We start from the raw sequence: 57,306 nt of genomic DNA, 5'->3' as shown, positions 1-57,306 counted from the left end.
GGTGGCGGCACTCGTGGTCGTGCTGGCCGCCGTCCGGACAGGCGCCCGGCCCAGCACCTCGCTTGGCTGGCGTTCACCCGGCCTTCCGCCACCGATCTCCGCCGACCTGCAGAACCGCGTACGGGCCCTCATCGCCGAAGGGCGGAAGACTCAGGCGATCAAGGTCGTCAGGGAGGAAACCGGGATCGGTCCCAGAGAAGGCAAGAACGTCGTGGATGCCATCGCGGCGGGACAGCCGATTCCAGGAGTCACCCCCACCCCCTCCGACCTCGCCTCCCGGGTCCGCGAACTGAAGGCGGCCGGCCGCACCCAACAGGCCGTGCTACTCGTCCGCGACGAGACCGGAATGGGGCAAGTGGAGGCAGAAGCATTCATCAACGCCCTCTAACTCCCATACCGGACAGAAGGTGAATTCTGTCCGGTATGAGAGAAGTGGTTTCCTCATCTGTTCTGATGAGCCCGTGAGCACCTTCACCGACCCGGAGCCGTCAGAAACCGAATAAGGCCGAGACCGGCCCACAGCACTCGGCCACGTGCATGATCGCCCTTGGCGTACGGCCAGCTCAGCAGGGGTCTGCCGGAAGGTGTGCATGATCACGGATGACCAAAGGCCAGGTCACCACGGGCGCGACCGAACCTGCGCATGATCACGAACGGTGGCGGCGCAGCTCACGCGGCGCATTGCCGAAAGTGTGCATGATCACGGGTCATGGAGATATGGGGTCATGGGGTCACGGAATGTCGGTGAGCACGGGTACGGTTTCGATCATGCTGCCCGCACAGGTGAACCGCCTGACCGTGGAGGACGCCGCCGATCGTTACGTGGATCTGGTGCGGGCCAAGACCGTGACCGGGGCGCTCTCCCCCGCCACCGCCGAGGTCTACGCCCGCGACGTCACCACATTCGTACGGCTGGCAGGCCCGGGCCGGGTGCTCGACGACTTGACGGGTGAGGACGTCGACGAGGTGCTCCTGGCGTTCGCGAGGAAACCCGACGAGCGGCGCAGGGCGGACGCCCCTCGCAAGGATGAGGGCGTGCAGAGCGCGGCGTCGCAGGCCCGCTTCCGGCGATCGGTCTCCGCGTTGTTCAAGCACGCCGCGTCGGTGGGCTGGGTGCAGCTGAACCCGATGGCGACGGCCTCGGTGACGGCGCGGGAGCGTGGCGGGCTGCGGGCCGAGCGCCGAGCCTTGACCAAGGAGCAGGCGGAGGGCCTGATCGGAGCGGCCCGCTCCCCCGCCGCCGAGCCCGCCCGGCGAACGGACCAGCGAAGGGACCAGCGGACCGACATCCGTGACGCGCTGATCGTCCTGCTGCTCGCGACGCTGGGGCCGAGAGTGTCCGAGCTGGTCAGAGCCAACGTGGAGGACTTCTACACCAATGACGGGGTGCGTTACTGGCGGATCTTCGGCAAGGGCGGGAAGACGAGGGATGTGCCGGTCCCCCGTGACGTCGCTGAGGTGTTCGACGCGTATCTGGTGGTCCGGGCGTCCGAGCGGGACAAGGCTCTGCTGTTGTCGTGGCGGGGCCGGCGGCTCGCACGGGGCGACGTGCAGGCGGTGATCGACCGTGTGCAGCAGCGGGTCGAGCCGGGGCGCCGGCGCAGCGTCACCCCGCACGGCTTACGCCACACGACGGCGACGCATCTCTTGGCGGACGGCACGGACATGGACGCGGTGCGCCGGGTTCTCGGGCACAGCGATCTGTCCACACTCGGCCGGTACCGGGACGAGCTTCCCGGAGAGCTGGAGGTCGCGATGCGCTCCCACCCGCTCCTCCGCGACCAGAACACCACATCGCCGCCGAACGAATGAACCTGTCCCGAACGAATCACATCGAGTTGGCGTCCAACCTGTGAACAGGGAGGGCGCATGCGGTATGTGCTGGTGGCGGGAGCGGCGGTTCTCAGGCTGACCGGTGTGGTGGTCGTCGCTCCGCCTGCCGGCGACGTGGGGCGCGGGGTTCATGGTGCCGCAGGGCGACCCCGACGACCCGTCCGCGAACGGAGCCTTCTGGCGGGCCCGCTGATCCACCGGCGGAGACGACGAGTTGACCCTCTCGTAACGTCAGGGCACACGCTGGACCCTGGAAGGGGGTGAACCCATGGGCTATTCGGTCGGCCAGGTCGCCGCGCTCGCCGGAGTGACGGTCCGGACGCTGCATCATTACGACGAGATCGGCCTGCTGTCCCCCGGTGAGCGGACCCGCGCGGGGTACCGGCGGTACACCGAGCCGGATCTCGACCGGTTGCAGCGGATCCTGTTCTACCGCGAACTCGGGTTCTCCCTGGAGGAGATCGCCACCATCCTGGACGAGCCGGGCGCCGGCCCGATGACACACCTGCGCCGTCAGCACGAGTTGCTGCGGCGGCGGATCGGCAGGCTCCAGGAGATGGTGGCGGCGGTGGAGAAGGCTATGGAGGCGCAGACGATGGGGATCTCGCTGACCCCGCAGGAGCGGTTCGAGGTGTTCGGCGACTTCGATCCGGACGAGCACGCCCAGGAGGCCGAGGAGCGGTGGGGCGGCACGGACGCGTTCGAGCAGAGCCGCCGCCGGACGGCCGCGTACACGAAGGAAGACTGGCTGAGGATCAAGGAGGAGGCCGGAGAGGTGGTGCGGGACTTCGCCGCGGCGTTCGAGGCGGGAGTCCCGGCTGACGATGTGCAGGCGATGGACGTGGCCGAGCGGCATCGTGAGCACCTCGGCCGGTGGTTCTACGACTGCTCGCCGGAGATGCACAAGGGGCTGGGCGACATGTTCGTCGCCGATCCCCGGTTCGCCGCGAACTACGAGCAGGTGGCGGAGGGGCTGGCGGTGTACGTCCGGGACGCTCTCCGCGCGAACGCCGAGCGCCGTTCCTGACCGTTCCAACCGTCCCCGGCCCGAGTTGACCTGAGTTGACCGGGTGGGTCACGGGCCTTCATCCGCAGGAAATCCGGGTGAAACACCGGCTGGTCACGATGGCCTGGTGATCAGGGCCATTCTGTTCGACCTTGACGAGACCCTTTTCGACCACCGCCGGGCGGTCGCGTACGCCGCGACGAACTGGACGGAGTCGGTCTCCCCCGGGCATCCGCTGCTGATGGAGACGCCCGCGTTGTGGCTGGATCTGGAGAACAGGCATCTCCCCGCGTGGCACGCCGGCGAGTGCTCGTTCGCCGAGCAGCGGCGCAGGAGGGTGCGAGAGTTCTGCGGCCGGATGGGGCTCGCCGCGCCGCCGGACCCGGATGCGGCCTACGCGGACTTCCTCGTGCACTACGAGGCCGCGTGGTCCGCGTTCCCCGACGCGGCCGAGGTGATCGACGCTCTCGCGGGTGACGGGCTGACCCTCGGGGTGCTCACCAACGGGGTGCCCGTGCAGCAGGAGGCCAAGCTGCGTCGTATCGGGCTGATGGACCGCCTCGACCCGGTCCTGACGCCCGACTCGCTCGGCGGGAACTTCAAGCCGTCGGCGGAGTGCTACCTGCGGGCCGCGGCCAAGCTGGGCCTGCGGCCGCAGGAGGTCGTCCTCGTCGGTGACAACCTCCTGCTCGACGCGGTCGGCCCGACCCGGGTGGGCATGCACGGGGTCTGGCTCGACCGTTACGGCAGCACGCCCGCGGCCGCGCCCACCGCGGAGATCGCGACCATCACGTCACTGACCCGGCTGCCGGGCGTCGTCCGCGCACTCGGGAGGGTCTCCGCCGCTCCCCCATGGCGTACGGCGGGGGCAGGTCAGGCGAGGTGGCCCTCGACGGCGGCGGCTGCGACGAAGCGGCGGGCGAAACCCAGGCGCTCGTAGACGCCGATCGCGGCGGGGTTCCCGTCGTCCACCATCAGGGCCGCCCGGTCGTGTTCGGCCAGCAGTTCGTCGGTGACGAACCGGCAGGTCCGCTCCCCCAGCCCGCGCCCTCTCGCCTGTACGGCTGTCGCGACGCCGGCGAGCAGGCCGACCGTGGGCGCCGACCAGGCGTCGGCGGCGACGGCGAGCAGTTCGCCGGTCGTGTCGCGGATGCCGGCCCATCGGCGGACCCCGGGGATGCCCGGCACGGCGTAGGAGTCGGGGTTGGCGGTCTTGAGGAGATCGGCGACGTCGGGCTCCTCATCCGGATCCAGCCAGGCGACGTCCCGAACAGGGGCGGCGGGCGTGGTGGAGGTGGTCGCCATCCATGAGAAGCCGGCCAGGAACACCAGCTCGTCGATGGTCTCCGACAGTTCGCGGACGAGCTGGACGTCGCCGAACGGCCGGTACGCCGGGCCCATCTCGGCCAGGGCGTGCCGTACCAGCCGGGTGGCGTGGGCGGTGCTTCCGAGGACGGCCAGCCGGTCGCGGCGGGAGGCCTGCGGGCTGGCCACGGCCACCGCGTCGCCGGCGGCCCAGGCCCGCACGCCGGGCTTCATGTCCTGGGCCGCCCACACGATGAGGTCGTCGTCGGCGGAGGCGTCCACGACCTCGGCCGTTCGGGTGAGCTCCCTCAAAGGATCGCGCCGGGCGTGTAGGCGGCGGCCGCGGGGTGGGCGGCGGTGATCCTCCCGACGCGTTCGACGATCTGGGTGACCTGGTCGGGCGCGGCACCGGTGAAGGAGATCCGGTCGGCGAGGAGCGCGTCGAGTTCGGCCCTGCCGAGCGGGAACCGGGTGTCGGCGGCCAGCCGGTCCAGCAGTTCGTTGGCTTTGCCCTCGGAGCGCATGGCGAGCGCGGACGCCACCGCGTGCTCCTTGATCAACTCGTGGGCGGTCTCGCGGCCCATCCCGGCGCGGACCGCGGCCATGAGCATCTTGGTCGTGGCGAGGAAGGGGAGGTAGCGGTCCAGCTCGGCCTCGATGACGGCGGGGAACGCGCCGAACTCGTCGAGGACGGTGAGCATGGTCTCCACGAGTCCGTCGAAGGCGAAGAACGCGTCGGGCAGGGCGACCCTGCGCACGACCGAGCACGACACGTCGCCCTCGTTCCACTGGTCGCCCGCCAGCTCCCCCGCCATGGACGCGTACCCGCGCAGGATGACGGTGAGGCCGTTGACGCGTTCACACGAGCGGGTGTTCATCTTGTGGGGCATCGCCGAGGACCCGACCTGGCCCTCCTTGAATCCCTCGGTGACGAGCTCGTGCCCGGCCATCAGGCGGATGGTCTTGGCCAGCGACGACGGCGCGGCGGCGAGTTGCACCAGCGTGGTGAGCACGTCGTAGTCGAGGGAGCGCGGGTAGACCTGACCCACGCTCGTGAAGCGGCGGGCGAACCCGAGGTGCGTGGCGACCCGGTCCTCCAGTTCGGTGAGGCGGTCGCCGGATCCGAGGAGGTCGAGCATGTCCTGCGCGGTGCCGACCGGGCCTTTGATGCCGCGCAGCGGGTATCGGTCCAGCAGGTTCTCGAGGCGTTCGAACGCGGCGAGCAACTCGTCGGCCGTGGTCGCGAAGCGTTTCCCGAGTGTGGTGGCCTGCGCGGCGACGTTGTGGGAGCGGCCGGCCAGCACCGTCGGGGAGTGCTCGGCGGCCAGTCGTCCGAGGCGGGCGAGCAGCGCCACGACACGCCCCCGGACGAGCAGCAGGCTGTCGCGGATCTGGAGTTGCTCGACGTTCTCGGTCAGGTCGCGCGAGGTCATGCCCTTGTGGACGTGTTCGTGCCCGGCGAGGGCGTTGAACTCCTCGATGCGGGCCTTCACGTCGTGGCGGGTGACCCGCTCACGCTCGGCGATGGATCCGAGGTCGACCTGGTCGACGACCTTCTCGTAGTCGGCGACCACGCCCGGCGGCACGTCGATCCCGAGGTCGGTCTGCGCCTTCAGCACGGCGAGCCAGAGCCTGCGCTCCAGCACGACCTTGTGCTCGGGGGACCACAGGCGGGCCAGCTCCGCGGACGCGTAGCGGGCGGCCAGGACATTCGGGATTCGCGGCTTGGCACTCACGTTGGGTCAGTCTATTGAGGCCGCCCACCCTCCCGCGCTGCCGCCCCGCCGCAGCGGCCGTCCCCGGCCGGTCACCCGGCAGGCGGGCCGCTGGGGCCCGCCTGCCGGGGGTGGCCTCACGTGGCCGGGGTGAGCGCCTCCTTCTCGTACACCTTGAGGTCGCCGTCGCCCGACGGCTCCTTGGGCGTACGGCGCATGCGCTCCTTGGTCCGCTCGACCATCGTGTAGAGGGTGGGCACGAGCACCAGCGTGAGCAGCGTCGAGGAGATCAGCCCGCCGATCACGACGATCGCGAGCGGCTGGGAGATGAACCCGCCCGACCCGGTCACGCCCAGCGCCATCGGGGTCAGCGCGCAGATCGTCGCGATGGCCGTCATGAGGATGGGGCGCAGCCGGCGCCTGCCGCCCTCGATGACCGCCTCCACGATGCCCAGCCCCTTGGCGCGGTACTGGTTGATCAGGTCGATGAGCACGATGGCGTTGGTGACCACGATGCCGATCAGCATGAGCATGCCGATCAGCGCGGGGACGCCCAGCGCCGTGTCGGTGGCCAGCAGCAGCCCGATCGCGCCGGTCGCCGCGAACGGGATCGACACGAGCAGGATGAGCGGCTGCACGAGGCTGCGGAACGTCGCGACCATGATCATGAAAACGATCGCGATCGCGAGCAACATCGCGATGCCGAGGCTGGAGAACGCCTCCTGCTGGTCGGAGCTCGCTCCGCCCATCTCGTACGTCACCCCGGCGGGCAGCGTGAGCGTCTTCAGCTTGTCGGTCACCTTCGAGGTGATCGCCCCGAGGTCGGAGGCGTCGGCCGCGCCGGAGACCGTCGCCGTCCGATCGCCGTCCTGACGGGTGATCTGCGTCGGGCCGTCGGTCTTGACCACGTCCGCGACCTGGCTCAGCTTGACCAGCCCGGTGGGCGTGGGCAGCTGAATGCCCTTGATCGCGTTCAGGTCGTCGGGTGCGTCACCCACCCGCAGCACGATGTCACTCGATCGCTCGTCGATGTCGAGCGATCCGATCGGCGCCCCGCGGAACGACTGCGCGACGATCTGGCCGATCCCGGCCTCGGTCAGCCCCTTGGCCGCGGCCTTCTCCCTGTCCACGTGGACCTCGACGCGCGGCGCGCTGTCTTCGAGGTTGGAGGCCACGTCACGCAGCCCGCCGATCCCGGCCATCGCGTCACGCACGGTGGTGGCGGCCGTCTTCAGCTCCGCGGGGTCGGAACCCTGCAGGACGACCTGGACCTGGTTCGAGTTGAACCCGCCGCCGCCTCCCCCGCCGACAGTGATGTCGCCGATGCCGGACACCTGCTTCAGCCGGTCGCGCAGTGTCTGCTCCAGCGTCGGGGTGTCGACCCCGTCGGACAGCGTGAGGGAGTAGGACGCGCGGTCGGCGCCGCCGCCCACCCCAGCGAGGAACTGGTTACCGCCGCCGACCGTCACCTGGTACGACGCGATTCCCTTGACCGACGACAGGACGCCCTCGACCTTCTTCGCCGCGGCGTCGGTGGTCTCGAGGTCGGTGCCGACCGGCATCCGCTGGCTGACCTGGGTGGTGTCGTTGCCCGAGGAGTCGAGGAAGTTGGTCTTCAGGTTGGGGACGAGCCCCATGGTGCCGATGAAGATGACCAGCCCGATCAGGAGCGTGACGAGCCGCCGCTTGGTGGCGAACCGCAACACCGGCAGGTACATGCGCTGCAGCGGGCTGCGCAGTTCCCTGCGCTCCGCGTCCTCCCGTGCCGCCTCGGCCTCCGCCGCCGTGAACTTCGGCGTCTTCAGGAACCAGTACGCCAGGACCGGGATCACGGTGAGCGCGACCAGCAGCGACGCGAGCAGCGCCACCGTCACGGTGATCGCGAAGGGGCTGAACAACTGGCCGACGAGGCCGCCGACGAACGCGATCGGCAGGAACACCGCCACCGTCGTCAGCGTGGACGCCGTCACCGCGCCCGACACCTCACGTACGGCCCCGAGGATGGCCTGGCGTTTCGGTTCGCCGTACGCCAGATGTCGTTTGATGTTCTCGAGCACGACGATGGAGTCGTCGACCACGCGGCCGATGGCGATGGTCAGCGCGCCCAGCGTGAGCAGGTTGAGCGAGTAGTCCCCGATCCACAACGCGATCAGGGCGATGACCACCGACATCGGGATCGACACGGCCGTCACCAGCGTCGACCGGACCGACAGCAGGAACACCAGAATGATCAGCACGGCGAAGACCAGCCCGAGCAGGCCCTCGGTCGTCAGGTCCTCGATCGAACGCTCGACGTAGGGCGCCTGGTCGAACACGACCGTCAACTGGGAGACGTCGCCGAGCGAGCGGGTCAGCGCGGGCAGCGCGTCACGCACGTCATGGGAGATCTGCACGGCGTTGCCGTCAGGCGTCATCGTGACCGACACGCCGAGGCTCGACTTGCCGTTCGTCCGGGTCAGCGTCGTCGCCGCGGCGTCCTTGATCTCAACGGTCGCGACGTCGCCCAGCTTGACCGGCCGGAGCCGCAGCGAGGCGACACCGCGCGGCAGACCGGGCTGCCCGGCCCGTGCTCCCCCACCCTGTACGGCCTGGCCTCCCTGTCCTCCGGTCCTGACGGCTCCGGCGGGCGGCGCGGCGGGGGTGAGGTAGAGGTTCTTGAGGTCGTCGACGCTCTGGATCCGGTCGCCCGTCTGCACGGTGAGGGACTTGCCGGCCTCCGTGAGACTGCCGGCGGGGATCAGTACGCCGTTCGCCCGCAGCAGGTCGGGGATCGAGGCGGCGGACAGGCCGAGGAGCGCGAGCTTGCGCTGGTCGGGGGTGACCACGACCTGCTTCTCGCCTGCGCCGCTCACGGTCACGTCACGGACGCCGGTGATCGACTGCAGCTTGGGCACCATGATCCGCTCGAGCTTCTCGAACGTGCCGTGCTTGTCGCCCGCGTCGTCGACCGCGATGGCCATGACGGGGATGTCGTCGGTGCTGCCGGCGACCACCTGCGGGTCCACGTTCTCCGGGAGTTGCGGCTTGACCCGGGTCAGGGCCTGCTGCATCTTGCCGACGACGTCGTCGATGTCGGTGCCGAACTCGTAGGCCACCTGGATCTGGGCCACCCCCTCCTTCGAGGTGGAGGTGATGTCGGTCACGCCGGGCAGGCCCTGGAAGCCGCTCTCGATCGGCTTGGTCACCTGTTCCTCGACGATCTCAGGCGAGGCGCCGGGGTAACTCGCCACCGTGAAGGCCGCCGGGAACTCCAGCGAGGGGAAAAGCTGTTGCTTCAGCGAGGGGATCGCGAAGGCGCCAAAGAGGCCGAGGACAACCGCAATCATGATCACCAGACTGCGATTGGCAAGACTCAGCCTGGCCAGCGAGGTCATCTGGCAAGCTCCTTAACCGGGTTATCGAGGTAAGACATTAAAGTGTTTTGGCCAACGATAACACTTCGCTTGGCACGAACATTTAGCATGGCATTAACTTCTGGTAACCTCTCCAGGCGAGAGGTGAGCGTGAGCGACTGTCGAACAGGGCGTTCCGGCGACGCAGCAGCCGACGTCGGCACTCAGGGGCCCGACCAGGATCAGGCCTGCGACCGGGACGAGATCATCGCCCGGCTCGCCGAGCTGCAACGAGGGCTCGGCCGGTTCTTCGCCCGCGACCGATCCCTGCCCATCATGGCCTCCAACCTGACCATGCAGCAGCTCAAGGTCGTGATGTTCCTGTCCTTCCACGGTTCGACCTCCGGGCAGGAGCTGGCCCGCCACCTGCACGTCGGCCTCGGAACCGTGACCGGGATCGTGGACCGCATCGTCGCCCAGGGCCTGGCCGGCCGCCGGGAGGATCCGAACGACCGCCGCATCCGCCGGGTCGAGCTCACCGAAGCCGGCAAGCGGCTGACCGCCGAGATCATCGACGCCGGGACCACCGGCTACCGCCGCCTCCTCGAGCATCTCGACACCGAGACGCTGCGGACGATGGAGACCGTCATGCGGAAGATACAGCAGGCCATGCGGGACATGGCGGCGGAAGACCACTCCCCTCGCACTGACAGTGATCAGCGCTGGTAGCTTTCCACGACATGTCGGCATACCTGGAGTCGCTGTTCTCCCTCACCGACCGCGTCGCCCTGGTGACCGGAGGCAGCTCGGGCATCGGCCACACGATGGCCGAGGCGCTCGGCCGGGCCGGCGCCGCCGTGGTCATCGTCGCCCGGCGCGAGGAAGAGCTCGCCAAAGCCGTCAGCCGCCTCGAGGAGCACGGCGTGCGCGCGGCCGCGATCAGCGCCGACCTCGGCGACCGGACTGCCGTCGCCCGGGTGTGCGAGCAGGCGCCCCGCTTCTTCGGCGACATCGACATCCTCGTCAATGACGCCGCCAACAACATCCGGCGGCCCATGGCCGAGCTCACCGTCGACGACTACGACCACACCATCGCGGTGAACCTCACCGCGCCGTTCCTCCTCGGCGGGCACTTCGGCCCGCGCATGGCCGAGCGCGGCTGGGGACGGATCATCAACGTCGGCTCACAGCAGTCGATCAGCGCCTTCGGCGACAGCGGCGCCTACGGAGCCTCCAAGGCGGGCATCTGCGGGCTGACGCGCTCCCAGGCCGAGGCGTGGTCGGCGTCGGGTGTCACGAGCAACACGATCATCCCCGGCTTCGTGCTCACTCCCCTGACCGAGCCGGCCCAGGCCGTGCCCGGACGCGTGGAGGAACTCGCCGCCCGCTCGATGACCGGCCGCAACGCCGTCCCCGCCGACTTCGCCGGGGCCGCGGTCTTCCTGGCCGGTGACGCCTCCGCGTATGTCACCGGTCAGGAAATCCGCGTCGACGGAGGCTTCAGCGTCCACTGAGGGTCCGCCAAGGCCCGCCGTGGGGTCCGATCACTTGCGGCGGACCACCCGGACGCCTTGCCCCTCGTGCCACATCTCGATCACGAGGTGCTCCCCCGCCGGGTCGACCTTCGTCAGGACGACCTCGGTGACGTCCACCCGGAACAGGTGGGAGTCCATCTCGGGCGAAGCGCCGTATCGCTCACGCGCCGCCGGGTCGGTGATCTCGACCGCGGTGCCCGCGAGCTTCGCGTCGCCGTCCCACGCGGCCGGATCAGACTCGTCCGGGTCGTCGGACATGCCGTGGATCGCCAGCCGTGGATCCCGCCGCAGGTCGAGCGCCTTCACCGCGCCGGTCATCGACCCCAGCCACACCTCGCCGTCCTTGAACTCCACCTCGGTCCCGCTGATCCGCGGCGAGCCGTCCTTGCGGAGCGTGGCCATCGTCTTGTGCTTGCGCCTCCCCATGAGCGCCAGCACGCGCGCGGCCAGCTCGGGAATCTCCTTCTCGATCTCCTGCCATGAAGCCATGCCGACATGATGCCGCCCGCCACCGACAGTTTTCGAGCGCCCGCGGCTCCGGCCCCTCCCGATCGCGAGGCCCCGCGACCAGCGGCCGCCGCACACGTCCGAGCCGGCCCAGGCCGCGTGACCGGGCTCAGCCGTCCACGGCCATCGTGAAGATCCTCCCGGCCCCGATCAGGGGGGCCGCTTCCCACCGGGCGGCCCCGGAGGAGAAGACTTGGTTCGTAGATCGCGGCATCGCCACGCGATCGGCGATCACGCCGCCACGCACAACCCGATGATGGGGGAGCAATGAAGCAGCGCACACTCGGCCAGGGCCTGCGCACGTCCGCGCTCGGACTCGGCTGCATGGGCATGAGCGACTTCTACGGTCCCGGAGACGACACCGAGTCGACCGCCACGATCCACCGTGCGCTCGACCTGGGGATCACCTTTCTCGACACATCCGACGCATATGGGCCCTTCACCAACGAGCGGCTCGTCGGCAAGGCCGTCGACGGCCGCCGCGACGAGGTGGTGCTCGCCACCAAGTTCGGCATCGAGCGGCTGCCCGACGGCACCCGGCTGGGGCACAACGGCCGCCCCGACTACGTACGCAAGTCCTGCGACGCCTCCCTGGAACGGCTCGGCGTGGACCACATCGACCTCTACTACCAGCACAGGATCGACCCGGACGTCCCGATCGACGACACCTGGGGAGCGCTCAAGGAGCTGGTCGAGGCGGGCAAGGTCCGTCATCTGGGCATCTCAGAGGCCGCTCCCGCGACCGTGCGGCGAGCCCACGCGGTCCACCCGATCACCGCGGGCCAGTATGAGTACTCGCTGTTCACCCGCGACATCGAAGACGAACTCCTGCCGACGCTGCGCGAGCTCGGCATCGGCCTGGTGGCCTACAGCCCCCTCGGCCGCGGCTTCCTGACCGGCGCCTTCGACAAGCCCGGCGATCTCGCGGACGGCGACGTCCGTCGCACGCACCCCCGCTGGCAAGGGGACAACTTCGCCGCCAACCACGCCCTCGCGGCGAAGATCGGCGAGGTGGCGTCAGGCATGGACGCCACGCCCGCCCAGGTCGCGCTCGCCTGGGTGCTCGCCCAGGGTGAGGACGTCGTGCCGATCCCCGGCACCAAGCACGTCGGCCGCCTCGAGGAGAACGCCGCGGCCGCCGGGATCGAGCTCCGCTCCGGCGACGTCGAGGCCCTCGAATCGCTGGCCGCACAGGTGTCGGGCCCCCGGTACAACGCGACGCAGATGTCCGGGGTCAACCGCTGACCGGCGCCAGGCCGGTTGGCTCAGGTGAGGTTTCGGGTTCGGTGCGGTGAATCCACCGCACCGAACCCCGGCGCCTTTACAATGTAGATCAATACAGATCAACCAGGCAGGAAGCTCATCAGGAGCGAGGTCACCTCGTCGGGGCGTTCCAGACTGGGGAGGTGACCGGCCCAGTCGAACTCGAAGAGCGCCGCGAGCGGCATGGTGTCCGCCATGTACCGGCCGCTCTCCCTGAAGTACGGCAGGTCGTGCGCGCCGGTGACCACCAGGGTGGGCGCGTCGATGACGGCCAGGTCGATCGCGGCGCGGCGCTTCTCAGGCTCGGGGGCGGCCAGTTGCACCTCGAACGCATGCCGCTGCATCGCCGCGAGACGCGTCCGGGTGGCGTCGTCGGCCGACGGGCCCAGCCAGGTACGCACGTTGAGGGCCACCGCCCCGTCCAGATCGCCGGCCTCAATCAGGCGCTCCTCCTCGGCGTCGAATTCGGTGAGGTCCGGCGTCGGGGGCAGCCCGCACCCGGCGTTCAGCAGTGCCAGCCGTGACACCAGATCGGGATGTTCGGTGGCGAGTTCGAGCGCCACCCGCCCGCCGTACGACGATCCGACGAGAGCCACCCTGCCGAGGTCGAGCGCCGCGAGCAGCGAGGCCACGTCGCCGGCGTCGGAGTAGGGCCCCTCCGACGCGTACGGCGTGCGCCCGTGGCCCCGGAAGTCCATCCGCACCACGTCGAAGCAGGCGGTCAGCGGCTCCCACTGCGCGTCCCACATGCCCGAGTCGGCGACGCTGGAATGCAGCAGCACGACCGGATCGCCCACTCCCCCGCGCTCGTGCCAGACCGTCATCGAGTGACCCGCCCGTACGGTGGGACCGGAACGCACGTCACGGAGACGGGACGAGGGGGCGCCGCGGGCGGCGAGGCAGTCAGATGCATGCGCCCATCGTTCCGGGGCCGAGGGCGACGATCAACATCATTCACCTGCGCCGGAACCCCGCAGGTCGTCACTCTCATTCCTCATCAGCGGCATCGCCGTACATGACGGACAACTCGGCCACGGTCCGCGCTATCCGGTCGCGCACCTCGGCCGGCTCCAGGACTTCCACGGAGGAGCCCAGCCGCAGCAGTTGCCACGCCGCGTGGTTGACCGACTCGATCGGCAGGATGATGCGGATCCACCCGTCGGCGCCGGTAACTCCGTCGGCCAGCGCCTTGTCGCTCACGTCGGCGCCCATGGTGTAACGCAACAGGTCCTGCATCCCGGGCGCGAGGCGGATGACCGCCTTGGCGGTGTACATCCGCGCGGCGAACTCCGCGGCGAACTCGCGCCAGAAGTCCGCGAGGTCGAAGTTCTGCGCCCGCGTGAACGTCTCGTCCAGGACATCGGCCGTGATGATGCGGCTGACCCGATATGTGCGCACGGTCCCGTCGCAGGACGCCGCGAGATACCACGAGCCGCCCTTGAGGATGAGGCCGTAGGGGTGGACCACCCGCTCCACCTCGGCCGGCCCCCATCGGCGGTAGCGCAGCCGGACGACGCGGTCCTCCCACACCGCCTCCGCGACGTCCATGAGGAACGGCACGTCGTCGCTGCCCCGGTACCACCCGGGCACGTCGAGATGGAACCGCTCGCGCATCCGGGCCGCGTGCGAGCGGGGCTCGGGCGGGAGCGCGGCGAGAAGCTTCAGCTCGGCCGCCGCGGCGACGTCGGCCCGCCCGAGTTCGGCGGCGGGGCCGGGAAGGCCGGCGAGGAACAGGGCCGAGGCCTCGTCGGCCGTCAGCCCGTTCAGGCGGGTGCGGTACCCGTCGAGAAGCTGGTATCCCCCCAGCGGTCCGCGATCGGCGTACACCGGCACTCCGGCCGACGACAGGGCCTCCACGTCGCGGTAGACCGTGCGGACCGAGACCTCGAGTTCCGCGGCGAGCTCGGGCGCGGTCATCCTGCCCCGGGTCTGGAGGAGCAGCAGGAGGGAGAGCAGTCGGCTCGCGCGCATGCGCTTCAGTCTGCCACCTTTACAATGTAGATTTATTTGCTTTCAAACATTGATGGTGTTCAAATGAACGCATGGAAAGTGCTGACAGGATCCGCGCCATCATGAACGAGCTGCGGACCTCCGACAGCGTCTCGGTGACCGAGCTCGCCGCCCTGCACGGCGTATCGGAGATGACCATCCGCCGCGACCTCGACGAACTGGCCCAGCAAGGTGTGGTGCGGCGGGTGCGCGGAGGCGCGCTCAGCCTGCTCCTGCGCGGGGAGGAACCTCCCTTCGGCGTCCGCGAGCGCGAAGCGGTCGACGCCAAGCAGCGGATCGGCGCCGAGGTCGCGAGCCTGCTCGCCGACGGCGAGGCCGTGCTGCTCGACGGCGGCACGACCGTGCTGGAGGTCGCCAGGGCGATCCACGACCGCCGGCTCACCGTGCTTCCGCTCGCCCTGCAGGCGACGCAGGTGCTCACCGCCGCACCGCGGATCCGCCTCGTCCTTCCCGGAGGCGAGGTACGGCACAACGAGCTGGACTTCGTCGGCCCGCTGACCGAGACCTCCATCAGGGCCTTGCGCTTCGACACCGCGGTCATCGGGTGTTGCGGCCTGTCGGCCGAGCACGGACTGACCGCCCACGACCTGCCGGAGGTCGCGGTCAAAAAGGCCGCCATCGCGGCCGCCCGCCGGGTCGTGGTGGCCTGCGACTCGGGAAAGTTCTCCCGCACGGCGTTCGGCGCGGTCTGCACGCTCGACAAGCTGGACGTGGTCGTCACCGACGACGGCATCCCCCGGGAGCAGCACGACGCCCTGACCGCCGCCGGCGTGACCGTCCGCATCCCCTCCGCCTGATCCGCACGACCCGCACGACCCGCATGACCCGCATGACCCGCATGACCCCCCCGCGTGATCATGCACACCTTCGCCCGCGCCTCCCCTCACCTGCACCTCTCCCCGTCGTGATCATGCGCACTTTCGGGAAAACCCACCCCCACCTGCGCGTTCTGGCATCGTGATCATGCACGGATTCGGCCGCGTCACCCCTCACCTGGCCGAACGTCCTTAGTGATCCGGCATTCTCACCGTTGGAGCCCTGCCCCATGGCGCTACTCGCCACCGCCCGGCCGTCCCTGCGGCGCGCCCGCCTCGCCGTCTTCGGGCTGTTCCTGCTCGCCGGGATGGCCATCGGCACCTGGACTGCCCGCATCCCCGCCATCAAGGAGGACCTCGCCCTCTCGGACGGCCGCCTGAGCCTGGCCCTGCTCGGCGTCGCGGCGGGCGCCATCACCGGAATGCTGATCATCGGCCGTCTCGTCGACAGGTACGGGAGCGACCGCGTCATGATCCCGGCGGCCATCGCCCAGGGAGCCGCCCTGGTGCTCCCCGCCCTCGCGCCCGATCTGCCGGTGCTCGCGCTGACCTTGTTCCTGTTCGGCGTGGTCAACGGCACGCTCGACGTCTCGATGAACGCCAACGCCGTCACCGTCGAACGCGCGTACGGCCGGCCCATCATGTCGGCGTTCCACGCCGTGTTCAGCGTCGGAGGCTTCATCGGGTCGGCGCTGGGCGGGCTGTTCGCCCACGCCGAGGCCGGGCCTGCCGCCACGTTCGCGGTGGCCGGGGCGATCATCCTGGTCGTCGCCGTGCTGTCCGCCCGCTGGGCCCTGCGCGACACCCCCCACCCCCGGGAGCCGCACTCGGCCGCGCTCGGCGCGCCCGAGGCCACCCAGCAAGAGATCACCCCCGAAGAGGCCGCCCCTCAAGAGGCCGCCTCCGATCGCCGGACCGCCGCGCCCCGCCGTCGGCTGCCGCAAGGCGCGTTCTTCCTCGGCGTGCTGGCCTTCTGCGGTCTCATCGGCGAGGGAGCCTCAGCCGACTGGAGTTCGGTCTACCTGCACGACGACCTCGGCTCCTCCCCCGGCTTCGCCGCCGCCGCCTTCGCCGCCTTCTCGATCATGATGACGGCCGGGCGCTTCGCCGGCGACCGGCTCGCCGCCCGCCTGGGCCCGGTGGCCCTGGTGCGCGGGTGCGGTCTGCTCGGCGCCGTGGGCCTCGCGGTCAACCTCGTGATCGGCACGCCGGTCGCCGGAGTGATCGGGTTCGCGCTGTTCGGCGCGGGGCTGTCGTGCGTCATCCCGCAGGTCTTCTCCGCCGCCGGGCACCGCGACCCGGCACAGTCCGGGCGTGCGCTCGCGACGGTGGCGAGCCTCGGATACACCGGTTTCCTCGCCGGCCCGGTGATTATCGGCGCCCTCGCGGAGCTCGTCACGCTGCCGAGGGCCCTGTTCGTCCCCGCCCTGCTGACGCTCCTCGTCGCCCTCGCCGCTCCCGCCGTACGGCCGGTGCGCACCGGCGGAACGACCTCCGCCGCGCCCGCTCAGGCGAACGTCTCGTAGCCGAGCTTCAGGACCAGCACGGTCACCACGCACAGCAGGACGATCCGCACGAACCCCGCGCCGCGGCGCAACGCCATCCGCACCCCCAGCTGCGCGCCGGCGATGTTGCACACGGCCATGCCCAGGCCGAGCGCCCACATCACATGTCCCTGGGCGCCGAACACGATCAGCGCGCCGAGGTTCGTGCCCGTGTTGATCACCTTCGCCGTCGCGGAGGCGTGCACGAAGTCCATCCCCAGCAGGGAGGTGAACGCGATGAGCAGGAACGTCCCCGTCCCCGGGCCGAGGATGCCGTCGTAGAACGCGATCGCGACGCCGGCGATCCCGACGGCGGTCACGACGCGGGTCCTCGTCCGGAGGTGCGGGTGCGGCAACCTCCCGAAAGCGGGCCGGAACGTCACGAACGCCGCGACCACCAGCAGCACGACCATCACCAGCGGCTTGAGCATCGAGGCGTCCAGCAGGGCCGCCGACGCCGCGCCCAGGCCGGCGAACACCACCGCGAGCACACCCGCCGGTACGGCCACGGCCCGGTCCAGCTTCGTGCCCCGCACGTACGTCACCGCGGCGGACGCCGTGCCGAAGATGGCCGCGGACTTGTTGGTGGCCAGCGCCTGCACGGGCGACAGGCCCGCGAGGATCAGCACAGGGAGCTGAAGCAGTCCGCCCCCGCCCACGACGGCGTCGACCCATCCCGCGGCCAGCGCCGCCAGAAGCAGGAGCACGATCTGTCCGGCCTGCATCGCGGCGCGTCCCCCAGTGTGTGTTCGACGGCGCTCTGCGACGCGCGGTCGGCTAGGCCGAGGTTAGCCGCCCGACAAATCACATCATCACAGGGGTGACCACTCGCGGGTCAGATGTCCTGCCCGCCGTCGTCGCTGCTCCGGGGCAACGGGCTCTGGCTGCCCGGGCCGCCGCCCGACGGGGTGGGCGAGGGCTCCTGCGGTTCCGGCGACGTCGGCACGGGCGGCGGCGTCGGAACGAAGTTCGTGGCGGGGAGCGGCCGCGCCGGCTCCTGGTCCTCGTCGCCGCGGAAGACCAGCAGCCACAACATGACCATCATCAGCAGGGTCAGCGTGGCCAGCAGCGCCGAGGCGAGCACCACTTGACGCCGCGTACCGAGCGGCGGCGGAGGCGGGGGCGGCGGTCCGGGGAACGCGGGATTGCGGTCGCCCAGCCAGTGCGGCACGAACTCGGGCCCGTGCCGCTCGCCGATCAGGGTTCCCGACACCATCACCGGGTCGAGGAAGCGCTCGGCTCCCGGCCCACCCGGCACGTACGGCACGGCCACCCACGGCGCCCGCCCGTCGTGCATGGCCACGACCGGAGGCGCGTCGGGCAAGACCCGCCCGCGGACGCGGTGCAGCAGTGAGGCGCCCCAGCCGAGGACGCCCGCGCGAGGTTGCTCGGCGTCCCTGATGGCGGTGACGAACCGGTCCCTCGCGGCCGCGTCGAGCGCCGCGCCGCTGGTGAGCACGGCCACCGACACCGCGCGGCCGTCCGGGGCCTGCCCCAGGTAGACGAGCCCGGCCGGCGCCGTGCGCAGCCGTGCCTGCAACACAAAGGGCCCCAGGTGGGGCGGGTCGCCGTACTGCAGCGGAGTGACCATCACCCTCATGAAAACACACGCGCACGGGAGGTGCGTCGTTCCGCGGCCCGCACCCGGCGGCGCTCAGTGCCCGAGCAGTGCGTACAGCCCGCCGCAGACGCTCGCCAGGAACGCGAGCAGCGCGAGCGGGGCGGCGAGTGCGCCCGGGAAGGACATCCTGCGGGACCGAAGGCGGCTTCGATGAAGCGCGACGAGGCGCAGGGCCGCCATGTCGAGGTCTGCGGCGAGCTGGTCCTCGATCGTGGCGACGGCCTCTTCCGCCTGCATCGCCATGGTGCGCAGCCGCGTTCCCTCCATGTAGGTGGCGAAGGTGACGACCGCGCTCACAAGATCCACCGCAACCGCCGCGCCGTACAGGTGGGAGCTGAGCGCGGTGGCATACGCCGTCGTCAGCACCGCGGTCACGATCAGGAAGTAGTTGACCACCTGGGAGGCCATGGTGAGGTGGTACTCGTACCACCGCCACGCGTGGTCGAGAGCCAGCGTGAGCGCCCCGCGTTTGTCGTCCATCTCCGGCATAGAGCCACAATGGCCGCAAAATGCATGATCGTCCACGGTTGGGCCCATTGATTGGCGGGTCGCCGTACTGGGGAGCTGTGACCGTCGCTCTCAGGAAAGACAGCCGTTGGGGCGGTGTGTCGTTCCGCGGCCCGGCGGGCAAAAGGGAGAGAAATGGATTCTCCCGCCGAGTCACGATTGAATAACGTGCATGAGCGTTGCCGATGAACTCAGTGACCCGGAGCCGGGCAAGGCGATCGCGACCCAGGCGGACGCCGGGGCGGCGGACGTCGGGCTGCTCCGTGACGCCCTCGACGAGGTACGACGTGTGATCGTCGGCCAGGACCACATGGTGGAGCGGCTGCTGGTGGCCCTGCTGGCACGAGGGCACTGCCTCCTCGAAGGCGTGCCCGGCGTGGCCAAGACCCTCGCCGCCTCCACGCTGGCCACGGTCGTGGGCGGCACGTTCGCCCGGATCCAGTTCACCCCCGACCTCGTGCCGAGCGACATCGTCGGCACCCGCGTCTACCACCCGAGCACCGAACGGTTCGACATCGAGCTCGGGCCGGTGTTCGTCAACTTCCTGCTGGCCGACGAGATCAACCGCGCGCCGGCGAAGGTCCAGTCGGCCCTGCTCGAGGTCATGGCCGAGCGGCAGGTCACCCTGGCCGGCCGGACCCACCGCCTGCCGAGGCCGTTCATCGTGCTGGCGACGCAGAACCCCATCGAGTCCGAAGGCGTCTACCCGCTGCCCGAGGTGCAGCGCGACCGGTTCCTGTTCAAGGTCCGGGTCTCGCATCCGAGCGCCCACGAGGAGCTGGAGATCCTGCAGCGGATGAGCGTCCGCCCGCCGGTGGCCGGCCCGGTGCTCGATCCCGAGCGGCTGCTCCGGCTGCAGGAGATGGCCGAGGAGGTGTCGGTGCACCAGCTCGTCGCCGACTACGTCGTCCGGCTGGTCATGGCCACCCGCACGCCGTCCGATTACGGCCTGCGCGACCTGGAGGAGATCATCGAGATCGGCGTCAGCCCCCGGGCGACCCTGGGCCTGATCGCGGCCGGGCGTGCGCTCGCCCTCCTGCGGGGCCGCGACTACCTGCTGCCCGACGACGTCCGGGACGTCGCCGTCGACGTGATGTCGCACCGGCTGATGCTCACCTTCGACGCGCTGGCCGACGACGTCGACGCCGAGAGCGTGGTGCGCCAGATCCTGATGGCGGTGCCGCCGCCTCTCGTCGTGTGGAACAACCAGGGTCCCCGGTGATCGGCCGATGAGCCCGGCCACGCCGGACCAGGCGCTGCGGCGCCTGGAGCTCACCGTCGTGCGGCGGCTCGACGGCCTGCTGCACGGTGGCCACCAGGGGCTGATCCCGGGGCCGGGGAGCGAACTCGGCGACACCCGCGTCTACGTGCCGGGTGAGGACGACGTCCGCCGGATGGACTGGGCCGTCACCGCCCGCACCACCACCCCGCACGTGCGCGACCTCATCGCCGACCGGGAGCTGGAGACGTGGGCGCTGGCCGACCTGTCGGCCAGCATGGACTTCGGCACGGCCGACGTCGCCAAGCGCGACCTGGTCATCTCCGCCGTCGGCGCCATCGGGTTCCTGGCCAGCCGCGTCGGCGACCGGTTCGGCGCCTACATCCTGCACGGCGACGATGTCCACCGTTATCCGGCCCGCCCGGGACGGCCGCCGCTCTACGCGCTGCTGCACTCCCTCCTGAGCGCTCCGCCGTCCGGCGGCTCGGTCGAACTGGGCCCGGCGATCGAGATGATGGCCGCCGCCCACCGCAAGCGGGGGCTGCGCGTGATCGTCTCGGACTTCCTCGACGACCCGGACGGGTGGGAGCCCGCCCTGCGCCGGCTCGCCTCCCGCCACCAGGTGCTCGCCGTGGAGGTCATCGACCCGCGCGAACTCGAACTGCCCGACGTGGGCCTGATCACCCTCGCCGACCCCGAAACCGGGCGCAGCCGCGACATCTACCTGTCGCGGGAGATCCGGGAGAGATACGCCGCCGCGGCCGAGGCCCAGCGGGAGTCCAACCGGATCGCCCTGCGCCGCTGCGGCGCCGCCCACCTGGTCCTGCGCACCGACCGGGACTGGGTCTTCGACATCGCCCAGTTCGTCCTGCGGCAGCGGCGGACCGCGTACCTGATGCGCCGGAGTGCCTCCACCAGGGGAGCGGCGAAGTGATCTTCCTTTCTCCCGGCTGGCTCTGGTTGTTCACCCTGGTCGCGGCGCTCGCCGCCGGCTACGTGGTGGTGCAGCTGACCCGCCGCCGCTACGCGGTGCGCTTCACCAACCTGGCGTTGCTCTCGCTGGTCGCCCCCGAGCGCCCGGCCTGGCGCCGGCACGTGCCCGCGGCGCTGTTCCTGGTGATGCTGATCCTGCTCGTCTTCGGATCCGCCAGGCCCGCCGACGCCGTACGGGTGCCCCGCGACCGTGCGACCATCATCATCGCAGTGGACATCTCGTTGTCGATGGAGTCCGCGGACGTCCCGCCCACCCGCCTGATCGCCGCCAAGCAGGCCGCCCAGCAGTTCGTCGACGACCTGCCGGAGCGGTTCAACGTCGGCGTGGTGGCCTTCGCCAGGTCGGCGGCCGTGGTCATCTCCCCCACGACCGACCACGTGGCCGTCACCACCGCGATCTCCAACCTGACCACGCGGCCGGGCACCGCGATCGGCGAGGCCGTCTTCAACTCCCTCGACTCGATCCGGTCCTTCGACCAGCGGGCGGTCACCGACCCGCCCCCGTCCGCGATCGTGCTCCTGTCCGACGGGGACAACACCTCCGGCAGGTCGGTCAACGAGGCCATCGAGGCGTCCGTCGGCGCCAAGGTGCCGGTCTCGACCATCGCGTACGGCACGCCGGAGGGAACGGTGAACATCGACAACAGGCCGGTGCAGGTCCCGGTCAACAAGACGACGCTGAAGTCCTTGTCGGACGGAACGGGCGGCCGCGCCTACGCCGCGGAGTCGGGCAGCGAACTTCGGGACGTGTACTCCCAGATCGGCACGTCGCTCGGCTACCGCGTCGTCCACGAGGAGATCACTCAGCGGTTCCTCATCGGGGCGATCATCGCCGGCCTGCTCGTCGCCGCGTCGGCGATGCTCCTGGGCTCCCGCATACCGTAGCGGCCCGCACCGGTCACCCACACCGCTGTCCACAGGATGTCCACAGACCTGTGGACAGCGGCGACCGGCGATCACCGCTGCCAGGCGTTGGTACGTTTGTGCACGTGGCACATTACTTCGAGGAAAGCCCCCAGGCGGCCAGCCGTCCCGGCATGGTCAACCTGGTCCTCCCGGATCTGCATCTGCGGCTGGAGACCGACCGGGGCGTGTTCTCTCCCGACCGGGTCGACTCCGGCACGCGCGTGCTGCTGGAGACCGTGCCACCGCCGCCCGGGGAGGGTGACCTGCTCGACCTGGGCTGCGGGTACGGCCCGATCGCGCTGACCATGGCGTCCAGGGCGCCCGGCGCGACGGTCTGGGCCGTCGACGTCAACCGCCGTTCCGTGGAGCTCTGCAAGCGGAACGCCGAGAGCGCCGGCCTTGACAAAGTAAGGTCGCTCCATCCCGACGAGGTGCCGGACGACGTGCGGTTCCAGGCCATCTGGTCCAACCCCGCGATCCGCATCGGCAAGACGGCCCTCCACGAGATGCTCACGCGCTGGCTGGACCGCCTCGCGCCCGGCGGCTCGGCCTACCTGGTCGTCCAGAAGCACCTCGGCTCCGACTCCCTGCAGCGCTGGCTCGGCGAACAGGGCCGGCCGACCTCCCGGCTCGCCTCCCGCGCCGCCTACCGAATCCTGAAAGTGGACGCCCGATGAGCACGCCCAACCCCCGCAAACAACTGCGGCCGACCGATGTGAAGCGGCTGAACCGGAACTGGCGCCGCGCCACCACCGGCCGCATGGCGCTGATCCTGGAGTCGGTGACGAGTCCGTTCAACGTCGGCTCGATCTTCCGCAGCGCCGCGGCGTTCGGCGTGGACACGGTCTGGCTGGCCGGCAACGCCACCCCGCCGAGCAACCCCAAGGTGCAGAAGACCGCGCTCGGCACCGACCGCCTGGTCGAGTGGCACGAGCCCGTCCCCGTGGCCGACGCCGTCAAGGCCGCCAAGGAGGAGGGCTTCCGGGTCGTCGCCGTCGAGCTCACCGCCGACGCCGTTCCGCTGCACGCGTCCGACCTCAGCGGCGACGTCTGCCTGCTGGTCGGCAGCGAGGACCACGGCTGCTCCCCCGCCTCGCTGGAGGCCGCCGACGCCGTGGTCTACATCCCGCAAGTGGGCAGGGTCGGCTCGTTCAACGTGTCGGTCGCCGCCGCCATCGTGATCGCCGAGTCCAGACGCCAGGAATGGGCGTCGATGGAGGACTCGTGACGCAAATGTTCACTTCCGCTCGCTGACGGTCCGGCTCCGTAACCGGCATACTCCTCCTCGTGCAACGCCGCTATCCGTTCCTCGACCATCCCGGGCCGCTCGCCTTCGCGCACCGCGGCGGAGCGGCGGAGGGCCGTGAGAACACCATGGCCGCCTTCTCCCGGGCGGTCGACCTCGGCTACACCTACCTCGAGACCGACGCTCACGCGACGTCCGACGGGGTGCTGCTGGCGTTCCACGACCACACCCTCGACCGGGTCACCGACCGCAGGGGACGGATCTCCGCGCTGCCCTACCGGGAGATCGCCAAGGCGCGCATCGGCGGCAAGGACGAGATCCCGCTCATCGAGGACATGCTCGGCACCTGGCCGGACATCCGGCTGAACATCGACGTCAAGGAGAGCCCGGCCATCGTCCCGCTGGCCCGCGCGATCCGCAGGACCGGCGCCTACGACCGCGTCTGCCTCACCTCCTTCTCCGACCTGCGGCTCGAGCGGGCGCGCAGGGCCATGGGCCGCGACGTCTGCTCGGCCCTGGGGCCCCGCGGGATCGCCGCCCTGCGCGCTGCCGCGCTCGCCGGCGGCTACGGCCGTCTGCTCACCGGTCTCGCCCGCGCCGGCGTCCCCTGCGCCCAGGTCCCCATCGGGTTCCGCGGCCTGCGGGTCACCACCCGCGCCTTCGTCCGCACGGCCCATGCCATCGGCATGCAGGTGCACGTCTGGACGATCGACGACCCCGTCACGATGGAGGTCCTGCTCGACCTCGGCGTCGACGGCATCATGACCGACAACATCACCGGCCTGCGCGACGTGCTCGACAGACGTGGCCAGTGGCATCCCGGTACGGCCAGCAGTTAGGCGAGGAGACACGATGACCTCCCCCCCGGTCACCAAGGAAGACACACCCAAGGCGACGGGCCGCGAACGGCGCGGCTGGTATTGGTACGACTGGGCGAACTCCGCCTTCTACACGACGATCATCTCGGTGTTCCTCGGGCCGTATCTCATCCCGATCGCCAAGACCGCCGCCTGCGAGCAGGACTTCGCGTCCATGCCGGCCGACGCGTGCGCCCGGGACTTCGACACCCTGACGACCGGCCAACTCGGCTTCGTCGACGTCCTCGGCTTCGACATCCGCCCGGCGGCCTACTTCGGGCTGGTCCTCACCGTGTCGACGCTGCTGCAGATCGTCCTGCTGCCCATCATTGGCGCGCTGGCCGACCACACGGGACGCAAGAGACAACTGCTCGGCGGTTTCGCCTACGTGGGCGCCCTGGCGACCCTGGGGCTGTTCTTCCTCGAGGGGGACCGCTACCTGCTCGGCGGCGGGCTGTTCATCCTGGCCAACGTCGCCTACGGCGCCTCGATCGTCGTCTACGACTCCTTCCTGCCGCAGATCTCGACTCCCGCCGAACGGGACAAGGTCTCCTCCCGCGGCTGGGCGTTCGGCTACCTCGGCGGCTTCCTGCTGCTCGCCCTCAACCTGGTGCTCTACACCGGCCGCGACGGCTTCGGGGTCTCCGAGGGCATGGCCGTGCGCATCTGCATGATGTCGGCCGGCCTGTGGTGGGCCATCTTCACGATCATCCCGCTGCTCACCCTGCGCAACCGGCCCGTCCCCGCGCACGAGAGCACCGCGCTGCGTTCCGTCGGCGGCAGCTTCCGCCAGCTGGGCCGGACGATCTCCGAGTTACGCCGCTACCCCGGCACCCTGCTGTTCCTGGTCGCCTACCTGATCTACAACGACGGCGTGCAGACCGTCATCGGCAACTCGGCCCCGTACGCCTCAGAAGCCCTCAAGCTGGATAAGAACGTCCAGATTCAGGCCATCCTGATGGTCCAGTTCGTCGCCTTCGGCGGCGCGCTGCTGCTGGGCGCGCTCGCCCGCCGGTTCGGCACCAAACGCGTCGTGCTCGCCAGCCTGCTCGTGTGGACGGTGATCGTCGTCATGGCGGTCTTCCTGGCGGAGGGCGCGGAGCTCCAGTTCTACGGCCTGGCCTTCGCGATCGCGATCGTCCTGGGCGGCACGCAGGCGTTGTCCCGGTCGCTCTACTCCCACGTGATCCCCCGGGGCAAGGAGGCGGAGTACTTCAGCCTCCTGCAGATCAGCGACAAGGGGTCGGCGTTCATCGGCTCGCTGACCATCACGCTCGCGGTGCAGTTCACCAACAGCTACCGGATCGCGATCGTCTCGCTCGTGGTGTTCTTCGTGATCGGCTTCCTGATGCTCCTGGCGGTCAACCTGCCCAAAGCCATCCGCCAGGCGGGAAATGAGGTCCCGGAACACCTCTGAGGCAGGCGCGCCGGAAAAAGCGCGATTGGATCACGTCTCTGGTGGGAATCCACACACGGTATCAGGCGTTGTACGCGGTGGAGACAAACCCCTCTTATGGCGGGGACCTCAGGAGGCTTAGAACATGGGCGAGCGTGCACTTCGCGGTACCCGGCTCGGGGCGACCAGCTACGAGAACGACCGCAACACCGATCTGGCTCCGCGCCAGGAGGTGTCCTACACCTGCCCCAAGGGCCATCTCACCACCGTGCCCCTCGCCGCTGAGGCGGAGATCCCGACGAACTGGGAGTGCCGCAGCTGCGGTGCCCCGGCGCTTCGGGTGGACGCCGAGGAGCCCCAGCAGAAGAAGTCCAAGGCGCCACGTACGCACTGGGACATGCTTCTGGAGCGCCGCTCCATCGAGGACCTCGAAGAGGTCCTCAACGAGCGACTCGCGATTCTCAGGGCCCAGCGACGCAAGAGCGCGTAGACGGCAGGTAATGCAGACGCCCCCGGGTGGCCGACAGGCCGGCGGGGGCGTTCGTGTTGTCCGGGACGTTGCCCAGGCTGTCGTCCGGGCTCTCAGGCGCTCCTGATGCCCTCCTGAGGGCCCTGTGGCCCGTGTGTCAGGCGTCCCGGCGTCGCCGGGCCTCGCCGTCGACGACCTCGCCCTCGATCACTTCACCGTCGATCACTTCACCGTCGATCACGTGGCCGCGCACCGATCCGTCCCGCCTCGGGGCCTGTCCGTCCTGACCCGGGACCTGGCCCCCGGCGGTGAAGATCGGGCCGTACGGCGAGCGGGCCGCCAGCACCTGCACACGACGGCGAAGGAACCACGAGAGCCCGCGCCGGGCGATGGGCCGCGTGAACGGCAGGATGAGGATGAACCCCAGGATGTCGGTCAGGAACCCGGGGGTCAGCAGCAGCGCCCCTCCGGCGACGATCATCCCGCCGTCGGCCAGCTCACGATCCGGCATGCGGCCCGACTGGACGGCGCTCTGCAGTGCCGCCCACGCCCGCCGGCCCTCCCGGCGGACCAGCCAGGCCCCCAGGATGCTGTCCGCGATGAGCAGGGCCACCGTCTGCCAGCCGCCGATCACGGACCCGATCCGGATCAGCAACCAGATCTCCATGACGGGGACGACCAGGAAGGCCAGGAAGAGCCCGATACGCAACATCAACTTGCCTCACTCGCCGCGACAGCCGTATGAACCAGTCAACGCTCGCGTGGCGGTCCTGGTTCCTCGTAGGCCCGCGAGGGCTTACCGCCGCCTACGGCGAAGCCGCCCGGGCAGCCCGTCGACACCCCAGACGGCGACCCGCCAGAAGGCCTCCAGGATGATGGCGCGGCTCATCTTGCTCGTGCCGATCGTCCGCTCCACGAAGGTGATCGGCACTTCGGCCACCCGCAGGCCCTGCCGTACGGTCCGCAGGGTGAGGTCGACCTGGAAGCAGTACCCCTGGGACTCGACGTCGTCGATGCCGATCTTCTCCAGCGTGGAGGCCCGGTAGGCGCGGTACCCCGCCGTGGCGTCGCGCACCGGGATGCCCAGCATCCGCCGCACATAGATGTTGGCGCCCCGGGAGAGGATCTCGCGGGAAGCCGGCCAGTTGACGACCCGGCCGCCGCGCACCCAGCGCGAGCCGATCGCCAGGTCGGCCCCGCGTGCCACCCGGTTGAGCAGCTTGTGCAGCTCCTCCGGCTGGTGCGAGCCGTCGGCGTCCATCTCGACGAGCACGTCGTAGCCCTCGGCCAGACCCCACCGGAACCCGGCGATGTAGGCGGAGCCCAGGCCCTGCTTGCCGGGGCGGTGGAGGACGTGGATGTGGTCGTCCTGCTCGGCGAGCCGATCGGCGATCTCACCGGTGCCGTCAGGGCTGTTGTCGTCGGCGACGAGGAGGTGCACCTCCGGCAGGGCCTCGCGCAGCCTCCCGGCGATCAACGGCAGGTTCTCACGTTCGTTGTACGTGGGAACGATCACGAGAACCCGCCCGGGGGTCCGCTCCATCAGCTCTTCCTCCGTGCCGCAAAGGTCGCCGCCGCCACAGCTCCGGCCCCCATCAGTATCAAAATCCACTCCGGTAGCGCACCTACATCGGTGGCCAGCGTGTTCTCCGTCCGGACCGGCAATTTCACCACGTTCATCGCCGGAACGAGCTCACCGGTCCGCCACTCCACTTTGCCATCCGGCGCGACATACGCCGAGATGCCCGTCGTCGCGGCCGTCACGACGGCCCGGTTGTGCTCGACCGCCCGCAACTGCGACATGGCGAGCTGCTGGGCCGGGAGATTGGTGAGCGCGTAGGTGGCGTTGTTGGTCTGGACGACCAGCGGGCTCCCCCCGGCCTTCACGGTGCTCCGGACGTCGTCGTCGAAGGCCACCTCGTAACACTCCACGGTGCCGACGGTGACCGGTCCCATCCGCAGGGCCCCGGGGACGTCGCCCGCGACCGACTGGCGGCCGACCAGGTTCGCCCGCTTCGACAGGGCCAGCACGATGCTCTTGAACGGCGTGTACTCCCCGAACGGCACGAGCTTGCGCTTGTCGTAGTACGCGCCCGGGCCGGTGACGGGGTCCCACACCAGCCCTCTGGTCGCCCGGTTGGCGTCCCCGATGTTCACGACCGCCCCGACGAGGATCGGCACGCCCACGTCCTTGGCCGCGGAGTCGATGACCTCGCTCGCGAAGGCGCTGCGGTAGGGGTCGATGTCGGTCGAGTTCTCCGGCCAGACCACGATGTCCGGCTTGGGAAGCTTCCCCGCCCGTACGGCCTCGGCCATCTTGTGCGTCTCGTTCGCGTGGTTCTGGAGCACGACCGAGGGCTCGTCGCCGAGGAAGTCCATCCCACGGCCGGGCACGTTGCCCTGGATGATGCCGACGGTCACCGTCTTGCCCTCGTCGCCCGGTCGCGGCACCGCGAACCCCAGGGCCGGCACGGCCACCGCGGCGAGGAGCGTGCCGGCGACCAGGCGGTCCCGCCTGAAGCCGCGCGCGAGCCGGATGACCAGGTAGCAGATCAGGGCGCCGGACAGGGCCACCGCGAAGGTCACCAGCGGCGCGCCGCCGAGAGCGGCGTAGGGGGTGAACGGCGACTCGCCCTGGCTGAAGGCCAGCCGCGCCCAGGGGAAACCCCCGACGGGGAAGCGGCCGCGCCCCCATTCCTGGGCCACCCACAGGCAGGCCACCCACAACGGCCACAGGCGCAGGCGCATCACGAAGACGGCCAGGCATGCCAGGGCCGCCCAGTAGAGGCTCTCGATCCCCGCCAGGGCCGCCCAGGCGTCATCCCCGATGGGGCGCACCCAGGCCAGGGCGGGCAGCAGGAACGCGAGGCCTCCCGCGTACCCCAGCCAGGCGGCCCGGCGCACGCCGGTGCCGTACAGGGCGAGTGCGAGGAGCGCGACGCCGGGCGGCGCGAGAAACCACAGTCCGATCGGGGGAAACGCCAGGTACAGCACGAGGCCGCCCGCGATCGACGCTCCGAGACGGACCAGCGGATGCCCCACCGGCAGCGGAGTGCGCCTCGCGGATGCGGGGGGCGGTGCCTCGTCCTTGACTTCCAATGCCACGGGGCGGTGTCTCCTCCGCGTGAGTGTGCCCTCCCGGCGCCGGTGCGCGGACGCGAAGTCCCAGACCGGCCAGTGCGGACAGCTTCCCAGATCCCGCTGAACAGCGCCAATTCGAGAGGCCGATTTCAGCCGGGCCGATTCGGGGCCGAAGCCCTCGAGATGGGCGGGCTCTCCGGTCCGGCGCCTCTGGGCGCTCACGGACGGACCTGGCCGGCCGCCACGGCCGAATGTGATCCTTGAGTCCCTCGCGGAGGACCCAAGGACCACCTGGCGTGTCTCCACGCACGGTTTCGCCGCGCACGGCGGAAGGGGGCCCGGACGGCCCTTCGGACCGGTTCTCGTCCCGTCGGCGGCGGGCGCGGAGTTCCGTTGTCTACTGGGTGTCCGGACCCCTCCCCGGGTCCAACCCCCCGGCCGGTTGGGGTGCCCCGACTCGACGGAACGCCGACCTGCGCCTGGCTGTGCAGACGGAGTCACGCTCCGTCACGGACGCAGAATCCGGTGATGTCTTGAGACGGCCAACCGGTCAGTCCCGTGCTGGACTGCGCAGCAAACTACCGACCTCAGCGCAGATGTCAACCGTGTCCCGATCAGCGAAAATACCAAGTTTTCGCAGGTAGGACACGCTTCGCGAGCGGTGTCGATCCAGGGTCATCCAGTGATGTCCCCCACATCGTGCGACCTCCCGCTATTCCCCCATCACCGGGCCCGCTGATCAAGGAGCGTCAAAACGGCTGGCAGTCCGCCGGTGTAGATCACGCCAAGCCGTCGCGTGGCTCGGGTCAGCGCCACATAAAGATCGCTTGGGCCGCGCGAGGACTCGCGTAGAATCCGTTCGGGCTCGACGACGATCACGGCGTCGAACTCCAGGCCTTTGGCGTCCGCGACCGACATGACCGAGACGGGCGCGTCGAGTGCCGCCGGGCCCGCGCCGGTCACCGCGCCGGGGACCTGCGCCGCGACGGCCGCGCCGAGACGGGCCTCCTCCGAGGACGGTACGATCACGACGAGCCGGCCGCCTTCGACGACCTCGTCCTGGACGACGGGACCCAGGTCGGCGGCGAGGTCGTCCACCCGCGTGGCCCAGGGTCGCTCGCCGGTCTCCCGTACCGACTCCGGCGCCTTGAGGTCCGGTCCCACGAGCTCCAGCACCCGCGAGGCGACCTCCATCAGCTCGGCGGGCGTGCGGTAGTTCACGCTGAGCGCCGCCTCTCGCCAGCGGTCCTGGAGATACGGCTCGAGCACCCGGCCCCAGCTGGCCGCGCCCGCCGCCGACCCCGTCTGGGCGATGTCGCCGACGATGGTCATCGACCTCGTCGGGCAGCGGCGCATGACGGCCCGCCAGGCCATCTCCGACAGCTCCTGGGCCTCGTCCACGATCACGTGGCCGTAGGCCCAGGTGCGGTCTCCCGCGGCGCGTTCCGCCGTCGTCAGGTAGACCTCGTCGGCCTGCTGGCGCTCGGCGAAACGCTCGGCGTCCATGATGTCGGCCATGCCGGTCAGCTCCAGGACCTCCCTGGCGTAGGCGATGCGATCCTCACGCTCCTGCTCGGCGCGGCGGGCGGCCCTGAGCACGCCCTCGTCGATCTCGCCGAGTAGCTCGGCGGCCTCGTCCAGGAGCGGCACGTCGGCCGCGCTCCACCAGCTCTCTCCCGGCCGGGGCGGTTCCCGCAGGAGCAGGGTCTGCTCCTCGGGCGACAGGCCGGCCTCGGCCATCCGCTCCTTGGAGGTGTACAGGCCGATCAGCAACTGCTGCGGCGTGAGGTACGGCCAGAGCCGGTTGAGCGCGGCCCGGACGGGTTCCTCCGTGCGCAGATCCTCCCGGAGCTCGGCGAAGTCGGCGTCGTCGAGCATGCTCCGGCCGAGATGCCGGGCGGCCTGCCTGGTCAGGACGTTCAGCAGGTGCCGGACGAACACGGCCCGCGCCTGGTTGTGCGCCTTGCGGGAGCGGACCGCCCGCGACCGGGCGGCGTCGAAGGTCTGCCGGTCGAGCTTGAGCGTGAACTTGTCGAGCTTGATCTCCAGTGGCTTCCTCGGCACGCGTTGCCGCTCGCGTACGGCTCTGGCGATCACGTCGACCATCCGGATCGACCCCTTGACGACCGCCGCCCCGGGCGTGTCCTGGCGGGTGCCCTTCACCCCGGGGTAGAGCTCGCCCACGGTGGACAGCAGCACGTCGGTCTCGCCCAGCGAGGGGAGCACCTGCTCGATGTAGCGCACGAAGGTCGGGTTCGGCCCGATGATCAGGACTCCCCTCCGTTCCAGGCGCTCGCGGTAGGTGTAGAGCAGGTAGGCCGCCCGGTGCAGGGCCACGACCGTCTTACCGGTCCCCGGTCCGCCCTGGACGACGAGCACCCCGTTCAGCTCGCTTCGGATGATCTTGTCCTGCTCGGACTGGATCGTCGCCACGATGTCGCGCATGCGGCCGGTGCGCTTCTCCCCGAGCGCGGCGAGCAGGGCCGCCTCGCCGTTCAGCGAGGCCCGGTCGGCTTCGCTCAGGCCGTCGAGGTCGAGGAGGTCGTCGTCCACCCCCGTGACGACGCGGCCTCTGGTGTGGAGGTGGCGGCGCCGCGTGACGCCCATCGGGGCCGCCGGAGTCGCCCGGTAGAAGGGCTGCGCGACGGGCGCCCGCCAGTCGATCAGCAGGCGCTGCTGGTCGTCGTCGGAGAGCCCGAGGCGGCCGATGTAGAGGCGGGTCTCGTCGGCGTGGTCGAGACGGCCAAAGCACAGGCTGTTCTCCACCGCCCACAGCCGGGCGAGCCGCTGCGCGTACATACCGGCGAAGGAGTCGCGCTCGGACCGGTTCTGATGGGTGCCCGTGGCCCCCTGGGCCAGCACGCCGTCGAGCTGTCCGCGCGTGCGCACCCGCAACACGTCGAGGCGCTCATAGAGCGCGGCGACGTACTTCTGCTCCCGGGCCAGCTCGCCCGCCGTTGACTCAGACATAGGCCGCCAGATTCTACGTCGCCTCTCCCCCCACCCGTCAGCCAAGGGGCGTGATCATGCACAAGTCGTGATCATGCACAAGTTCGGAAAGAGGTGGCGCGACCTGCGGCCTTCCCCGCCGTGATCATGCACAGATTCGCGCGCGGCCGCGGTGACCTGCGCATACATTCCGCGTGATCATGCACAGGTTCGTGATCAATGCCTCTGACCTGCTGCGATTGTATTCGTGATCTGGCACTCAGCGACGCCCTGCATGATCACGTACGGCGAAGCCGCAGGTGGGGCGGTAGAACGACGAAAGTGTGCATGATCACGGATCGCGAAGCGGCCGGTCAGCGGTGGTTTTCCCGAACCTGTGCATGATCACGGCGGGGGGTGGGGCCGGTCAGGGGGGACGTCCACGAACCTGTGCATGATCACGCGCGATCGTTGCTTGGGGGGGTGGGCGCGACAGGCCGGCAACGAATGAGTGTCGATTACGGTCACGAGTCGATTTCGAGGATATACACGCCCTTGACGTGCATGAAGACGATTACTTACGGTCCTCCCAAAATTAGGAAACTTTCCTAACTCGCTGCTGGAAGGACGTGCCGTTGAGCCAGCCGACACCTGGGACGCCGAGCCTCCTGCGCGCCATCAACGACCGCGCCGCCCTGATGGTCCTGCTGGAGCGCGGGCCCCTCACCCGTCCCGAGTTGGGCGCGCTGACCGGCCTGTCCAAGCCGACCGCCTCCCAGTTGCTGTCCCGGCTGCAGGACGCGGGCCTGGTCGTCCTCGACGGCATCCGTGAGGGGCTCCCCGGCCGCACGGCCGAGCTCTACCGGATCAACCCCCGGGCGGCGCACGTGGCCGCCCTGGACGTCACTCCGGGCCGGATCGACGTGGCCATGGCCGACATCACCGGCACGGTCGTCGCCGAGCACCGCCTGCCGACCCCCGGCCGCACCGCCGGCGACGTCGTCGAGAGGGTTCGCGCCGCGCTCGCGGGGGCCTGCGCGGACGCTCGACTGGACCCCGCCGACCTCAGCCGGGTGGTCATCGGCATCGGAGGCGCGATCGACCCCTCGACCGGCAGGCTGGGCTACGCCGCGCACATCCCCGGCTGGCACATCCCCGATCTCGTCGGCACACTGCGCGACGGGATCGGGGTGCCGGTCGACGTCGAGAACGACGTGAACCTGGTGGCGCAGGCCGAACAGACCCGCGGAGCCGCCCAGGGCCACCAGGACTACGTGCTGCTGTGGGCCGACGAAGGGCTCGGCTCGGCCCTGGTCCTCGGCGGCAGGCTGCACAGGGGCGCCACAGGCGGGGCGGGCGAGGTCGGGTACATGCCGGTCCTCGGGGCGCCCACCGCCCGGGACGTCGCCAAGCGGGCCGATCACGGCTTCCAGGCACTTTCCGGCGGCCCTGCCGTACTGAGGATCCTGCGGTCGCACGGGCTGCGCGGGGCGACACCGCCCACGGCCGTGCACAACGCGGTGAAAGCGGTCGAACGCGGCGACGCGCAGGCGGCGATGGCGCTGCGCGAACTCGCCGGCCGCCTCGCGGTCGGCCTGGCCGCGATCACCGCGGTCGTCGACCCGGAGATCGTCGTCCTGTCGGGCGGCGTGCTGCTCTCCGGCGGCGAGGTCCTGCGGGATCTCATCGAGCAGGAGTTGCACGCGCTGACCATCCCCCGGCCGCCGCTGCGGCTGTCCACCGTGGAGGGCAACCCCGTCCTCGCCGGTGCCCTCGACCTCGCCCTCGGCATCGCCAGAGACGAGACCTTCGGAGCGGTGCACCGCCCCGAGACAACTTCCCGGCGCGAAGCGCACGACCGGACCCGCGGCGATCACGACCGCAGGCACACATCCATCCCCTCCTGACATCCACCACGCACCTGGGAGGCATCTCCGTGAAACGACTGCTGGTCCTGTCCGCCGCGGCCGGCCTGTTCTTGATCACCGCCTGTACGGCCGGCACCGAGACGAGCGCGCCGAAGATCGACGCGAGCGCCACCAGCCACGAGCCGGTCACCATCGAGTTCTGGCACGGTTTCAGCGCCGACAACGAGCTCAAGGCCTTCCAGGACACCCTCGAGGGCTTCAACAAGCAGTACCCCTGGATCACCGTCAAGGCCACCAAGGCCGTCCAGGACGACCAGATCATCCAGTCGGTCCGCGGCGGCAACCCGCCGGACGTGGCCCTGTCGTTCACGACCGACAGCGTGGCCCAGTTCTGCAAGGCCAACATCTTCCAGGACCTGAACCCCTACCTGACGGCCAGCAAGATCGATGCGAGCACGCTGTTCCCCAAGGTCATCGACCAGTACACGCAGTACGCGGGCAAGCGGTGCGTGATGCCCATGCTGGCCGACACCTACGGCCTCTACTACAACAAGAAGCTGATGAAGGGGAACGAGCCGCCCAAGACCCTGAGCGAGCTCGCCGACCTCGCCAAGAAGCTCACGGTGAAGGACTCCAAGGGCGACATCAAGGTCGCCGGCTTCGTCCCGACCAGCCAGATGTACGAGAACGCGCCCATCCACACCGGTGTGATGGTCGGCGCGAAGTGGACCAACCCGGACGGCACCTCCGCGGTCGGCGGCGACCCCGCGTGGAAGACCCTGCTGACCTGGCAGAAGGACCTCACCGACTGGTACGGCTACGACAAGATCGAGAAGTTCCGCAAGAGCTTCGGCGACGAGTGGTCGGCGGACAACCCGTTCAACAAGGGTCAGGTCGCGATGGCCGTCGACGGTGAGTGGCGCAACGCCATGATCGCCGCGGACGCCCCGGACCTCGACTACGGGACCGCCCCCATGCCGGTCGCCGACGACCAGGCGCAGCGGTACGGCGCGGGCTTCATCGCCGGGACGGTCATCGGCATCCCGCGCGGCGCCAAGAACCCGGAGGCGGCCTGGGACCTGGTCAAGTACCTGACCACCGACACCTCCGCCCTCGTCACGCTGTCCAACGCGATCCGCAACGTGCCGAGCACGCTGCCCGCGCTGCAGTCGCCCGACCTGAAGAAGGATCCGAACTTCCAGACCTTCCTCGACATCTTCGCCAACCCGAACAGCACCACGCTGCCCGCCCACATCAACTCGGCCTTCAACCAGCAGACGCTGCAGGAGGCCCAGATCAAGTGGGAGTCGGGCCGGGCGCCCGACCTGAACGCGGTCCTGGCCGAGGTGGACAAGAAGATCAACGACAAGCTCAAGCTCACCGCGGGCGACTGACCGATGGCATCCGCGACGCTCGGGCGTCGGGGGAACGCGGCGCCGTTCCGCTCCAGGGAACGGCGCCGCGCCAACCTCCGCGCGCTGATCTATCTCTCCCCGTGGCTCGTGGGGTTCGGCGTCTTCTTCGCCTACCCCCTGATCTCCACGGTGTACTTCTCCTTCCAGCGCTATGACATGTTCTCGCTGGAGCCGGTCGGGCTGCTGAACTGGAAGTACTTCTTCCGGGACGACGCGGCCTGGACCTCGATCAAGAACACGCTGTGGCTCGTCGTGGTCATGGTCCCGCTGCGGGTCGTCTTCGGCCTCGGCGTGGCCCAGCTGATCACCAAGCTCAAGGCCGGCGCCGGGGTCTTCCGCACGATCTTCTACCTGCCCTCGCTCGTGCCGGTCGTGGCCGGGACGCTCGGGTTCGTCTTCCTGCTCAACCCGGGCACCGGGCCCCTGCAGGCCATCCTGGGCGCGGTCGGCGTCCAGTCCCCCGACTGGTTCGGCGATCCGGCGTGGTCGAAGTGGGGCCTCACCCTGCTCGCGCTGTGGTCCATCGGCGACCTGATGGTCATCTTCATGGCGGCCCTGCTCGACGTGCCGAAACAGCTGTACGAGGCCGCCGCGCTCGACGGGGCGAGCGCCTGGCAGCAGTTCACCCGGATCACCCTGCCGGTCATCCGGCCGGTGGTGATGTTCGCCGCGGTGACCGGGGTCATCCAGACCCTGCAGTACTTCACCCAGGCGATGGTGGCGGCGCGGGTCGCCTCGGGCGCGACCGACTCGGCGGGCTCGGTGTTCACCCCCGGGTACCCCGACGGGTCGACGCTCACCTTCCCCGAGTGGCTGTTCCAGGAGGGCTTCAGGGACTTCGCCATGGGCTACGCGTGTGTCCTGGCGCTGATCCTGTTCGCCGTCTCGATGATCTTCACCTTGATCCTGCTGCGGCAGTTCCGGGGCTTCGCGGAGGAGGACGCATGACCGCGACACTCGCCCCGGAGACGGTCGCCCGGCGGCCGGCGGCGCGCATCCGTTCGCCCAAGGGCCGGGCGACGCTCTACTGGATCGCCAAGCACGCGATCGCCGTGGCCCTGTCGATCATGTTCCTGGGGCCGCTGGTCTTCATCATCCTCACGGCGTTCATGAGCGACCGCCAGGCGCTCACGTCGGAGTTGTGGCCGGCGACCTGGAACTGGAGCAACTTCGCGGACATCTTCGAGGAGGCGCCGCTGCTGACCTGGATCCGCAACACGATCATGTATTCGGTGCTCGCCACCGCGTTCATGCTCGTGTCGTCGATCCCCGTGGCCTACGCGCTGGCGAAGTTCCGCTTCCGGGGCAGGAAGCTGGCGTTCCTGCTGGTCATCACGACGATGATGTTGCCGCCGCAGGTCGTCGCCGTGCCCATCTACCTGATCTGGGCGCGTTTCCACCTCACCGGCACCTTGTGGCCGCTGATCATCCCGATGCTCCTCGGGGACGCGTTCTCGATCTTCCTGCTCCGCCAGTTCCTGGTGACGATCCCGCGGGAGTACTCCGACGCGGCCCGGGTCGACGGGTGCGGTGAGTTCCGCACCCTCATCCAGGTGATCCTCCCGATGGCGCGGCCGGCCATCGCGGCCGTGGGGCTGTTCCAGTTCTTCTTCTGCTGGAACGATTACTACGGTCCCCTCCTGTACGCGGGAACCGACCAGAGCCACTGGACCCTGTCCCTGGGGCTGGCGGCGTTCAAATCGCAGCACAGCGTCCAGTGGAACCTCACCATGGCCGCCACCATCCTGGCGATGGCCCCCGTGATCGTCGTGTTCTTCTTCGCCCAGAAGGTCTTCATCGAGGGAGTGAAGCTCACGGGCGTCAAATAGGTCCGCAGCCACACTTCGCAGCCACACATCGTCACGTCTCAACCTGAAAGGAGGATGGCGTCTCGGCCGTGAACGACGCCGAGTCGCCAGACACCATATGAAACTCGCCGTTGTCGGGGGCGGTTCCACCTACACTCCGGAACTGATCGACGGTTTCGCCCGCCTGCGCGACGAACTGCCCCTGTCGGAGATCACCCTGGTCGACCCGGACGAGCGCCGCCTGGCGCTCGTCGGCGGGATGGCCGAGCGCATGCTGGCCCGCGCGGGCCACCCGGCCAAGGTGAGGACGACCACCGTGGTCGAGGAAGGGGTCGCGGGCGCGGGGGCCGTGCTGCTCCAGTTGCGCGTCGGCGGCCAGGCGGCCAGGAACGTGGACGAGACGCTCCCGCTCGAATGCGGGTGCATCGGCCAGGAGACGACGGGAGCCGGCGGCCTGGCCAAGGCGCTGCGGACGGTCCCGGTGGTGCTCGACATCGCCGAGAAGGTCCGCAAGCACGCGCCGGGCGCCTGGATCGTGGACTTCACCAACCCTGTCGGCATCGTCACCAAGGCGCTGCTCGACGCCGGTCACCGCGCCATCGGCCTGTGCAACGTGGCGATCGGTTTCCAGCGCCGCTTCGCCGCCGGGCTGGGCGTCTCGCCCGACCGGATCTCCCTCGGCCATGTCGGCCTCAACCACCTCACCTGGGAGCGCTCGGTCCATCTCGACGGTGAGGACGTGCTGCCGCGCATCCTCGCCGAGCACGGGGAGGAGATCGCCGCGAGCGTCGGCCTGCCGGTCGAGGTGATCCGCCACCTGGGCGTGATCCCGTCCTACTACCTGCGGTACTTCTACGAGCACGACCTCGTGGTCGAGGAGCAGCGGACCAAGCCGACCCGGGCCGCCGAGGTCGCGGCCATGGAGGCGACCCTGCTGGAGATGTACGGCGACCCGTCCGTCGACACCAAGCCCGAACTCCTGGAGAAGCGGGGCGGCGCCTTCTACTCCGAGGCGGCCGTCGCGCTGATCGCCTCCCTGGTCAACGACCGCGGGGACGTCCAGGTCGTCAACACCCGCAACGACGGGACGCTGCCGTTCCTCGACGATGACGCGGTCATCGAGGTGCCCGCCACCGTCGGCGCGCACGGAGCCACGCCGTTGCCGGTCTCCCCGGTCGAGCCGCTCTACCGCGGCCTGATCGGCCACGTCTCCGCCTACGAGACGCTGGCCATCGACGCGGCCCTGCGCGGCGGCGAGGAGCGGGTCAAGGACGCCCTGCTGTGCCACCCGCTGATCGGCCAGGCCTCGCTCTCCGGCGACCTGGCCCGGCGGCTGATCGAGGCCAACCGTTCGTTCCTGCCGTGGGCGGAGTCCCGGTGACCGTTGCCGAGGGCTCGGATCAGCGGCTCCGGACGATCCTCGCGGTCGACGGAGGCAACAGCAAGACCGACGTGGCACTGGTGCGCGAGGACGGCGCCGTCCTCGCGACCGGCCGCGGCCCGGCGTTCATCCCGCAGAGCGCCGGCGTCGTGGCCGCCATCGACGTGGTCGGCGACACCGTACGGCAGGCCCTCCGGGACGCCGGGATGTCCGGGGACTCTTCCGGAAAACCGGACGGGCACGCCGCCCCGCCGTACGCCGATCACATCGCGGCCTATGTCGCGGGGGCCGATCTGCCCATCGAGGAGGAGCGGCTCCGCGACGAGTTGCTGGTACGCGGCTACGGGCGGGACGCGGTCGTGGGCAACGACACCTTCGCCCTGCTGCGGGCCGGGGCCGGTTCGGCCTGGGGGGTCGCGGTGGTGTGCGGCGCCGGGATCAACGCCGTGGGCGTCTCCCCCGCGGGCGGCGTCGCCCGGTTCCCCGCGCTCGGCCGCCTCAGCGGCGACTGGGGCGGCGGCTTCGGGCTCGGCGAGGAGACGTTGTGGCATGCTGTACGAGCCGAGGACGGCCGGGGCCCCGCCACCGTCCTGACCGACGTCGTCCGCACCTGCTTCGGCGCGGCCACGGTCGAGGACGTGGTCGTGGGACTGCACTTCGGCGAGTTGACGATGGCCGGGCTGCACACGCTGGTGCCGCCCCTGCTCTCGGCGGCCCGCCACGATGCCGTCGCGCGGTCTCTGGTGGAACGACTGGCCGACGAGATCGCCGTGCTGGGGGTGGTCGCGATGCGGCGCCTCGACCTGCTCGGCGGGCCGTGTGAGGTCGTGCTCGGCGGCGGCGTCCTCACCGCGGGCGACGACCTGCTGATGTCGCTCATCGCGCAGCGGTACGCGGACCAGGCGCCCCACGCCCGTCTCGTCGTCGCGGACGTCCCGCCCATCGTCGGGGCGGCCCTGCTCGGCCTCGACCGCCTGGGCGCCTCCCCTGAGGCGCACGAGCGGGTGCGGGCGTACTTCCTCGGCTCACCGCGGGAGGACGAGGGCGTCGACCCGCCCGTGCCCGCCCCCGCGCAGGCGGGCTGAAGGGACTTGACGGGCACGCCGGGCGCATCTCAGCGCTCGGCGTCTCCGTCCTCCACGTCGGCGTCCGTGCCCGGTGACCGGTAGTCGTAGGGCGTGCTGAGGACGACGGTGGTCCGCGTGCTCACGTTGGCCGAGGCCCTGATCTGCTGCAGCAACTCCTCCAGGGCGAGCGGCGAGGCCACGCGGACCTTGAGGATGTAGCTCTCCTCACCCGCGACGCTGTGGCACGCCTCGATCGCGCTGAGATGGCCGAGCCGCTCGGGCGCGTCGTCGGGCGCCGCCGTGTCGTTCGGCTTGATCGAGACGAACGCCGTCAGGGGAAGGCCGATCTCGTCGTAGTTCACCAGGGCCCGGTAACCGTGGATCACTCCGCGCTTCTCCAGCCTCCGCACCCTTTGGTGGACGGCCGAGACCGACAGCCCGGTCTCCTTGGCCAGGTCCGTGAAGCTCATCCGGCCGTCCTTCGCCAGCAGCGTCACGATTCGGCGATCGATCTCTTCCACCCCTGCAACGGTAGTGCCGCCGAAACCACGCCGTGTCCGGAAGTGGTCACGGCATGATTCCATCCCAATCCTCCTAATGCGGCCTGACGCTGACAGCGAACCGGCAATCCCCCCGAACCGGATGAGCGGCATCATCGGCAGGGTGATGACTGCGAACGACGCCGATGTGAACGGAATCCGCCTGGCCTACGGGACGACGGGCGACCAGGCGGCCCCGCCGGTGGTGCTCCTCCACGGGCGCGGGTTCGATCACACCGACTGGGCGGCCGTCGCCGGCAGCCTCGCCGGGTCGTGGCGGGTCGTCGCACCCGACCTGCGCGGCCACGGGCGCAGCGAATGGCCGGGCTCCTACCGGCTGGACGCGATGCGCGACGACGTCATCGCCCTGCTCGACGGGTTGGGCACATCGCCCGTGAGCCTGATCGGCCACTCCATGGGCGGTCTGGTCGCGTGCCTGATCGCGCAGGAACGCCCCGGCCTGGTCCGCCGTCTGATCCTCGAAGACGTGCCCGCGCCGTGGCCCGCGGACGTCCAGGTCCCCGACAGACCCGCGGGCGCCCTGCCGTACGACTGGGAGATGGTCGAGCAGACCACCCTGCAGCGGCGCGACCCCGACCCGGCCTGGCTGGACGGCCTGGCCACGATCACCTCACCGGCACTGGCCCTGGCCGGAGGCGCGGAAAGCCACATCCCGCAGGCCGACGTCTCCGAACTGGCCGCGCGGATCCCGGGCGCCATGCTCGTCACCGTCGGCGGCGGGCATGAGATCCACCGCAACCGGCCGGCGGAGTTCCTCGCGGCCGTCACCGGCTTCCTGCAGGAGTGAGAGTCCGGCTACTGCGCGTTTCCCCTGGCGACGGCCCGGCTGATGACCAGGCGCTGGATCTGGTTGGTGCCCTCGACGATCTGCAGGACCTTGGCCTCCCGCATGTGCCGCTCGACCGGGAAGTCCTCCACGTACCCGTAGCCGCCGAGCACCTGGACCGCGTCCGTGGTCACCTTCATGCACATGTCGGTGGCGTACAGCTTGGCCATCGCGGCCCTCGTGCCGTACGAACGGCCCGCGTCGCGCAGCCGCGCCGCCTCCAGGTAGAGGGCCCGCGCCGCGGCGATCGAGGTGGCCATGTCCGCCAGCATGAAGCCGAGCCCCTGGAAGTCCACCAGGCGGGAGCCGAACTGGCGTCGCTCGCGCGCATACGCGGAGGCGACGTCGAAGGCGGCCTGAGCCACGCCGACCGCGCACGCGGCGATGCCGAGCCGCCCGCCGTCGAGTGCGGCCAGCGCGATGCGGAAACCCTGCCCGGGGGAGCCGATCAGGGACTCCGGCGGGAGCCGTACGCCGTCGAACCGGACCTGGGCGGTCGGTGAGGACCGCATGCCCATCTTCCGCTCGGGGACGCCGAAGGACAGCCCGTCCAGACCCGCGGGAACGTGGAAGCAGGAGACGCCCCTGGCGCCCTCTCCGGACGTCCGCGCCATCAGCGTGTAGAAGTCGGCGACGCCGCCGTGGGTGATCCACGCCTTGACCCCGTCGACCAGGTAGCCGTCGGCGTCCGTCTCCGCGCGGGTGGCCAGAGCGGCCGCGTCCGAGCCCGACTGGGGCTCCGACAGGCAGTAGGCCCCCAGGAGTTCCCCGCCGATCAGCGACGGCAGCAGTTCCGCCCGCTGGGCGGCGCCGCCGTACGCCGAGACGGGGAAGCAGGACAGGGTGTGCACGGAGACGCCCAGCCCCACGGCCAGCCACGCGCCCGCCAGCTCCTCGATCACCTGCAGGTACACCTCGTACGGCTGGCCGGCGCCGCCGTACTCCTCCGCATAGGGGAGGCCGAGGATTCCTGAGGAGCCGAGCAGGGTGAACAGGTCACGGGGGAACCGCCCCGCCGCCTCATCGGCCGCCGCTCGCGGCGCGATCTCCTTGGCGGCCAGCTCACGAACGAGATCGAGCAGGTCGTGGGCCTCGGGCGTGGGCAGAATCCGGTCGACACTCATCGCAATGCTCTCCTACCCGGTGGGGCACGGCTGTCGCAGAACAGGTCGAAAAACAAAGGGCGGCCGGGATCGCCGGCCGCCATGATTGTTACACCTCGCCGCACCCGTTGGACAGACCTGTCACACGAGCATCACGCTGAGCAGCTAGACGATCACGAGCTCCCGCGTCGTGTTGTTGAGCAGTTCCCCTGCCGTCTCGCTGCAGATGACGATGTCCTCGATCCGCGCCCCGTGCCGGCCCGGCAGGTAGATCCCCGGCTCGATGGAGAAGGCGAACCCCGGCTCGATCAGCTCGGTGTTGCCGGAGACGATGTACGGCTCCTCGTGGGTCTCCAGGCCGATCCCGTGACCGGTCCGGTGGATGAAGCGGTCGCCGAAGCCGGCCTCCTCGATGACCTCGCGCGCGGCCGCGTCGACGGACTCGCACGTCACACCCGGGCGGACGTGGTCGCAGGCCGCCTCCTGGGCACGCTTGAGCACCGCGTAGTAGGCGACGAACTCGGCGGGGGCCTCACCGACGGAGTAGACCCGGGTCGAGTCGGAGCAGTAGCCGGTCGGCATCGTCCCGCCGATGTCGACGACGACGGGCTCGCCCGCCTGGATGACCCGATCGGACAACTCGTGGTGGGGGCTCGCACCGTTCGGCCCGGAGCCGACGATCACGAAGTCGACGCGCTCGTGGCCCGCGGCGACGATGGCCTCCGCGATGTCCTTGCCCACCTCGCGCTCGGTGCGGCCGGCCTTGAGGAAGCCCGGGACCAGGTTGTGCACGGAGTCGATCGCCGCTCCCGCCTCGGCGAGCGCGGCCGCCTCGGCGGGCGACTTGCGCATGCGCAGCTCACGCAGGACGGTGCCGGCCAGCCTCTGCTCGGCCCCCGGCATCGCGTCGCGGAATCGCAGCGACTGCATCGCCCACATCCGGTCGGCCAGGCCTACCGAGGCGAGGGAGCCCAGCCGCGCCGCCACCTGCGCGTACGGATCGTCCGTCTCGTCCCAGGGGACGAACTCGATTCCGAGCCGGGACGCGGGCGAGTGCTCGGCGGCCGGGAGTTCCAGGCGCGGGACCATCAGGAAGGGGTCCCCGGAGGCCGGGACGGCGAGGCAGGTCAGCCGCTCCAGGGGCATCGCGTCATATCCGGTCACATAGCGCAGGTCCGGGCCGGGAGTCAGCAGCAGCGCGCCGAGCCCGGAACGCTCGGTGGCCTCGCGGACATCGGCCAGCCGGGTCACGGGGTACAGGTCAGTGGGCATCGTTCTCACACGCCCAATCTAACGAGCCTGGGAGGGTGGCACGATCCCCCGGGGTCCGCCGCAGCGACACGCTGTCGCCACGGCGCGCACCTGGGACGTCCGCCCGGCGAGCCCCCGAGGCCGTGCGGCTCTTTCTCCTTCCCCGTAGGAAAAAACCTCACCCGAGTAGTCGAAGGGACTGCTACGCTCCGCGCTAGGACGCTTACTGTCTGCATCCAGAATGTCCTGAAATTGACACCTTTGACTAGCACCTTTGAGAGCGAGTTACATGGTCGGCGTAGCGGGTGGTCCACAGCCGCCCCTCCCTCCTCCGGACGGCCGCGACACCGGCGCACTGCCCTGCGCCGCCCTCGACAGCGCCATCGGCAGTGTCATGGATCACGTAATGGACCACGTCATGGATCACGCCATGGACGGTGTCATGGACGGCTTCGACGAGACGCCTGGACCGTCGTGCCTGCCCCAGCGGGTTCCCTTGCCGGCCGGGGCACCTCGCGGCGTCCCTACTTCCGAGCAGCTCGCGCACACCCAGCGGCTGGGCGAGATCGGCTGGAGCCAGTGGGATCTGACCACGGGTGAGACCTGCTGGTCCGATCACATGTACAAGATCTTCGGAAGGGACGCGGCGCAGGGGCCCATCCGCCTCCACGACCTGCCCACGCTGGCCGAGCCCGCCGACCGGCAGGCGCTCGACGGTCTGGTGTCCCGGGTCGTCAGAGGCGCGGTGCCGGGCCAGGCGGAGTTCCGCATCCGGGGCGACGACGGCGTCCGGAGCCTGCGGGCCGTCCTGGAGCCCGCGGCTTCCGGGGTCCATGGCGTGATCCAGGACGTCACCGCACGCCGCGAGGCCGAGCGGGCCGTCGCCGAGTCCCAGCGGCAACTGCTCGAGGTGCGCGAGCGCGCGGAGGAGGAGCGCCACGTCACGCTGGCGTTGCGCGACGCGATCCTCCCCCAGCCCGGCGCGTCCATCTCCCTCCCCTACGCGCGGATCTCGGTGCGCTACGTCCCCGCCGAGAAGTCGGCCAGCCTCGGCGGAGACTGGTACGAGGCCGCTCCGCTGCCCGACGGGCGGATGTTCCTCGCGATCGGCGACGTCTCCGGCCACGGACTGCCCGCCATCGCGGAGATGGCCCAACTCCGGCACGCGCTGGTCGGGCTGACCATGACCACCGCCTCACCCGACCTGCTGCTCGCGTGGCTCAACGCGCTCGTCCTGAACCGGCTCGACGACACGACGGCCACCGTGGTCTGCGGCTACTTCGACCCGCCCACCCGGCTGTTCACCTGGGCCCAGGCCGGCCATCTCGCTCCCATCCTCGTACGGCACGGCACCGCCGAACAGCTCACGCCGCCGCACGGCGTCGTCCTCGGAGCCATCTCCGGCCAGCCGTACGGCGTGGCGGAGATCCGGCTGGAGCCGGGCGACCTGCTGCTGATGTTCACCGACGGCCTGATCGAGCGGCGTTCGCGGGACATCAGTGAGGGGCTCGCCCTGACGCTCAAGGCCGCGGGGGCCATCGCCCGCCACGGCGACTGCCTCGACGCCGGCCTCGACGGCCTGATCGAGGAGATCGGCGGTCCCAACCCGGAGGACGACACGTGCCTCCTCGCGGTCAGCGTGCTCGAGGACAGCCGGCCGCCGATCCCGCGCTGATCCTTCGCTGATCAGGTGCTGATCCTGCGTTCCGGCCCCGTCCTGGCCCCGTCCTGAACCCGTCCTGGCCCCGTCCTGAACCCGCTCTGGCCCGGTTCTGGCCCGGTTCTGCCTCCGTTCCGGCCGCTCCCGGGCGCGGGGCGTGACGGAGGCGTGACAATGGACGGGTGCTGCTGCTTCTCGACACCCCGTCGCTCTACTTCCGCGCCTACTACGGCATCCCGGAGTCGATGACCGCGCCCGACGGCATGCCGATCAACGCGGTCCGCGGGCTCATCGACATGATCGCCACGCTGGTCCGGCAACATTCCCCCACCGAACTCGTGGCCTGCATGGACGCCGACTGGCGGCCGGCGTTCCGGGTCGCCGCCATCCCGACGTACAAGGCCCACCGGGTGGCCACCGGCAACGAGGAGTCCGTGCCCGACACCCTGGTCCCCCAGGTGCCGGTCATCGAGGACGTCCTCGACGCGCTCGGCATCGCCCGCATCGGCGTCCCGGGATACGAGGCCGACGACGTCATCGGCACGCTGGCGACCAGAGCGTCCGGCGCCGTCGACATCGTCACCGGCGATCGTGATCTTTTCCAGCTCGTCGACGACGCGAAGCCGTGCCGGGCCCTTTACACAGTAAGGGGCATTCGTAACCTTCAAATGGTCGACGAGGCTTTTGTCGCAGATAAGTACGGCATCCCGGGCCGGGCATACGCCGACTTCGCCACGCTGCGCGGCGACCCGAGCGACGGCCTACCCGGCGTCGCGGGTATCGGCGAGAAGACCGCCGCCGCCCTGATCACCCGGTTCGGCTCCCTCACCGCCCTGATGAGCGCGCTCGACTCCGGAGTGACCGACGGCTTCCCCGCCGGGGCGCGCGCCAAGCTCGCGGCGGCTCGCGACTATCTCGCCGTGGCGCCGGGGGTGGTCGAGGTCGCCCGCGACGCACCCGTCCCCGACCTCGACCTGACCTGCCCGGCCAAGCCCCGCGACCCCGAACGCCTGGTCGCCCTCGCCGACCGCTACGGCCTCGACGGTCCCCTCAACCGCCTCCTGGCCACACTCGCCGACCGGTGACGGCGACCGCTGCGCGGACGGCACGCTCAGGAGTAGGTTGACCGCGTGCCGCACACGACCATCCGCCTCACCGGCGAGCAGGCAGCGAAGCGAGCGGACCGACCGGACGGTGACGACCTCGCCGCCGGACTGGCCCGCATCCGCCGTGAGTTCGACCTGCCCGAGACCTTCCCGCCCGCCGTGCTCGACGAGGCCGAGCGGGCCGCGCGGTACCTGGCCGCGCCCGGTGAGGATCGCACCGATCTGCCGTTCGTCACCATCGACCCGCCCGGTTCCATGGACCTGGACCAGGCGCTGTGCATCGAGAAGCGGCAGGGCGGCTACCGGGTCTGGTACGCCATCGCCGACGTCGCCGCGTTCGTCCACCCCGGCGGGGCCATCGACCTGGAGGCGCGGACCCGCGGCGAGACCGTCTACCTGCCCGACACCCGCGTCCCGCTGCACCCCACAGTCCTGTCCGAGGCCGCGGCCAGCCTGCTCCCGGGCCAGACCCGCCCCGCGGTGTTGTGGTGCGTCGACCTCGACTCCGCCGGCGAGATGGTCGGCGTCGACCTGCGCCGCGCGATGGTGCGCAGCCGCGAGCGGCTCGACTACGCCACCGTGCAGGCGACCGTGGACACCGGCAGGGCGGAAGGCACCCTGAAGCTGCTCTCCGAGGTCGGCCCGCTGCGGCTCGCCCTGGAGCGGGCGAGAGGCGGCGTCAGCCTGCCGACGCCCGAGCAGGAGGTCGTCCACGACGGTGCCGGCTACGCCCTCGAGTTCCGCGCCACCCTTCCCTGCGAGGCGTGGAACGCGCAGATCTCCCTGCTCACCGGCATGTCGGCGGCGCAGTTGATGCTCGACGCGGGAGTCGGGGTGCTGCGCGTCCTGCCCGCCCCTTCGCCGCGGGACATCGCGAAGGCCCGCCGGGTGGCGGCCGCGCTCAGCGTGCCGTGGCCCGATGGCGCGTCGTACGGAGACGTCGTCCACGACCTCGATCCCAAGATCCCCGGCCACGCCGCGTTCCTCCGCGAGTCGACGATCCTGCTCCGGGGCGCCGCCTACGCCGCCTTCGACGGCTCACCGCCGCCGATCGCCGCGCACGCCGCCGTGGCCGCGCCGTACGCGCACGTGACGGCGCCCCTGCGGCGCCTGGTCGACCGCTACGCCACCGAGGTGTGCGTGGCCGTCGCCGCGGGCGAGCCGGTACCTGAGCGGGTCCAGGAGGCCCTCGCCGTGCTCCCCGAGCAGATGTCGGTCGCGGGCAGGCGGGCCAACGGGGTCGAACGCGCGTGCGTCGACCTCGTCGAGGCCGCCGTCCTGCGCCGCCGTCTCGGGGAGTCGTTCGACGCCGTCGTCATCGACGTCGACGAGGGCCGACCCGGCGGGCAGGTGCAGGTGACCGACCCGGCCGTCGTCGCACGCTGCGACGGCGACGACCTGCCGCTCGGCGAGCGGGTCCGGGTACGGCTCACGCGAGCGGACCCGGCGACCCGCGAGGTCAGGTTCGCCCTGGCCTGAGCGGGCGAGCCGGGAAGGCTCTCACAGCCTGATCACGACACCTGACCCGCCGCTCATGACCCGCCGCTCATGACCCGCCGCTCATGACCCGCCGCTCATGATCTGCTGCTCATGACACGGAGGAGTACGCGACCACACCCCGGCGCATGGCGTCGATCGCCTTGACGGCGTTCGAGCGGACCTTGCTCCCCTTCGGCGCGGCATCCTTGAGCTGCGCGAGCAGGTCGAGCAGCTGCTTGATCCAGCGGACGAAGTCCCCGGCCGCCATGTCGCCGTCGGTCAGCACCGCGTCGAGGGTGTGCCCCCTGGCCCACCGGAACGCCGACCAGGCGAACCCGAGGTCCGGCTCCCGGATGAACGACAGGCCGTGGTCCTGCTCGATGCCCTCCAGCTCGCCCCACAGGCGGGTCATCGCGGCCAGCGCCTCCTTGGCCGCCCCCGCGGGGATCTTCGGGCTGCGGGCGTCGTCGGACTGCCGGGCCTCGTAGACCAGCGACGACACGCAGGCGGCGAGCTCGGCCGGGTCGAGGCCCTCCCAGACCCCGGCGCGCAGGCACTCCGCGGTGAGCAGGTCGAGCTCGGTGTAGAGCTTGGCCAGGCGCCTGCCCTCCTCGGTGACGCTCTCCTCTTCCAGGTAGCCCAGCTGGTCGAGCACGCCGCACACCTTGTCGAAGGTGCGGGCGATCACGTGGGAGCGGCCCTCGACCCGGCGCCGCAACGCCTCGGTATCCCGATACAGCTTGTGGTAGCGCTCCCCCCAGCGCGCGTGGTCCTCCCGCTCGTCGCAGCCGTGGCACGGATGGCGGCGCAGTTCCACGCGCAGGCGCCCGATCTCCTCGTCCTCGGTCGTGTGGTCACGCGCTCTGGCGGGCTTGCCGAGGTCGCGATCACCGAGCTTGGCGTGCAGCGTGGAGACCAGGTTCGCCCGCTCCTTGGGCGACCGGGCGTTGAAGTTCTTCGGGATCCGGATCGTGTCGACGGGCTCGACCGGCACGGGGAAGTCCGCGGGCGATAACTTCTTCACCTGCTTGCCGATGGTCAGGACCAGCGGCGAGGGCCCCTCGCCGCGCATGCTCGTCCCCGGGTCCAGGACGACGGCCAGGCCCGCCCGACGCCCGCCGGGCACCCGGATGACGTCACCGGGCTTCAGCGCCTCCAGCGACTGCACGGCCTGCGCCCTTCTGGCCGCGCCGCGCTGGCGGGACAGCTCGGCCTCCCGGTCGGAGAGGCGACGGCGCAGCCCGGCGTACTCCTGGAAGTCGCCGAGATGGCACGTCATCGCCTCCGCGTAGCCTTCGAGGGCCTGCTCGGCCTTGCGGAGCTGCCGGGCCAGCCCGACCACGGCCCGGTCGGCCTGGAACTGGGCGAAGGAGTCCTCGAGGAGCGTCCTCGCCCGCTCCCGGCCGACCTGTCCGACCAGGTTGACCGCCATGTTGTACGACGGCTGGAAACTCGACCGCAACGGGTAGGTGCGGGTGCTGGCCAGCCCCGCCACGCTCAGCGGATCGGTGCCCGGATGCCACAACACGACCGCGTGACCCTCGACATCGATGCCGCGCCGTCCGGCCCTGCCGGTGAGCTGGGTGTACTCACCCGGGGTCAGGTCGGCATGCGTCTCGCCGTTCCACTTGTCGAGCTTCTCGATCACGACGGACCTGGCGGGCATGTTGATGCCCAGGGCCAGGGTCTCGGTCGCGAACACCGCCTTGACCAGGCCCTTGGTGAACAGCTCCTCCACGACCTCCTTGAAGGCGGGGAGCATGCCGGCGTGGTGGGCCGCGAGCCCGCGTTCCAGGCAGTCGCGCCATTCGAGGTAGCCGAGGACGGCCAGATCCTCGTCGGGCAGGTGCGCGGTCCGCTCGTCGACGATCTGGCGGATCTCGTGCCGCTCGGTCTCCGAGGTGAGCCGGAGGCCGGCGGCCAGGCACTGCATGACCGCGGCGTCGCAGCCGGCCCGGGAGAAGATGAAGGTGATCGACGGCAGCAGGCCCTCGGCGTCGAGCTTCTCGATCACGTCCGATCGGCTGGACCCGTTGACCCGCCCCGGCCGGTTGTATCCCCGTTTGCCGCGCACCTGCGCGAGGCGCATCTCGTCGCGGGAGATCCGCATGAGCGAGGGATTGATGCGCAGGGTGTCGTCGCCCTCGTTGACGAACAGGTCGTACATCCGGTGGCCGACCAGCATGTGCTGCCAGAGCGGCACCGGACGGACCTCGTCGACGATCACCGTGGTGTCGCCCCTGACCTCCCCGAGCCACTCGCCGAACTCCTCGGCGTTGCTGACGGTGGCGGACAGGGCGGCGACGCGGACCGACTCGGGCAGGTGGATGATCACCTCTTCCCAGACGGCGCCGCGGAACCGGTCGGCGAGGTAGTGCACCTCGTCCATCACGACGTAGCCCAGACCCGCCAGGGTGGCCGACCCGGCGTAGAGCATGTTGCGCAGGACCTCGGTGGTCATGACCACGATCGGGGCCTCGCCGTTGACGCTGTTGTCGCCGGTCAGCAGGCCGACCTTGGCGGCGCCGTACCGCTTGACGAGGTCGTTGTACTTCTGGTTCGACAGTGCCTTGATCGGCGTCGTGTAGAAGCACTTGCGGCCCTGTTCCAGGGCGAGGTGGACGGCGAACTCGCCGACGACGGTCTTGCCCGACCCCGTCGGGGCCGCGACCAGGACGCCGTCTCCCGCCTCCAGCGCCTGGCAGGCGTCGAGCTGGAACTCGTCGAGATCGAAGTCGTACAGTCCGCGGAACGAGGCGAGAGCGGGCCCGTGCCCGGTCTGCTCCTGGCGGAATGCGGCGTAGCGTTCCGCTGGCGTGCTCATACTCTCTCCTCGACTAGCGGCTCGTCCGAGCGTTCGGGGACTGTCCATCACCGTCGTCTCGTTCGGCCCGCTTGTTCATGGGTCAACCCTACCGATATCCGGATTCCGGACCGCCCGTCACCACGCGCCGTAATCGCCGATACCGTCCGCCAGCAGATCGAATCCGAGGTTCGCGGCGGCGACGGCGTCCGGGTAGACCTCGCCGGCCCGCTCGCCGCCGATGATCCTGCGCACGTTCTCTCCCTGCAACGTGTACCACAGGCCCGTCAGGTGACCGGCGACGAGCCGCGCCCGCAGATCGTGCGGCCCGGCCGCCGGGTCGCGTAACGCCTCCACCAGCAACTGCTCGCTGCGGTGCCGGAAGCCGAATATGCGGACGACCATCGGCGGCGTCTCGCTGATGAGGTTCAGCACCTGGAGCAGCGCCGGGTCGTCGTTCAGCCCGGTCTCCGGCGCTCTGCCCTCGAGCCGCTCCAGGAACGCCCGTCTGAAGGCGGCGACGACCGGCTCCCCCGGAGCCTTGCCTTCCGCGATCGCCGCGGGATCGCCGACGTGCTCCTCCAGCGGCCCGAGAACGATGTCTTCCTTGGCCGGGAAGTAGTTGAACACGGTCATCTTGGAGATTCCGGCCTTCGCGGCGATCTCGGCGACGGACACGTTGTCGAAGCCCCGCTCACGGAACAGTTCGAGAGCGACGCCGGAGATCGCACGCCGCGTCTGGAGCTTCTTGCGCTCTCTCAGACCGTCGCTCACACCATTATCGTACCAGGTCGATATTTATTCCCGATATAAATATTGACTCAGTTTATTTTTAGCCCAGTCTAGGCGCCTCATTCCCCCGTGGGAGAGGGAGCGAGGACACGGAGGGCGCCGGGGACGATCGAGCAGGACACCGGGGCAGCGCCGACCCGTTCTCCGTCGGCGTAGGCGATCACGTCAGGCGCCTCGATCGTCACATTGCGGGCGCGCCTGACCGTCACGGCTGGATGGCTGAGATGACTGCCCCGGTAGACGCGCGGAAACGTCCGGAGGAACTCCCCCCTGGACATCGCTCCCAGGATCAGTACGTCGAGCAGGCCGTCGTCGGGGCGGGCATCGGGACAGACCCGCATGCCCGCGCCGTACGAGGAGGTGTTGGCCACGGCCACCAGCACGGCCTCCTGCTCGATGACCTCGCCGTCCAGCGTGACCCGGAACGGGATCGGCGCGTACGACCGCAGTTCCCGCATCAGCGCGACCACATATTTGGCCATGCCGGGAGGGCGGGTCATCTCGTTGGCCCGTTCGTTGACGCGGGAGTCGAACCCGCAGGCCAGGACTCCGGCGAACCACTCGCCGCCATCCTCACTAGAACCAGGACCAGAACCAGAACCGATGCCGAGCCTGGCGGCGTCGATCAATCGAGGACGGCCTTCGGTCACGATGCCTGCGGCGGCAATCGGATCGCGGCGGGAGATGCCCAGGGCGCCTGCGATGTCGTTGCCGGTGCCCGCCGGAATGATGCCGAGGGGCACATCCGTTCCGGCGACCGCCTGAAGAGCCAGGTGGACCAGCCCGTCACCCCCGAAGGCGACGAGCGCGTCCGGGCCGTCCGCGACGACGGAACGGGCGCGCTCGAGAGCGTCCTCCGGCGATGTGCCGACGATCACCGATACCGGACGCCCGCCCTGCCTCAGCCGCTGGACGACGGGATCGAGCAGCCGCATCGTGCGGCCGCCTCGGGCGGCGGGGTTCACCAGAACAACGATCTCTCCGGACACATCCGGAACTTATTGCAGGAACCCGGCGCGGACCAGTCCCCGCAGCTGTTCAGTTGGTCCTGTGACAGCTGCTTTTGTGACTGCTGGTTCTGCAACTGCCTCTTCCGCGCCGGATCCTCGGGCCAGTCCCCCGGTTAGTCTCTCGTGCCGGCCGAATCCACCGAGTCCGCAGGCGCCGACGGCCCGTCGAGCTCCTCCTCGAGTGCCCGCAGCCTTGCCGCCTCGGCCGCGTCCTTCTTCTTGTCGTGGAAGTACATGAAGATTTCGGCGACGAAGAACAGCACGACCATGGGCGCCGACAGGGCCAGCATGGTGAACGGGTCCTGGCTGGGCGTCGCCACCGCGGCGAAGACGAACAGCAGGAAGATGATCATCCGCTGGTGTTTGGACACCAGCGAGTACTTCAGTACACCGACGACGTTGAGGAACACCATGAGCAGCGGCATCAGGAACGACACACCGAAGACGACGAGCATCAGGATCAGGAACCCGAGATAGTCGTCGACGTTGATGAGAGGGATCGCGTTGCTGGGCACAAAGCCCAGCAGGAGGGAGAGCCCCCGGTCCATCGTGAGATAGGCCAGCGCGGCACCGGCTCCGAACAGCGGGACCGCCAGACCGAGGAAGCCCAGCGAGTAACGTCGCTCGTTCTGGTAGAGACCCGGCGTGACGAAGGCCCAGAGCTGGTAGAGCCAGATCGGCGCGCTCACGACCGCCCCGAAGATCATGGCGACCTTCAGGTTGATGAAGAAACCGTCGAGGACGCCGTTGACGACGAGACTGCAACTGGCACCATTGGTGATCTTGTACGCCTGGGGCAACCGGCAGAACGGCCCGGTCATGAACTTCCAGATCGGGTCGAAGAAGATGAACCCGACCACCGTGCCCGCGATCACGGCCAAGATCATCTTGACCACCCGGTTGCGCAGCTCGCGGACATGGTCCATGAGCGACATCCGGCCGTCGTCCTCGGTGGGAGCCTTCGAGCTCGCCCGCTTCAGCAGCGCCATGTCAGTGATCCTGCTCCGGGGATGGGGGCCAGGGGCAGGCCCCGACGATCAGCTGGACCTCTGGTCATTCTGCGACTGCGCGGCGGGGGCACCGTTGACCGTGGGCTCAGAAGCGGCCTTGAGCCGGCGATTCTCCTCCTCCAGGAGGCGCAGGCGGTCCTCGACCGACGGAGTCGCCGCGGTGACCTGCTGCGGGGCGACGGGCTCAGCCTGGGTCGTCACGACCGTGGGAGCCTCGACGTCGTCCTTCATATTGCTGGTCTCCTTCTTGAACAGCCGGAGCGACTGCCCAAGGGCCCTTGCGGTGTCGGGAAGCCTCTTGGCCCCGAACAACAAGAGCACAACCACAGCGATAATGATCAGCTCAGTCGGACCGAGGTTCGACATCATAGTTTCCTTAGAACGCAGGGGTCGTTTCTCACTCGATCGTACGCGCACCTGGCACCGCTGCCACCCGTGCCCGCCCCTGATTGCACCGATGGCCATGCGGAATTCACCGGGGACGATCGGACGAGGATGCCAGACGCTGCCGGCTACGGTCGATTTCCCGAGTCAGCCCACGTGCGGCGGCGAAGACCCGGACGGACAGGAATCCCAGCACGACGAGCCCCGCCATCGCGAGACCCACCGCCGCGAAGATCCAGAACATGCCCGCCATGCTAACGGCCCTCACGGCTCCGTGGGCGCATCGCCTCCAGACCGTGACGTGAGCGCGTGACCTCGCGGCCTGACCTCCAGCCTTGAGTTCAGGGCCTGACTTCCAGCCGTGAGTTCAGAGCGTGCGTTCAAGCCACGGAATCGTAATTCGCCAGCGCCTGTTTGGCCGTCTCCCTGACCCGGTCGGCCAGCGACACAGGAGACGACACCCGGCCGCTGTCGCCCAGTCGCAGCGCGAGCCGTACGAGCCAGGACTGGTCACGCGCCCGGAGCGAGACCCGCAGGCGGCCCTCGCCCAGCTCGACGACCTCCTCGCAGGGGTAGTACTCGGCGACCCAGCGGCCCGCGGCGGTGAGCTCGAGCTCGACCAGCTCGTCACTGTCCGAGGGCCGGAAGACGCCTGCGGTGACGTCCATCGGCTCGGCCTCCGCGGGCGGGTCGGCCGCCACGTCGAGAACCTCCACATCGAGGATCCGGTCGAGCCGGAACATCCGCATGGCCTCGGCCCGGTAGCACCAGCCTTCCAGGTAGTGCCGGCCGTCCACCATGACGACCCGCAGCGGATCGACCTCACGGGGGGTGATCTCATCGCGCCCCGGCACGTAGTACCGCAGGGACAGCCGCCTGCGCCTCCGTGTCGCGTCCGCGATCATCGAATGCGCACCGGGAGCGGCGCCGATGTCGACCTGCACCTGGCTGCTGACCGTGGCCGCGCCGTCGCCCGCCGCCTGCTCCAGCTTCGCGATCACCCGGGCCAGCACGTCGCGCCCCTCGAACTCGGGCAGTTCGTCGAGCATGCGCAGCGCGACGAGCAGCGCGCTCGCCTCGTCCACCCCCAGCTTCAGCGGCCGGGCGATGGTGTCGGCGTTCTCGATCGTGATCTCGCCGCCGTCCCACGACACGTCGATCAGGTCACCCGGGGTGTGCCCCGGCAGCCCGCACATCCACACGAGCTGGAGATCGTCGATGAGCTGCTTTTCGGAGAGGCCGAACAGCCGCGCCACCTCCGGCACCTCCGCGCCCGGATGCGACATCAGATACGGCACGAGCGCGAGCAGCCTCGGCAGCCGGTCGGAACTCATCGGACGCTCACCTCTCACAGCTCGGGTCGCCGGCCGTCTGGAAGGCGCCCTTCAGACGGCGGATCACAGCTTCCCGGGCGTCGGGAGGGTCGATGACCTCGGCGTCGGGGCCGAGGCTGGCGATCCACCCGGCCAGCCGCTCGGGATCGGCGAAGGTGACCTCCGCCTCGTCCCACTCGCCCGGCCCCGTCCGCACGGCCCGGGCGGCGTGCCGCAGGCCCGCACAGGTGCCCTGCCGTACCTTGACCAGGGCCACCCTCTCGTTGGGCGCCTCCTGAAAGCCGACCATGGATCGCAGGTCCACGCCCTCGGGGACGGTGACGGCACCCGGCCGCCCCACGGGCGACACCGGACCGGTGATCCGGCTCAGGCGGAAGACCCGGGGCGCGTCGCGATCACGATCGTGGCCGACGGCGTACCACCGGCCGCCCCGGCTCACCACTCCCCACGGTTCGACGACCCGGGTGAGAACGGACTCGCTGCCCGCCGACCGGTAGGCGAAGGTGACCGCGCGACGGTCTCGTACGGCCTCCCACAGAGCGGGGAAGGCGGCGTCTCGGGTGTCCAGCCGCAGTTCGAGCGGGCTCTCGGCCAGGTCGGCCGGTGCTCCGCCGGCCTGGAGCTTGATCAGGGCGCCGCTGGCCGCCTCCGCGAGACTGGCCCGCTGCCACACCTGGGCGGCCAGGCCGATGACCGCGGCCTCGTCCGGCTCCAGGGTGATCTCGGGAAGTTCGTAGGCCTGCCGTACGATCCGGTAGCCGGGGTCGTCCTCCCAGGGGTCGCGGTGGACCTCGATGGGGATGCCGATCTCGCGCAGTTCGGTCTTGTCCCGCTCGAACATGCGCTGGAAGGCCTCGTCATTGTCCGGGTCGTACCCGGGAACGGCCTGCCGGATCTGCTCGGCGCTCAGCGGCCGCCGCGTCGCGAGCAGGCAGATCACCAGATTGAGCAGCCGCTCGGTCTTCCGCCGCGACATCGGGCCTCCCCTCCAATCGAGAACGCTACCCTTTTCGGCGTGATCAGATGGCGCAAGGGCGAGGTGACCAGGATCCGGCGCGAATGGCCGGGGGCCATGGAGCTGGACGTCACCCTCACCGAAGGAGAGTGCCGGGCGCTCGCCTACCCCTCGCTGGTGGGACGCCCGGAGCCCGGCGACACCGTGCTTCTCAACACGACCGCGCTGGCCATGGGCCTCGGTACGGGAGGTTACGCCATGGTGGTGGCCGTTCCCGACCGTTTGCCGGAAGATCCCTCCGGTCCCGGCCACCTGGTCAAGGCCCGCTACACGCCGCTGCAGGCCACCGTGCTCGGCGCCGACGAGCAGGACTCGCCGTATCACGAGGTCCTGAAGGACGCGGACTCGCTCGACGGCATGCCCGTCGTGATCGCCGACCTGCACTCGGCCCTGCCCGCGATCCTCTGTGGCTTCTACGCCGCCGCCGGACCGGACGCGCGGGTGGCCTACGTCATGCTCGACGGCGGGGCGCTGCCTGCGTGGTTCTCGATGTCGTGTGCCCAGCTGCGGTCGCGTGAGTGGCTGTGCGGCGTGGTGACGGTCGGGCAGGCGTTCGGCGGCGACGTCGAGGCGGTCACGCTTCACACGGGGTTGCTGGCCGCGAGGCATGTGCTGAACGCCGACGTCGCGATCGTCACGCAGGGGCCCGGCAATCTGGGCACCGGCACCCGCTGGGGGTTCTCCGGCGTCTCCGCCGGGGAGGCGGTGAACGCGGCCGCCGTGCTGACCGGACGGCCCGTGGCCGCGCTTCGCGTCAGCGAGGGCGACAAACGGGAGCGGCACATCGGGGTCTCGCATCACTCGCTCACGGCCTACGGCCGCGTCGCGCTGGCCCCCGCGCAGGTCGTCGTGCCGGAACTCCCCGACGCCTTCGGCGCGATGGTGCGGGAGCAGGCGGCAGCCCTGGCGGTACGGCACGAGCTCGTGAACGTGCCCGTCGACGGCCTCCTCGAAGCCCTGCGTGACTCGCCCGTGCGCCTGTCCACCATGGGCCGCGGCCTTGATGAGGATCTCGCCTACTTCTTGACCTCCGCCGCCGCCGGTAGGCACGCCGCGGCACTGCTGGACGAGAAGCGGCACCCGTCGGCATGAGGAGCCCGTGGCCCGAGTCGGCCACGTAACCCACTTGGCACGTAACCCACTTGGACCGCGGGGCCGGCGCAGGCCTCGTAGGCCTCTCATAGGCCTCGTAGACCTCCTAGGCCGTACGAGCATGCCTTTTACGCGGGCGACGTGATCCATGTGGCCCATCGGATCGTCATCCGCTGCGAGGGTGTGCACGAGATGGGCCCGGTTGGCCGCTCGCCTACCGATCATGTTCGCGTGGGGCGGTTGACGCGCCGGTC

52 protein-coding genes (1 of these 52 only partly in view) are annotated in these 57,306 nt (G+C 70.2%); 28 read left to right on the top strand and 24 right to left on the bottom strand.

Translation table 11 applies throughout. The annotated features are described in order from the left end of the window. The 4 genes from Psi02_RS27805 to Psi02_RS27790 all read left to right on the top strand — a co-directional run. A protein-coding gene (locus Psi02_RS27805; protein ID WP_203978629.1) for a 50S ribosomal protein L7/L12 crosses the window boundary here: on the top strand, positions 1-388 show its 3' portion. Its footprint begins 53 nt before the window's first position; 388 of the gene's 441 nt are visible here — the last part of the coding sequence; its start codon lies beyond the left edge, outside the window; it ends in the stop codon at positions 386-388. 380 nt (positions 389-768) lie between these two features. Continuing rightward, positions 769-1,812: a tyrosine-type recombinase/integrase gene (locus Psi02_RS27800; protein ID WP_203978628.1), complete on the top strand. Its 1,044-nt coding sequence runs from the start codon at positions 769-771 to the stop codon at positions 1,810-1,812. 289 nt (positions 1,813-2,101) lie between these two features. Continuing rightward, the gene (locus tag Psi02_RS27795; protein WP_203978627.1) at positions 2,102-2,860 is read left to right on the top strand and encodes a MerR family transcriptional regulator; all 759 of its coding nucleotides are present in this window, start codon (positions 2,102-2,104) and stop codon (positions 2,858-2,860) included. Between the two features lie 106 nt (positions 2,861-2,966). Further along, complete coding sequence (locus tag Psi02_RS27790) at positions 2,967-3,779, top strand: HAD family hydrolase (RefSeq protein ID WP_203978626.1); 813 nt, start codon at positions 2,967-2,969, stop codon at positions 3,777-3,779. Here Psi02_RS27790 and Psi02_RS27785 read toward each other — a convergent pair. The 3 genes from Psi02_RS27785 to Psi02_RS27775 form a co-directional block, all read right to left on the bottom strand. Next, positions 3,713-4,456 carry a GNAT family N-acetyltransferase gene (locus Psi02_RS27785; RefSeq protein ID WP_203978625.1) on the bottom strand — a complete coding sequence of 248 codons (744 nt, stop codon included), beginning with the start codon at positions 4,454-4,456 and terminating at the stop codon, positions 3,713-3,715. The two genes, Psi02_RS27790 and Psi02_RS27785, sit on opposite strands and share 67 nt — an antisense overlap. Further along, the gene (gene purB / locus Psi02_RS27780) at positions 4,453-5,880 is read right to left on the bottom strand and encodes an adenylosuccinate lyase (protein ID WP_203978624.1); all 1,428 of its coding nucleotides are present in this window, start codon (positions 5,878-5,880) and stop codon (positions 4,453-4,455) included. The genes Psi02_RS27785 and purB overlap by 4 nt, the downstream gene beginning before the upstream one ends. A gap of 116 nt (positions 5,881-5,996) precedes the next feature. Further along, positions 5,997-9,233: an efflux RND transporter permease subunit gene (locus tag Psi02_RS27775; RefSeq protein WP_203978623.1), complete on the bottom strand. Its 3,237-nt coding sequence runs from the start codon at positions 9,231-9,233 to the stop codon at positions 5,997-5,999. 129 nt (positions 9,234-9,362) lie between these two features. On the opposite strand from Psi02_RS27775, the gene Psi02_RS27770 reads away from it, so the two are divergent. Together Psi02_RS27770 and Psi02_RS27765 are read left to right on the top strand one after the other, a co-directional pair. Continuing rightward, complete coding sequence (locus Psi02_RS27770; protein ID WP_239095207.1) at positions 9,363-9,920, top strand: MarR family winged helix-turn-helix transcriptional regulator; 558 nt, start codon at positions 9,363-9,365, stop codon at positions 9,918-9,920. An 11-nt stretch (positions 9,921-9,931) separates the two neighbouring features. Beyond that, positions 9,932-10,705 carry an SDR family NAD(P)-dependent oxidoreductase gene (locus Psi02_RS27765; RefSeq protein ID WP_203978621.1) on the top strand — a complete coding sequence of 258 codons (774 nt, stop codon included), beginning with the start codon at positions 9,932-9,934 and terminating at the stop codon, positions 10,703-10,705. A gap of 30 nt (positions 10,706-10,735) precedes the next feature. Here Psi02_RS27765 and Psi02_RS27760 read toward each other — a convergent pair whose 3' ends face one another. Next, entirely contained in the window at positions 10,736-11,215 is a 480-nt protein-coding gene (locus Psi02_RS27760; protein ID WP_203978620.1) for a pyridoxamine 5'-phosphate oxidase family protein, read from the bottom strand. Positions 11,216-11,500: 285 nt separating this feature from the next. On the opposite strand from Psi02_RS27760, the gene Psi02_RS27755 reads away from it, so the two are divergent. Further along, positions 11,501-12,478: an aldo/keto reductase gene (locus tag Psi02_RS27755; protein WP_203978619.1), complete on the top strand. Its 978-nt coding sequence runs from the start codon at positions 11,501-11,503 to the stop codon at positions 12,476-12,478. Positions 12,479-12,576: 98 nt separating this feature from the next. On the opposite strand, the gene Psi02_RS27750 is transcribed toward Psi02_RS27755, so the two are convergent. After that, a complete protein-coding gene (locus Psi02_RS27750) occupies positions 12,577-13,320 on the bottom strand; it encodes an alpha/beta fold hydrolase (protein WP_203978618.1) in 744 nt (247 codons plus the stop codon). Positions 13,321-13,483: 163 nt separating this feature from the next. Continuing rightward, positions 13,484-14,467: a helix-turn-helix transcriptional regulator gene (locus Psi02_RS27745; protein ID WP_203978617.1), complete on the bottom strand. Its 984-nt coding sequence runs from the start codon at positions 14,465-14,467 to the stop codon at positions 13,484-13,486. Between the two features lie 71 nt (positions 14,468-14,538). Here Psi02_RS27745 and Psi02_RS27740 point away from each other — a divergent pair, with 71 nt between their 5' ends. Beyond that, entirely contained in the window at positions 14,539-15,303 is a 765-nt protein-coding gene (locus Psi02_RS27740; RefSeq protein WP_203978616.1) for a DeoR/GlpR family DNA-binding transcription regulator, read from the top strand. 248 nt (positions 15,304-15,551) lie between these two features. Further along, positions 15,552-16,847, top strand: a complete 1,296-nt coding sequence (locus tag Psi02_RS27735; protein WP_203978615.1) for an MFS transporter — start codon at positions 15,552-15,554, stop codon at positions 16,845-16,847. Here Psi02_RS27735 and Psi02_RS27730 read toward each other — a convergent pair. The 3 genes from Psi02_RS27730 to Psi02_RS27720 all read right to left on the bottom strand — a co-directional run bounded on the left by Psi02_RS27730 (position 16,829) and on the right by Psi02_RS27720 (position 18,975). Continuing rightward, on the bottom strand, positions 16,829-17,590 hold the full coding sequence (locus Psi02_RS27730) for a sulfite exporter TauE/SafE family protein (protein ID WP_203978614.1): 762 nt from the start codon (positions 17,588-17,590) through the stop codon (positions 16,829-16,831). The two genes, Psi02_RS27735 and Psi02_RS27730, sit on opposite strands and share 19 nt — an antisense overlap. 110 nt (positions 17,591-17,700) lie before the next feature. Further along, on the bottom strand, positions 17,701-18,456 hold the full coding sequence (locus Psi02_RS27725; protein ID WP_203978613.1) for a hypothetical protein: 756 nt from the start codon (positions 18,454-18,456) through the stop codon (positions 17,701-17,703). Between the two features lie 63 nt (positions 18,457-18,519). Then, complete coding sequence (locus Psi02_RS27720) at positions 18,520-18,975, bottom strand: hypothetical protein (protein WP_203978612.1); 456 nt, start codon at positions 18,973-18,975, stop codon at positions 18,520-18,522. 190 nt (positions 18,976-19,165) lie between these two features. Between Psi02_RS27720 and Psi02_RS27715 the strand changes: the two genes are divergently transcribed. The 8 genes from Psi02_RS27715 to Psi02_RS27680 all read left to right on the top strand — a co-directional run bounded on the left by Psi02_RS27715 (position 19,166) and on the right by Psi02_RS27680 (position 26,100). Continuing rightward, entirely contained in the window at positions 19,166-20,215 is a 1,050-nt protein-coding gene (locus Psi02_RS27715) for an AAA family ATPase (protein ID WP_203978611.1), read from the top strand. Between the two features lie 7 nt (positions 20,216-20,222). Next, complete coding sequence (locus Psi02_RS27710) at positions 20,223-21,146, top strand: DUF58 domain-containing protein (protein WP_203978610.1); 924 nt, start codon at positions 20,223-20,225, stop codon at positions 21,144-21,146. Further along, on the top strand, positions 21,143-22,090 hold the full coding sequence (locus Psi02_RS27705; RefSeq protein WP_203978609.1) for a VWA domain-containing protein: 948 nt from the start codon (positions 21,143-21,145) through the stop codon (positions 22,088-22,090). The genes Psi02_RS27710 and Psi02_RS27705 overlap by 4 nt, the downstream gene beginning before the upstream one ends. 152 nt (positions 22,091-22,242) lie before the next feature. Beyond that, a complete protein-coding gene (locus Psi02_RS27700; RefSeq protein WP_203978849.1) occupies positions 22,243-22,788 on the top strand; it encodes a class I SAM-dependent methyltransferase in 546 nt (181 codons plus the stop codon). After that, entirely contained in the window at positions 22,785-23,339 is a 555-nt protein-coding gene (locus Psi02_RS27695; protein WP_203978608.1) for a TrmH family RNA methyltransferase, read from the top strand. Before Psi02_RS27700 ends, Psi02_RS27695 begins: the two co-directional genes overlap by 4 nt. Before the next feature lie 59 nt (positions 23,340-23,398). Next, positions 23,399-24,196 (top strand): glycerophosphodiester phosphodiesterase family protein, encoded by a 798-nt coding sequence (locus Psi02_RS27690; RefSeq protein WP_203978607.1) that lies wholly within the window; start codon positions 23,399-23,401, stop codon positions 24,194-24,196. 13 nt (positions 24,197-24,209) lie between these two features. Further along, positions 24,210-25,631: an MFS transporter gene (locus tag Psi02_RS27685; RefSeq protein WP_203978606.1), complete on the top strand. Its 1,422-nt coding sequence runs from the start codon at positions 24,210-24,212 to the stop codon at positions 25,629-25,631. Between the two features lie 124 nt (positions 25,632-25,755). Continuing rightward, positions 25,756-26,100: an RNA polymerase-binding protein RbpA gene (locus Psi02_RS27680; RefSeq protein WP_203882305.1), complete on the top strand. Its 345-nt coding sequence runs from the start codon at positions 25,756-25,758 to the stop codon at positions 26,098-26,100. A gap of 136 nt (positions 26,101-26,236) precedes the next feature. Here Psi02_RS27680 and Psi02_RS27675 read toward each other — a convergent pair whose 3' ends face one another. The 4 genes from Psi02_RS27675 to Psi02_RS27660 form a co-directional block, all read right to left on the bottom strand. Beyond that, a complete protein-coding gene (locus Psi02_RS27675; RefSeq protein WP_239095205.1) occupies positions 26,237-26,791 on the bottom strand; it encodes an FxsA family protein in 555 nt (184 codons plus the stop codon). A gap of 84 nt (positions 26,792-26,875) precedes the next feature. After that, positions 26,876-27,622, bottom strand: coding sequence for a polyprenol monophosphomannose synthase (locus Psi02_RS27670; protein WP_203978605.1), 747 nt, complete (start codon positions 27,620-27,622; stop codon positions 26,876-26,878). Next, positions 27,622-29,184: an apolipoprotein N-acyltransferase gene (gene lnt / locus Psi02_RS27665; protein WP_239095204.1), complete on the bottom strand. Its 1,563-nt coding sequence runs from the start codon at positions 29,182-29,184 to the stop codon at positions 27,622-27,624. Before lnt ends, Psi02_RS27670 begins: the two co-directional genes overlap by 1 nt. Before the next feature lie 699 nt (positions 29,185-29,883). Next, positions 29,884-32,130 carry a HelD family protein gene (locus Psi02_RS27660; RefSeq protein ID WP_203978604.1) on the bottom strand — a complete coding sequence of 749 codons (2,247 nt, stop codon included), beginning with the start codon at positions 32,128-32,130 and terminating at the stop codon, positions 29,884-29,886. Positions 32,131-32,723: 593 nt separating this feature from the next. Between Psi02_RS27660 and Psi02_RS27655 the strand changes: the two genes are divergently transcribed. The 6 genes from Psi02_RS27655 to Psi02_RS27630 all read left to right on the top strand — a co-directional run bounded on the left by Psi02_RS27655 (position 32,724) and on the right by Psi02_RS27630 (position 39,645). Continuing rightward, a complete protein-coding gene (locus Psi02_RS27655) occupies positions 32,724-33,995 on the top strand; it encodes an ROK family transcriptional regulator (RefSeq protein ID WP_203978603.1) in 1,272 nt (423 codons plus the stop codon). Between the two features lie 29 nt (positions 33,996-34,024). Next, complete coding sequence (locus Psi02_RS27650) at positions 34,025-35,350, top strand: ABC transporter substrate-binding protein (protein ID WP_203978602.1); 1,326 nt, start codon at positions 34,025-34,027, stop codon at positions 35,348-35,350. A 3-nt stretch (positions 35,351-35,353) separates the two neighbouring features. Further along, positions 35,354-36,319, top strand: a complete 966-nt coding sequence (locus Psi02_RS27645; protein WP_203978601.1) for a carbohydrate ABC transporter permease — start codon at positions 35,354-35,356, stop codon at positions 36,317-36,319. Continuing rightward, positions 36,316-37,200, top strand: a complete 885-nt coding sequence (locus Psi02_RS27640; RefSeq protein ID WP_203978600.1) for a carbohydrate ABC transporter permease — start codon at positions 36,316-36,318, stop codon at positions 37,198-37,200. The genes Psi02_RS27645 and Psi02_RS27640 overlap by 4 nt, the downstream gene beginning before the upstream one ends. Before the next feature lie 97 nt (positions 37,201-37,297). Then, positions 37,298-38,560, top strand: a complete 1,263-nt coding sequence (locus tag Psi02_RS27635) for a 6-phospho-beta-glucosidase (protein WP_203978599.1) — start codon at positions 37,298-37,300, stop codon at positions 38,558-38,560. Continuing rightward, the gene (locus Psi02_RS27630) at positions 38,557-39,645 is read left to right on the top strand and encodes an N-acetylglucosamine kinase (protein ID WP_203978598.1); all 1,089 of its coding nucleotides are present in this window, start codon (positions 38,557-38,559) and stop codon (positions 39,643-39,645) included. The genes Psi02_RS27635 and Psi02_RS27630 overlap by 4 nt, the downstream gene beginning before the upstream one ends. 29 nt (positions 39,646-39,674) lie before the next feature. On the opposite strand, the gene Psi02_RS27625 is transcribed toward Psi02_RS27630, so the two are convergent. After that, complete coding sequence (locus Psi02_RS27625; protein WP_203978597.1) at positions 39,675-40,148, bottom strand: Lrp/AsnC family transcriptional regulator; 474 nt, start codon at positions 40,146-40,148, stop codon at positions 39,675-39,677. Positions 40,149-40,293: 145 nt separating this feature from the next. On the opposite strand from Psi02_RS27625, the gene Psi02_RS27620 reads away from it, so the two are divergent. Then, entirely contained in the window at positions 40,294-40,974 is a 681-nt protein-coding gene (locus Psi02_RS27620; RefSeq protein ID WP_203978596.1) for an alpha/beta fold hydrolase, read from the top strand. 8 nt (positions 40,975-40,982) lie between these two features. On the opposite strand, the gene Psi02_RS27615 is transcribed toward Psi02_RS27620, so the two are convergent. Both Psi02_RS27615 and Psi02_RS27610 read right to left on the bottom strand, forming a co-directional pair. Beyond that, positions 40,983-42,137: an acyl-CoA dehydrogenase family protein gene (locus Psi02_RS27615; RefSeq protein ID WP_203978595.1), complete on the bottom strand. Its 1,155-nt coding sequence runs from the start codon at positions 42,135-42,137 to the stop codon at positions 40,983-40,985. Between the two features lie 144 nt (positions 42,138-42,281). After that, on the bottom strand, positions 42,282-43,388 hold the full coding sequence (locus Psi02_RS27610) for a M24 family metallopeptidase (RefSeq protein ID WP_203978594.1): 1,107 nt from the start codon (positions 43,386-43,388) through the stop codon (positions 42,282-42,284). A 373-nt stretch (positions 43,389-43,761) separates the two neighbouring features. On the opposite strand from Psi02_RS27610, the gene Psi02_RS27605 reads away from it, so the two are divergent. The 3 genes from Psi02_RS27605 to Psi02_RS27595 all read left to right on the top strand — a co-directional run bounded on the left by Psi02_RS27605 (position 43,762) and on the right by Psi02_RS27595 (position 47,612). Then, positions 43,762-45,042, top strand: a complete 1,281-nt coding sequence (locus Psi02_RS27605) for a PP2C family protein-serine/threonine phosphatase (RefSeq protein WP_203978593.1) — start codon at positions 43,762-43,764, stop codon at positions 45,040-45,042. 167 nt (positions 45,043-45,209) lie between these two features. Continuing rightward, on the top strand, positions 45,210-46,112 hold the full coding sequence (locus Psi02_RS27600) for a 5'-3' exonuclease (protein ID WP_239095203.1): 903 nt from the start codon (positions 45,210-45,212) through the stop codon (positions 46,110-46,112). Between the two features lie 45 nt (positions 46,113-46,157). Continuing rightward, positions 46,158-47,612: an RNB domain-containing ribonuclease gene (locus tag Psi02_RS27595; protein WP_203978592.1), complete on the top strand. Its 1,455-nt coding sequence runs from the start codon at positions 46,158-46,160 to the stop codon at positions 47,610-47,612. Positions 47,613-47,721: 109 nt separating this feature from the next. On the opposite strand, the gene Psi02_RS27590 is transcribed toward Psi02_RS27595, so the two are convergent. The 8 genes from Psi02_RS27590 to Psi02_RS27555 form a co-directional block, all read right to left on the bottom strand. Next, complete coding sequence (locus tag Psi02_RS27590; protein ID WP_203978591.1) at positions 47,722-50,436, bottom strand: DEAD/DEAH box helicase; 2,715 nt, start codon at positions 50,434-50,436, stop codon at positions 47,722-47,724. Positions 50,437-50,553: 117 nt separating this feature from the next. Next, on the bottom strand, positions 50,554-51,189 hold the full coding sequence (locus tag Psi02_RS27585) for a TetR family transcriptional regulator (protein ID WP_203978590.1): 636 nt from the start codon (positions 51,187-51,189) through the stop codon (positions 50,554-50,556). 77 nt (positions 51,190-51,266) lie between these two features. Continuing rightward, entirely contained in the window at positions 51,267-52,196 is a 930-nt protein-coding gene (locus tag Psi02_RS27580; protein WP_203978589.1) for a diacylglycerol/lipid kinase family protein, read from the bottom strand. 134 nt (positions 52,197-52,330) lie between these two features. After that, entirely contained in the window at positions 52,331-53,206 is an 876-nt protein-coding gene (gene tatC, locus Psi02_RS27575) for a twin-arginine translocase subunit TatC (protein ID WP_203978588.1), read from the bottom strand. A 48-nt stretch (positions 53,207-53,254) separates the two neighbouring features. After that, positions 53,255-53,593, bottom strand: coding sequence for a Sec-independent protein translocase subunit TatA (gene tatA / locus Psi02_RS27570; RefSeq protein ID WP_203978587.1), 339 nt, complete (start codon positions 53,591-53,593; stop codon positions 53,255-53,257). Positions 53,594-53,699: 106 nt separating this feature from the next. After that, on the bottom strand, positions 53,700-53,855 hold the full coding sequence (locus tag Psi02_RS27565) for a hypothetical protein (RefSeq protein ID WP_203978586.1): 156 nt from the start codon (positions 53,853-53,855) through the stop codon (positions 53,700-53,702). Positions 53,856-53,991: 136 nt separating this feature from the next. Beyond that, positions 53,992-54,945, bottom strand: coding sequence for a helix-turn-helix transcriptional regulator (locus tag Psi02_RS27560; protein ID WP_203978585.1), 954 nt, complete (start codon positions 54,943-54,945; stop codon positions 53,992-53,994). Between the two features lie 7 nt (positions 54,946-54,952). Then, entirely contained in the window at positions 54,953-55,921 is a 969-nt protein-coding gene (locus Psi02_RS27555; RefSeq protein ID WP_203978584.1) for a helix-turn-helix transcriptional regulator, read from the bottom strand. Positions 55,922-55,960: 39 nt separating this feature from the next. On the opposite strand from Psi02_RS27555, the gene Psi02_RS27550 reads away from it, so the two are divergent. Beyond that, complete coding sequence (locus Psi02_RS27550) at positions 55,961-57,052, top strand: DUF3866 family protein (RefSeq protein WP_203978583.1); 1,092 nt, start codon at positions 55,961-55,963, stop codon at positions 57,050-57,052. Positions 57,053-57,306 lie beyond the last annotated feature (254 nt).

The sequence above is a fragment of the Planotetraspora silvatica genome (genome assembly GCF_016863315.1).
GTDB lineage: Bacteria > Actinomycetota > Actinomycetes > Streptosporangiales > Streptosporangiaceae > Planotetraspora > Planotetraspora silvatica.
This window is presented reverse-complemented; position numbering and strand designations above follow the sequence as displayed.

What these genes read in the sequence shown, in the direction of transcription:
- Psi02_RS27800 (WP_203978628.1), top strand. Translation starts at nt 769, where the DNA reads ATGCTGCCCGCACAGGTGAACCGCCTGACCGTGGAGGACGCCGCCGAT.
- Psi02_RS27795 (WP_203978627.1), top strand. Translation starts at nt 2,102, where the DNA reads ATGGGCTATTCGGTCGGCCAGGTCGCCGCGCTCGCCGGAGTGACGGTC.
- Psi02_RS27775 (WP_203978623.1), bottom strand. Translation starts at nt 9,233, where the DNA reads ATGACCTCGCTGGCCAGGCTGAGTCTTGCCAATCGCAGTCTGGTGATC.
- Psi02_RS27765 (WP_203978621.1), top strand. Translation starts at nt 9,932, where the DNA reads ATGTCGGCATACCTGGAGTCGCTGTTCTCCCTCACCGACCGCGTCGCC.
- Psi02_RS27760 (WP_203978620.1), bottom strand. Translation starts at nt 11,215, where the DNA reads ATGGCTTCATGGCAGGAGATCGAGAAGGAGATTCCCGAGCTGGCCGCG.
- Psi02_RS27755 (WP_203978619.1), top strand. Translation starts at nt 11,501, where the DNA reads ATGAAGCAGCGCACACTCGGCCAGGGCCTGCGCACGTCCGCGCTCGGA.
- Psi02_RS27750 (WP_203978618.1), bottom strand. Translation starts at nt 13,320, where the DNA reads ATGACGGTCTGGCACGAGCGCGGGGGAGTGGGCGATCCGGTCGTGCTG.
- Psi02_RS27745 (WP_203978617.1), bottom strand. Translation starts at nt 14,467, where the DNA reads ATGCGCGCGAGCCGACTGCTCTCCCTCCTGCTGCTCCTCCAGACCCGG.
- Psi02_RS27740 (WP_203978616.1), top strand. Translation starts at nt 14,539, where the DNA reads ATGGAAAGTGCTGACAGGATCCGCGCCATCATGAACGAGCTGCGGACC.
- Psi02_RS27735 (WP_203978615.1), top strand. Translation starts at nt 15,552, where the DNA reads ATGGCGCTACTCGCCACCGCCCGGCCGTCCCTGCGGCGCGCCCGCCTC.
- Psi02_RS27730 (WP_203978614.1), bottom strand. Translation starts at nt 17,590, where the DNA reads ATGCAGGCCGGACAGATCGTGCTCCTGCTTCTGGCGGCGCTGGCCGCG.
- Psi02_RS27725 (WP_203978613.1), bottom strand. Translation starts at nt 18,456, where the DNA reads ATGGTCACTCCGCTGCAGTACGGCGACCCGCCCCACCTGGGGCCCTTT.
- Psi02_RS27720 (WP_203978612.1), bottom strand. Translation starts at nt 18,975, where the DNA reads ATGCCGGAGATGGACGACAAACGCGGGGCGCTCACGCTGGCTCTCGAC.
- Psi02_RS27715 (WP_203978611.1), top strand. Translation starts at nt 19,166, where the DNA reads ATGAGCGTTGCCGATGAACTCAGTGACCCGGAGCCGGGCAAGGCGATC.
- Psi02_RS27710 (WP_203978610.1), top strand. Translation starts at nt 20,223, where the DNA reads ATGAGCCCGGCCACGCCGGACCAGGCGCTGCGGCGCCTGGAGCTCACC.
- Psi02_RS27700 (WP_203978849.1), top strand. Translation starts at nt 22,243, where the DNA reads ATGGTCAACCTGGTCCTCCCGGATCTGCATCTGCGGCTGGAGACCGAC.
- Psi02_RS27695 (WP_203978608.1), top strand. Translation starts at nt 22,785, where the DNA reads ATGAGCACGCCCAACCCCCGCAAACAACTGCGGCCGACCGATGTGAAG.
- Psi02_RS27685 (WP_203978606.1), top strand. Translation starts at nt 24,210, where the DNA reads ATGACCTCCCCCCCGGTCACCAAGGAAGACACACCCAAGGCGACGGGC.
- Psi02_RS27680 (WP_203882305.1), top strand. Translation starts at nt 25,756, where the DNA reads ATGGGCGAGCGTGCACTTCGCGGTACCCGGCTCGGGGCGACCAGCTAC.
- Psi02_RS27675 (WP_239095205.1), bottom strand. Translation starts at nt 26,791, where the DNA reads ATGTTGCGTATCGGGCTCTTCCTGGCCTTCCTGGTCGTCCCCGTCATG.
- Psi02_RS27670 (WP_203978605.1), bottom strand. Translation starts at nt 27,622, where the DNA reads ATGGAGCGGACCCCCGGGCGGGTTCTCGTGATCGTTCCCACGTACAAC.
- Psi02_RS27660 (WP_203978604.1), bottom strand. Translation starts at nt 32,130, where the DNA reads ATGTCTGAGTCAACGGCGGGCGAGCTGGCCCGGGAGCAGAAGTACGTC.
- Psi02_RS27645 (WP_203978601.1), top strand. Translation starts at nt 35,354, where the DNA reads ATGGCATCCGCGACGCTCGGGCGTCGGGGGAACGCGGCGCCGTTCCGC.
- Psi02_RS27640 (WP_203978600.1), top strand. Translation starts at nt 36,316, where the DNA reads ATGACCGCGACACTCGCCCCGGAGACGGTCGCCCGGCGGCCGGCGGCG.
- Psi02_RS27635 (WP_203978599.1), top strand. Translation starts at nt 37,298, where the DNA reads ATGAAACTCGCCGTTGTCGGGGGCGGTTCCACCTACACTCCGGAACTG.
- Psi02_RS27620 (WP_203978596.1), top strand. Translation starts at nt 40,294, where the DNA reads ATGACTGCGAACGACGCCGATGTGAACGGAATCCGCCTGGCCTACGGG.
- Psi02_RS27615 (WP_203978595.1), bottom strand. Translation starts at nt 42,137, where the DNA reads ATGAGTGTCGACCGGATTCTGCCCACGCCCGAGGCCCACGACCTGCTC.
- Psi02_RS27610 (WP_203978594.1), bottom strand. Translation starts at nt 43,388, where the DNA reads ATGCCCACTGACCTGTACCCCGTGACCCGGCTGGCCGATGTCCGCGAG.
- Psi02_RS27605 (WP_203978593.1), top strand. Translation starts at nt 43,762, where the DNA reads ATGGATCACGTAATGGACCACGTCATGGATCACGCCATGGACGGTGTC.
- Psi02_RS27590 (WP_203978591.1), bottom strand. Translation starts at nt 50,436, where the DNA reads ATGAGCACGCCAGCGGAACGCTACGCCGCATTCCGCCAGGAGCAGACC.
- tatC (WP_203978588.1), bottom strand. Translation starts at nt 53,206, where the DNA reads ATGGCGCTGCTGAAGCGGGCGAGCTCGAAGGCTCCCACCGAGGACGAC.
- tatA (WP_203978587.1), bottom strand. Translation starts at nt 53,593, where the DNA reads ATGTCGAACCTCGGTCCGACTGAGCTGATCATTATCGCTGTGGTTGTG.
- Psi02_RS27565 (WP_203978586.1), bottom strand. Translation starts at nt 53,855, where the DNA reads ATGTTCTGGATCTTCGCGGCGGTGGGTCTCGCGATGGCGGGGCTCGTC.
- Psi02_RS27560 (WP_203978585.1), bottom strand. Translation starts at nt 54,945, where the DNA reads ATGAGTTCCGACCGGCTGCCGAGGCTGCTCGCGCTCGTGCCGTATCTG.
- Psi02_RS27555 (WP_203978584.1), bottom strand. Translation starts at nt 55,921, where the DNA reads ATGTCGCGGCGGAAGACCGAGCGGCTGCTCAATCTGGTGATCTGCCTG.